The following is a 57,671-nucleotide window of genomic DNA, read 5'->3' as shown; positions in this document are numbered from 1 at the left end:
ATGCCATTATGGGATAGTGCCAGAGGAGCACGTCTGGCCCCATCATCTCCTCGCCATTGTCGGTCAATGTCGAAATCACGTTACGAATGCCTGGCATAAATAACCTCCTATTACCTCAGACGAGTATCGCTGCCTTGCTGAGGATGTACGATAAGTATCCTTACTCGCGATATTGTATTAGAAATGGTTAATTTACTTTCTACTCATTATTGTAACACCGTGTTGGCTCCCGGTATATAAAAATAATCACAAATTTCTATCTGGTTCGCAGATGCTATAAATACAAAAAATACAGAGGTTTTTTACATGCGTTTGTCAAACGGAGCCCTGTTCAAGATGTGGTTCGCTCCGCATAGTGCAGCATAGTGCGAGAAATGGTGTTCAATACATGGGATGATGGATTATGAGTGGAATGCCAGATTCTATTACCTTCTTCTCTACTGGCGGATGGAGAGATTTAGAGGTTTTGTTGTCTACCTCTGGATGACTTGCGAAAAGGCCGTGTTAATATGGTACTGTACTAGAGCCAGTCAATGCTAGTGATATAATTAGCAGGCACAATGTATCTGCCAGGCGGAACGAGAAAGAACCATATTGCACATGGTTGAGGATAGCCAATGTATCTATTACATGTAAAAAATATTTATGATGTCGGGGACGACTATTATACGATCCACATTGAGGATCATGGTATAAATTCCCATAACCGAGAAGTGCGCCAATCTGTAAAGAAGGCATTTGCCGACCTGCGCAAAGCCATCAATGCCTATCGACTCCTGCCTGAGTATGCGGAACTCTATCGGGTGGATGAACGCTATAGTGTAAAAGGTAATTACTGGTGCTTGCATAAGCAACTGCTATTACACTTTGCAGCCTGGCTAAATTTTCCTGCTCCACTCGAGACAATGCTATGGGAAGCCAGGATACGGGCGGAACAGCAATATTATAGCTTCCAGGAGCCAGCGCAGGTCTCCCAGGTTGGTGTAGATAAAGCACTGCAATTTTTCGGGCTCGATCATACAGCCACCCAGGAAGACCTGAAGCGGCGCTACCGCCAGCTTGTCAAGCGCTATCATCCAGACACAGGCGGCGACGAGGCAAAATTCAAAACCCTCCAATATGCCCATAGTATCTTGAAAGCGCACATTAAGTCTGACGCGCTGGTAGGATAGAATAAGAGGAATGTTTTTTAGCGCATCTCTCTACTTCTTTTTACTTTTACCTTTTTTCTTGTGAGTTACTGTGACCGTAGGGCGTGTCGGAGCCACATAAATTCCTGCGCCTTTAACGCGGCCATCTTCCATCTCCAGGCGTATATCGGCATCCCTGGCAATGTTACGATCATGTGTCACCACGATCACGGTTTTGCCCTGTTCAGAGAGTTTTTTCAGCAGTTCGATAATCCGCTTGCTATTATGAGAATCCAGATTGCCGGTGGGCTCGTCAGCAAGAATGACTTTAGGATCATTGGCCAGGGCACGCGCGATGGCTACACGCTGCTGTTGGCCGCCCGACAACTTGTTTGGTCTATGGGTTTGTCGCTCCTCGTTGATCCCAACCTGGAAAAGTAAGTTGCGGGCCCGCTCGCGCATTTCTGTGCGCGAGAGTCCACCTGCCAATTGCATAGGAAGCATCACATTCTCCAGCGCCGTCAGATTGGGGAGCAGATGAAAGGATTGAAATACAAAGCCAAGTTTATTTCGCCTAAAGTGATTCTCCTTGCGCGCGGAAAGATGCAAGACATCAACGCCGTCAACCTGTAACTTCCCCTTTGTCGCTTTATCTAGCCCACCCAGAACATAGAGTAATGTCGATTTTCCTGACCCGCTAGGACCAGTAATCGTGATAAATTGTCGTTCGGTAAAGGTAAAATTTGCCCCATCTACTGCTTTGATCAGCCTACCTCTATGTTTGAAGTAGCGGTTCAGGTCCTCAGCAACGATCGTCACAGGTTGCTCTTCCCAGTAACTGGCAGATCTGACTATTCGTGTTGGAGAGTCAGCGTCGCTAGCGAACTTTGGCATTGGCTCAATCTTACCATCTTCCATCTGCAGGCGTACATCGGCCTGCCGGGCGATGTCGCGATCATGCGTCACCACGATTACAGTTTTGCCCTGTGCGGAGAGTTTTTTCAGCAATTCGATGATGCGTTGCCCGTTACGGTAATCCAGGTTGCCGGTGGGCTCATCAGTGAGGATGATTTTAGGATCATTGGCCAGGGCACGCGCGATGGCCACGCGTTGTTGTTGGCCGCCCGACAACTTGTTTGGCCTATGGCCATGTCGATCCTCACTAATGCCCACTTCTAGCAGCAGCGTACGTGCTCGTTCACGCATATCTGCAGGTGAGAGCTCACCTGCTAATTGCATTGGGAGCATCACATTTTCCAGCGCTGTCAGATTGGGAAGCAAATGAAACGATTGAAACACAAAACCAATTTTTTTTCGTCTGAATTGATGTTCCTGTGCCCCTGATAAAGATCTTACATCCACTCCATCAACCAGTATCGTGCCAGCCGTCGCCTGGTCCAGACCGCCTATAATATAAAGCAGTGTCGATTTGCCTGACCCACTAGGACCCATAATCGTGATAAATTGTTGTTCGGTAAAGGTAAAACTGACCCCATCAACCGCCTTAATCTCACCACCCTGGTGGGTGAAATATTTGCTCAATCCCTCAGCTACAATTGTGACTGCTTTCCCGTTTTGCTCACCTATCGATTGGACTGGTAGCGACGTTGCCTCGAATTCCTGACCTTCCCCCTCATCCACAGGAGTTGTATCTTGATTCATAGTTACCCCTCTGCTTTCGTTTCAGGCATTAACCTCGGCGCAACACTTCAGCTGGCTTGATGCGTGCAACGTACCAGGCTGGGATCACGCTAGTCATTACTGCCAGCCCCATTCCCAGGCCTACAATAATGAGCAAGGTCTGAACGTTGAGCGTTGCCGAAGACAGGTGTACGTTGCTGAGCTGTGTGGCCTGGGATGCGAAGAGATTACGACCAGGGCCAAAGGGACCACCGCGAAAACCGGTCTGTGCTGTCGTCGTAGCGGCAGGAGTAGAGACATTGAATGCCTGTGAGATCACCGGCCCCAGTGTCGCGAGCAAGACCACCGCAATAATGGCGGCAGCAGCGCTGAGCGCCAGAACTTCTCCCCAGAACTGGCGAATTACCTGCCAGTGAGACGCGCCAATAGCTTTGAGTGCCCCTATTTCTGAGGTTCTTTCGTGCACTGTGATAAAGACAGCAAAGATGATAACGAGGGTTGCAGTGATAATAGAGACGATCAGTGCCAGCTGGATACTATTTTGAGCCGTATTAAGCGCGTTAATGGTATTAGCATAGGTAGAAGCTTCTGTGACAACATCATAAGATTTGCCCAGAGTAGTGCGCAATTTATTTGCTACTGTATTTACCTGTTCATAGCTCTGTGCGTAAGCTGTAATCGAATCCACCCCATTGACCGAGTAGATATTCTGCATGACTGTCAGCGGCATAACGAGTGAGTTATTGGCAAACGTCTGATCGGTTGTATAGAGGCCAATGACAGTGAAAGTTTTGCCTTTCAAGCTAAATGTTGAGCCTAATGTCAGGTTGTTGGTCGTTGCCAGCGTCTGGCTCATCATAGCGACAGAGGAATTGGCATCGCTTGCCTGAAATGTACGCCCCGACTGGAGTGTAGGTGTGCTTCCACCTGCCAGCGTAAAATGTGTAGCATCCGTTGAAATACCGTTGATGGTAGGCGGAAGAGAGATCGATCGCCCACTTGGAGTTTGAAACGTGCTTGTTTTCAGCGTGCTATTTGTGTCAGTACGCCGCAAACTCTCCTCAACAGTGGCGATGCCTGGCAGTTTTTTGACCGTAGTAATGGTGGTGTTGGGGATTGGAGTACTGGTTGCTTGATTAAAAAAGCCTCTGCCGCCACCTCCATTCGGTCCCGCGTTATCACCAGCTTGTCCTTGCCCTCCTGTATTTGGCCCGACATCCTGGCTATTATTTGTCACATAATTAATAGTAATAGCCGTTCCCACCTCTTTATGCACATTGGCCAGTTGTTGTTGCGCACTCCCATTCAGACTCACCATTGCAGCTACAAGCATTAAACTTGCGCCCAACAGCAAGACTACCATGATCAGGCGCAGCGGGTTACGAAGGACATTTCTCATGCCTCGTATAATTGTATCCATAGATACTCCCTTTGTGATTATGAGCACATTGCTCACGCCTTATTATTAGATTTGAAATAAAGCTCTTTCCGCATCCAAGCATAGAGGAATTTTGTCAGAAATATTTAAGTTAACTGTAAAATAGTTGTAAGAAAGGTCAAGAAACCTGCGGGTATTTTGTGACAGATGATTTTGTTTGTCCCAGAATGGGTCTGACTCCCATGATCATGGGAAGCGTACCGCCCTTATGTGGACGTGCGCAGGCGCACCCGAGCTGTTTTTATAATGTGGTGTAGAAAATGCGCTGGGCGCATTTTCTACACCACATTATAAAAACAATGTTGAGCACCACATGGTAAATGACCTAACACGGCATGATAGGATTTACGCTTGTGGTAATGTCGCTTGCCGCATGTGCCGAGAGAGAAACAGAAATCCGGTGATCAGAAGCAGGCCACTCCACAGGATGCCCACGGTCGGTAAAACGCCCAGATGTTCCAGGCTCAGCCCGAGTGCGGAGGAGCCGATGGTGAGGACGCTGAACAAGGTCAGGCGATAGATGCTACTGACGCGGCCTTGCAGGGCATCTGGTACAACAGCGAAGCGATAACTGTCCATGAAGATAGCACGGATCGAGTCGGAGAGAGCGATGCTCGCGAAGACGGCTCCCAACAGTAGTGGCGTCGTGATGAAGCCATAGAGAGGAAAGACGAACACGAACACGATCAGGGCACAGCCCAACGCTCTGCCAAAGCGTATGCGTCGCTGTAAAGGCGGGTAGAGCGCCGTGCCAAGCAGGTTCCCGATGCCGCCAGCCGCGACGATCAGGCCGTAGAGCACCGACGGAATATGCTGCTGTTGCACAATGGCCAGGACGAGAAGCACGCTGGCTGTTATGGTGAGGTTGACATAGCTGGAAATCAGGAGGATCGAGCGCACGACCTCATGCACCCACAACCAGGTGAGTCCCTCGCGCACTTCTAAGAGCAGGTGGTGACGCTCCGTCCTCCGTTCGTCTTGCATGGGCGAGCGTATGGAGAGCAATGAGCTGAGCAAGATCAGAGAGGAAAGCGCGTCTGTGACGAACGGAAGCAGCCTGCTGATGCTAAAGAGCAAGCTGCCCAGCGCGGGTCCGACAAGCGCGCTGGAGCCAACTATCAACTCGTTCTGTGCGACTGCTGTGGGGAGCTGGCTCTTTGGCACGATCCATGCCCGTGCTGCCGATTGGGCCAGCTCGTCGAAAAGCGAAATGGCTCCCAGGCCAAATGCTATGGCGTAGAGGAGAAGCAACCGCAGTGGTCCGCTGGTCAGGAACAGCGCCAGGGGAATGCTTGCCACGCACACCATCAAGCAGAAGGTACAGAGAAGCATCACGCGTTTGCGCGGCCAGCGATCCACCAGTGCCCCGGCGGGTAGGCTCAGCAGGACGTAGGGAAGCTGCCCCAGGCTATACGCCAGCCCGGCAGCAGCGATCGAACGCGTCAGTCCCACAATGAGTAGTGGAAACGCGAACTGCGTGCAACTCGTGCCGAGCGAGGAGACGGCCTGGCCGAGCCAAAGCAAAAGATAGTCACGATTGCGCCAAAGGGAAACGGGCTGTTGAGGAATGATGTCTTTGTCCATACATTCTGGTCGCTTTCTCTATGGTAAATAGGCTCAATCTTCCGGCGGTTGAAGGTAGTATTGACCATGAAACATCCTTTCGTTCGACGTATTTCTGCGAGAAAGGAAGAAAGGAAAAGGAGCCCGGCAACACAGGAGGGGTTCAATCAATACGGGGCTGAGATACATCTCAGGATGAAGGCAACACACATCCTCGCACCAACGCGATCAGCGCTGCGTGTAAGGATGTCGCTATTCACAAACAGCCACGTAAGCGCGATCTGTGCCGGGCTTATGTGGTCAAAAGCGGTTTCACACCGCCTGAGGGGAACAGATATCTTTTACTCATCAGCCAGATGATAGCATTGAGACCGCATCGGTGTCAATGGAGGCTGATTCATGACCATCACTATGTAGCCAGACCATTTCATAGGGTGCAAGTGTCAATGGCTCATCTCTTGCATAGCGTCTTTCTGTGAGCAGGTCGGTTGTATGTTGACTGGCGACAAACTGACGCAGATCGAGCGATTGGGTATAGGCACTGAAATTAGCTGCTACATAGATACGCTGCAGTCCCTGTTGACGTACAAACAGGACCGTATGTTTATCGATGTTATTTAACCACTGTGTTGGTTGATCGGCCCCAAAGATAGGATTGGATTTGCGCAGGGCGATCATACGTTGCAGGGCACCAAATATGCGTCCAGCAACGGTGGTAGGATCATGTCGTTGCGCCAGCAGGTCCTGATTCGCGGCCGGTCGGTGCACCCAGCGACTGTCGTTCGTCCTGGTTATATCGTGTTGGTAGCTATAATCGTTGAGCGTGCCCAGTTCGTCTCCAAGATAGAACAATGGAATACCACCAGCCGTCAGGATGATACCCATCATAGCCAGGATGCGTCGGATAGCCAGGTCCAGTTGATAAGGGTCTCCACTATGTTGAGCTTTTTCCAGGCCCGCCAACGAAGCGGTAGTGCCACTAATGCGCATATCTCCTGTACGTGGATTATAGCCAAAAGGAAGTCCTGCCGCGAAGCTACCTTCTACCTGACCGGTATAAAAGCGATTCAAGAAAATACGATGGATGCCACCATCGATACCCACTTCGGCGCAGTCTTCATCTGCAAAGCCCCAACCGATATCATCGTGACTGCGTATATAATTCACCCAGGCAGTATTGGTTGGAATGGCAAAACGCTTAACCATGCTATGCTGCAGCAAATGTGTCCAGCCGGACGCTAGTGCCTCCCACAGCAAAACCATAAGCAATGGATTATAGCTGATAGCGCATTCCGGACCGATATATCTGGCGATTTCATCAGGATGAACGATCGCCTCAGCTTTGAAGATGGTGGCCGGCGCGACAATCTGGATGAGCAGATTGAGGGCTTCCACTATAGCATGAGCCTGTGGAAGATTCTCACAATTTGTGCCCAACTCTTTCCAGAGGAAAGGAACCGCATCAATCCGGAGCACCTCTACACCCTGATTGGCCAGGAAAAGCATCTCATCGAGCATGGCATTAAAAAGGGCCGGATTGGCATAATTGAGATCCCATTGGTAGTTATGGAAGGTTGTCCAGACCCAGCGCTGTACTTCAGGCACATAGGTGAAGTTTCCAGGAGCCTGGGCGGGGAAAATTTCGCGCAAATTTTGTTCATAGCGCTTTGGGATCGTATCGTCAGGAAACATGCGATAGTAATCTTGATAGCTCTGGTCGCCTTCCCTGGCGCGTAATGCCCACTCATGCTCATCGGAGGTATGGTTCATAACCATATCCAGCACCAGGCTGATCCCATGCGCGCGCAACTCGGACGCCAGGTCCGCCAATTCCGCCATTGTACCTAGCTGAGGACGTACGGCGCGAAAATCACTGACCGCGTACCCCCCGTCATTAAATGACTCTGGAGCAGCGAAAAGTGGCATTAAATGCAAATATGTCAATCCAAGTTCTTGAAAATAAGGGATACGTGCCCGGATACCAGCTAAATTGCCGGCATAGCGATCGACATAGCAAACACCTCCCACCATCGATGCCTGTTGAAACCAGTCAGGATTCCGGCTGGCATCCAGGGCATGTAATTCTGGTGAGCGCGCAATAAATGCGTGTGCCGCTGTCGTACAGATGCGTTCAAGTTGTTCAGTAAAATCAGCTCGGTCACCATACAGGCTAAATAATAGCTCTGAAAGGCGAGCGAAGCGCTCCTCAAGTCGTGTTAAAAAGAGGGTGCTCTGTCCATTATCCTTAAAAATTTCAAGCAGGTGAGCGTGCAATATTGGCCATGTGCCTTGTGATGAAGTCATGCTAGTCAGGGGCCTCCACGATATATAATTGCAATGGGATGAAGTGTATATTCAGCACATTAGTGTTATATGTGCTTTAAGAATCTCATGTGTCTTTGAGAGTACTTCATGTATCTATATAATTCTTGCAATAGGTTAGCTCATAAATTATAGCGTATACAGTCGTAAAAACATAGATAGTGACTTAGAGGTCATAGTTGATAGGCTGTTGGTCTCATCAAGCCAGTGTATGAAACCGTTCAGGATTATCAGGCAGAGTATATCCTTCCCCGGGATCAAGGCACTTTTGTCAGCAATCTGCTAATGGTGTCTAACAGATCCATCAGATCGAACGGCTTGATCAGATAGGCATCGGCTCCCACCAGGGCGGCCTTTTCTTTGGCCTGGGCATCTGCCGTCAGGACAAGCAGCTTAAAAGCTGAGCGGCGTCCTTGCTGTTGGAGTACCTGCACAAAAGCATAGCCATTCATTTGAGGCATCATTAGATCGAGTAAGATCAAGTCTGGCGTGATGGTTGCCAGCTGTTCTAGTGCATTCTTGCCATTGTAGGCAATGGCGACCTGATACCCTTCTGCTTCTAGTGCAACCTGGAGAAACTCCTGTACCCCTGGATCATCATCGACCACCAGTACGAGACTGCTCACGCTTCCTCCTCTACTGGTTGCTGACTTGCATCAGGCAATGAGAGTAGGAACGTAGCGCCCTGTCCTTCCTGGCTCGTCACAGTAATCGTGCCTCCGTGTGCATGGACGATACTCTGGCACAAGTATAATCCAAGCCCGATGCCTGGAAAGTGATAGGTTGAAGCATTGGAGGCACGGAAAAAAGGAGTGAACATCTGAGGAATGTCCGGTTCAGGAATACCTATGCCTGAATCAGTGATGGAGATCTGAACTTTATCCCCTTGCTGCTGTGTATCCACTGTAATCGCGCCACCGTCTGGAGAATATTTGATCGCATTGTCGAGCAGATTATCGAGGACCTGCTCAAGGCGTGAACGATCCCCCCATACTGGAAGTGGATGTTCTGAAAGGTTGAGACTGAGCGTCCAGCGCCTATCTTTCAGCAGCGCTTCACGTCGCCCTGTTACCAGTTCTTCCACCATTGAGCGCGCGTCGAAGTGTTCTCGGCGGAGAGGAAGAGCATCGGTCTGTAACTTAGTGACATCGGTCAGATCAGTGCTCAAACGAGCAAGTCGATCCGTTTCCCGTTGAATTAGCTGCAGGCGTTGAGCTAAGACCTCCGGGCTGGGCACGTGTCCCTGCTCCAGGCCGCGCAAGAGCACCTGGGTAAGGCCACGGATCGTGGTGACCGGTGTACGCAACTCGTGGGAAGTTGTGGTCAGCAATTCATCTTTGAGCCGTTGCGCTTCGCGTTCATGGGTGATGTCGCGCACGATGCCCAGGGTTCCAACAATATGTCCTCGATCATCGCGAATGGCTCCCACACTCATACGTAAAGTACGCAGGGAGCCAGTACGATGGCGGAGCCGAAACTGATGTCCACTTACCCGTTTGCCCTGGGCAGCTTGCGCGAGCAGTTGGTGGATACCAGCCTGATCCTCAGCATCCACCAACTGCTCGAAAATATTGCCTACTACCTCTTCGCCCTCCACGCCCACGAGATCGCGCCAGCGTGCATTCGCGTAGGTGACGCAGCCATCCAGATCAAATGCGCCAATCGCTTCAGCCGCCTCCTGCATCACCTCTTCCCAGCGGGACGTAGTTTCGCCCAACTGCTTACGCAAGCGCTGTACCTGTTCCATCAGATGGAGTTGTTCAGCAATGTCTGGACTCGCCCGGTTCAAATCCGGGACATACTCTTTGCCAAGCGCGGCCACGGCCTCTGGGGTACGTTGTAGATGGATAGTGACATAACAACCAGGATCGCCCAGGGCGATGCGCTGGTGCAAGACCACCTTGGCATAGCCAAAGTTGCGAGCGGCAATACCACCAAAGACAGAACTGGTCATAAAGCAAAGCGAGGGTGATTGGCGCACCAGGGTATCAAAGGGACATGAAGTGGTGCGCACCACCACCTTTTGCGCATCCTTTGAGACCAAAGAAAAATTGCCCTGAATCTTTTGTTTGAGATCAACGATCACATGGGCATACTCATCGAGCGTCAAAGAGCGATCAATGGCCCAGAAGCGCTTGTACTCCTCCTCAATGGCGGCTCCCATAGAGAGTCCAACATTCATAATATAGGCGCCAGTAAGATCACTACCGAGAATGCCCTCATTGAGGTGGCCCAGGCTGGCAATCAGCCGTCGCATAAAGAGATCGCGGTCGAGCGCAATGGGCGTTGAGAACCGTTCTGGCCCTGTTTTATCCATAGATCGCATAGTTTTTCCTTTTTCTTATCTCAGAAAATAGGGCAGGTGTCAACCTGAGAACAGACTTGATCTGTGGCTGGCAACGAAGGGGTGTCATCCACAGTGCTTGTTTCATCAACGTCACATACTGGACTGTATCCATGGCTCATCCTACACCCACATACGAAAACAGGTCAAGCACAGCAGCGAGCCGCCGCCTGGATGCGGCTCGCTCCGCTGCCACTGACTCAACCATTCAACTTGATCAGTGGCGAGGAAACGGGTGCGCCTGTCAGACAGCTGTGCTCATACGATTGAAGGGCATGCTATTGCGTTTTAAAGCGGTGTGTAAGGATATATGTGATATACTACCTGCGAATTATAGAAGAGCAGCAGGAAGGAGCAAGGTATGCCCCGTATGCGCGTCAATGGTGTTGAGCTGTATTATGAGGAACAGGGCAACGGCCCCGAAACGATCTTTTTTTCGCACGGCTTGCTCTGGAGTTGTCGTATGTTTGATGAGCAGGTAGCGTTGCTACGCAATCGCTACCGCTGTATCGCCTTTGATCATCGTGGCCAGGGTCAGAGTGAAGTAACGCGTGATGGTTACGATATGGAAACGCTCTACGAGGATGCCGCCGCCCTTATCGAGGTGCTGGGGGGCGCGCCCTGTCATTTTCTAGGGCTCTCGATGGGTGGTTTCGTGGGCATGCGCCTGGCTGCACGGAGACCTGAACTGCTCCGTTCGCTGCTGCTGTTGGAAACCTCCGCTGATCCAGAAACCAGCGAACATCAATCCCAGTACAGACAGCTTGCCTTTGTTGGGCGTTGGACAGGTATGCGCCTGGTCAGCGACCCCGTGATGAAGACGATGTTTGGTCAGAAGTTTCTGCAAGATCCAGTACGAAGTGAGCAGCGCCAGGTGTGGCGGCAGCGACTTATCAACAATAATCGCATCGGCAGCGCCCGCGCCACCATAGGGGTGGTCGAGCGCCAGAGTATCTATGACGAGATTGAGAAGATCCGTGTCCCGACATTGATTATCGTTGGTGAGCAGGATGTAGCCACGCCACCAGTGAACGCTCAGCGACTTCACGACAGAATTGCTGGCTCACAGCTGGTTATCATACCTGGAGCCGGGCATACATCAACGGTTGAGGAGCCCGCGTTGGTCAACGAAGCGATCAGTGCTTTCCTTACCAACCTGTAGTATGAGATGGGAGAGAGACAATGCGCTTACAGAACAAGGTGGCTTTAATTACAGGTTCAGCTCGCGGAATGGGTCGAGCTGCGGCAGAGCTATTTGCGCGTGAAGGGGCCAGTATCATTCTAACTGATATCGCGGAACAAGAAGGTATTGAAGCCGCCCAAAGCATTCAAGCGGCTGGTGGAAAGGCAATATTTGTGCCAGCAAATGTGGCCGCTGCAAAAGATGTCCAGCATCTGGTAGAGACAGGTATTAGCACTTTTGGCGCCATTGATATTCTATATAATAATGCTGGCATCATGCCAGCCGCGGATACCAGCGTTATTGATACCAGTGAAGAAACCTGGGATCATATTATGGCTGTGAACTTGAAAAGCACCTTCCTGTGCTGTAAATATACTCTCCCTTATATGGTGAAGCAACAGCACGGCTCCATCATCAACATCTCTTCGATGGTTGTTTTTCTAGGCTCTACCGTACCACAAGAGGCCTATGGAGTCTCCAAAGGTGGCTTGCTAGCACTCACAAAATCACTGGCAGTACAATATGGTCCGGCCGGCATTCGTTGCAACGCCATCTGTCCAGGACCTATTAATACAGGACTGCTTGATCACCTCTGGACCAGTGAGGAAGAGCGCAACCGCCGTCTCACTCGTATTCCTCTTGGACGCTTTGGGCTGATCAACGACATCATTTATTTTGCCTTATATCTGGCCTCTGACGAATCCTCCTGGACAACCGGCACCTGGATGACGATCGATGGAGGTATATCCTCAAACTATTTCTAATTTGGCGCCTGCGGTGCCGGGTTGGGAGTGTGTGGTGGGTGGCTGCGGCCGCCCAATACCGTTGAGATAAGAGAAGCTCAAACATGGGGGGCATCGGATATCGGCCTGGAAAGCCACGCCAGAGGTGGCCTTTCGACAGCATGCGGCAGATGGACATCATCGTTTCTGAGCTCCACTGCTTCTGAACGACCTGGATGAGGACAAGCCCCTCTACCTTTCATTGAGCAACCAGGCAGCATGAAACACGAATTGTATAGATTCGGGGCTTGTCCCCGATTGCCGCCCTCCGCAGAGCCGGCGGCCCAGTATCTCTGCGCCAGGGTACCCCGTGGCATGACCCTTTCTTTCACGCGGTGCCCAAACATGGACCATCCTTTTGGGTACCGCATGGGTCGAGGTCTCAGAGATAAGCGACCGAGTGACGAGGATACCGGGCCTCACTAGCGGTGAGGCAAATCGGGGACAAGCCCCGAACCTATACAATTCATTATTCTTGTTAATTTTTCGTGTCGGGAGGGTAAAAAGGTGCAGGCTCCAATCCCGTGTTTCTGAGCTCCAATTCTTCGTATCTCAACGGTATTGGGCGGCCGCAGCCGCCCATCACGCACACTCCACACCTGAAAGAAGGTCCGTCGTATCGCTGGCTCGTGATCTCTGGACGACCATGAAAAAGCCCTACCAACTGGTATATACATATTGACATATGTACGAGCTTAAGGTACACTTTCAGCAAAGGCATAGAAAGTACGAAAGCTTTTTTGTAGAAATTGTCAGTTTTTTAGGCAAGGAATTAGAGTGGCTTCATGGTGAAGTAGAAAGGATGGGGTCTACAGCATAATAATTCTTATAGGCATGACTTACCTGTCTAAATTATTCTATTGAGAATAGACACTCGGTTGTTCTAACAACTTGATGTACGAAAGACAGGGAGGCCATAAAAACGGTAAATACGCCTATTCCCTTGTTACTTGAACTGTATTCAGGTCAACTGGTCAAGCATAGGATTTGTAGCATGGATTGCTCAACAAATAAATGCAAGGAGTACCTCGTGGGAAAAGCAAAATTGTGGCGGGCCGGGGGAGTCAGTCTAACTCTCCTGCTGTTACTGATCACTCTCTTCTATGTGCCTTCAATCGCACATGGAGCTCCAGAAGCTAGCATCGTTTCAACCCCTTCCAATGTGGCGGTAGTCTCTACCGGGCCACAGTCCATCACCCTTAGCTGGTCTGCTTCTACTGATAATTCAGGAACAGGGGATGTGCCAGCCTACTATGTGTATCACGGTTCACAAATCGTAGCAACCTCAATGGGAACTTCTGTGACGATTAGTTCATTGCTTGCCTCGACCAGCTATACATTTACGGTGCAAGCGTATGATAAAGATGGAAATACCTCGGCGCAGAGTCCGGCACTTACAGCATCAACCCAGGCGTCAGGCAGTACCCCTTATCAAAGCATTGCTTATTTTGATCAATGGGGGATCTATGGTAACAGCTACTATCCCTCAAATGTGGATACATCCGGGGCAGCCTCCAGACTAACGACCATTATTTATGATTTTGAGAACATCGATCCCACCAATCTCACTTGCTTTGAGACCATTAAGGCATCCGATGCAAGCAATGAAAGTGACCCTAATGCAGGTGATGGGGCGGGTGACGCGTTTGCCGATTACCAGAAGAGTTACAGTTCGAATTCCGTCGATGGGAGCAGCGATTCCTATAGCCAGCCAATCAAAGGAAACTTCAACCAGCTACGCGAGCTCAAGGCAAAGTATCCCAATCTGAAAGTGTTGCTTTCACTTGGTGGCTGGACCTATTCCAAATATTTTTCGGATGTGGCCGCGACCGCTACATCACGGCAAAAATTTGTCAGCTCATGTATCTCAATGTTTCTCAAAGGCAACGTTCCCACGGGTATCAGCGGTGACTCTTCAGGTGGTCCAGCCGCCGCGGCGGGTATCTTTGACGGCTTCGACATCGACTGGGAATATCCCGGCACCGCCGGACACACTGGCAACCATTATGGTGCTCAGGACACCGCGAATTATACCCTGTTGTTACAGGAGTTCCGCAACGAATTAGATAGCTATGGTGGAAGTATCGGCAAACACTTCCAACTGACAGCGGCGGTACCTTCGGGACAAGACAAAATTGCCCACATTCAGACCGACCAGATTGGTAAATACCTTGATTATGCTGATGTCATGACATATGACATGCATGGAAGCTGGGATAGCTCAGGCCCGACCAACTTCCAGGACCCACTCTACTCCTCGCCAAACGATCCATCGCAGCCAATCGCACCTGGCAACGAAAAATATACGATTGACGCCTCTATCCATGACTGGACAGCAGGTTCAGCTAGCTATGGAATACCAGGAGGATTCCCTGCCAGCAAGGTCGTGATGGGTATTCCGCTTTACTATCGCGGCTGGACAGGAGTTCCGGCAGGAAGCAACCATGGCCTCTATCAAACGGCCACCGGTCCATCTTCCTCCTTCCCATACAGCCAGCAAGCGGGAACCGTAGATTATAAAGAGCTGGCAGCCGTAGGCTTGACCGGTAACGCCAATGACAACTTCTTTGACCCTACTACCCAGGCAGCCTGGATTTATGATGGCACAAACTTTTATACCGGAGACACCCCGCAATCAATCGCGGCGAAAACCTCCTATATCAAGAATCATAACCTGGCTGGAGCCATGATGTTCTCCCTCGATCAAAATGATCCAGCTGACACCTTACTCAATGCAATCACGGATGGTCTGTCAGGTGGCACGATCCCGACACCAACTCCCACGCCAAACCCAACGCCATCGCCAACGCCCAATCCAACGCCATCGCCAACGCCCAATCCAACCTCAACACCAACACCAACGCCAACGCCGACACCAAACCCGACCTCAACGCCAACTCCATCACCGACACCGACTCCGGGCAATCTGGTAGCGAATGGAGGTTTTGAGTCAGGGGATCTCAGTGGTTGGAGTTGTGATGCAGGAGATACGGTCGTCAGTAGTCCGGTGCATAGCGGCGCTCATGCGCTACAACTGGCTCCTTCCAATTCAACCACCGGGCAGTGTACACAAACGATCAATGTACAGGCGAATCACACCTATACATTGAAGGCATATGTACAGGGAAACTACGCCTATCTGGGTGTGAACAGCTCTGGTAACAATTGGACGAATAACAGTAGTTATGGATTGCTAAGTTATTCATTCACCGCAGGTGCTACAACCACAAGTATTACTATCTATGTGCATGGATGGTACAGCCAGGGAAATGTCTATGTCGATGATGTTTCGCTAAGTTAAGGTTGAGAGACCGGCGCAGTTCAGGCCCGCCGGTCTCGCGCAACCTCTCTATTAGAAGCATATTGAGCATAGAATGCAAGGAGAACAATGCAATGTTCCGCACAAAAATCCCACACATATTTGTCATATTGTTGCTGCTTGGCAGTATGATAATGATCCTCATCTTTAATAGACCATCAGGAGCTTTGGCTGCTGGAGGGAACCTTGTTGCCAACCCTGGTTTTGAGACGGGTGATCTCAGTGGTTGGAGTTGTGATGCAGGGGATACAGTCGTCGGTAGTCCAGTGCATAGTGGTGCCCACGCGCTACAAATAAATCCCAGCAATGCTACAACCGGCCAATGCTCACAGACCATCAGTGTACAACCCAACGCGGCGTACACCCTCAGTGCATATGTGGATGGATCATATATGTATCTGGGCGCCAATGGCTATGGCAGCAACTGGCTGAGTAGCAGCAGCTACACGCAGTTATCTTATACTTTTACAACAGGAAGCTCCACCAATAGCGTCACCATCTATATTCATAGCTGGTATGCCCAGAGCAGCAGCTATGTGGATGATGTAAGCCTGAGCGGTCCGGGTGGCACAGGTACGCCAACGCCAACGCCAACCAATACACCATCACCAACAGCCACGACTACCCCATCGCCCACTCCCACCGTCATACCGACAGCCACACCAACGCCGTGTCCAGCTTGCGGAGGAGGGCTGCCCAAACATATTTTGACTGGATACTGGCAAGACTTTACGAATAACGCCCCGGCATTAAGATTGAGCGCAGTCGATGCGCAATATAATCTAATTGCCGTCGCCTTTGCCAATGCTGATCCCACCACTCCAGGAGGGGTAACATTTGGCATTGATTCAGGGCTCTCCTCCGCCCTGGGAGGCTATACGGCAGCGCAATTTAGCAGCGATATCGCGACGCTTCATGCCCAGGGGAAGAAAGTCATTATCTCCGTTGGCGGTCAAAATGGCACGATCAGCGTTGGCGACGCGACCGCAGCAACGAACTTCGCGAACAGTGTATATCAGATAATGAGTACCTACGGCTTTGATGGGGTGGATATTGATCTTGAAAACAGCATCAATCCAACCTATATGAGCAGTGCTTTACAGAAACTCTCGGCCCTGGCTGGCCCCAATCTCATTATTACGCTAGCGCCTCAGACGATTGATATGCAGTCAACCTCCAGTGCTTACTTCCAACTGGCCTTACAGATCCAGAACATCCTGACCGTGGTTAATATGCAGTACTATAATTCGGGCAGTATGAATGGATGCGATGGAAAAGTTTACTCTGAGGGCTCAGAAGACTTTTTGACGGCGCTGAGTTGTATCGAATTGCAAGGTGGCTTACGACCTGACCAGGTGGGTATCGGGGTGCCGGCGGTAAGTGCCGCAGCCGGTAGCGGATATGTGGCACCATCCGTGGTCAATGACGCCCTGGATTGCCTGGCAACGGGTACGCATTGTGGTTCGTTCAAACCAGCTACGACATATCCAACCATTCGTGGAGCAATGACCTGGTCAATTAACTGGGATGCATCCAATAGTTTCAACTTCGCACATACAGTCGGCGCACACCTTACAACACTCCCTTAAAGAATGCTACCCCTTCTGCTTCCTGCTCCATCTCCACCCGAGGTGCGAAAGGAACCAGAAGGGGTTTATATTGTCTAGTGCGAGCTAGCAAGCCAATCCAGAGCAGCAGCAAACCTCCTATTGGCTGAGAAAGCCAGTCATTCGCCCCCTTTACCTTCGCCCATAGATAATTGGCTTCCGCCATTCAGGCAATGCCCAGGAGGTCCATGCGGAAATACGTCTTTGGCGCCTGCGACGCCGGGTTGGGGGTGTGGAGTGTATGGTGGGCGGCCGCGGCCGCCCAATACCGTTGAGATAAGAAAAGCTCAAACATGGTGATTGCTATCGGACGACAAGTCCTCTACCTTTCTTTGAGCATCCAGGCAACAAGAAAAGCGATGTCATAGGTTCGGGCCTCAGCGCCCGATTGCCGCCCCGGTAGGGCGGTCCGGTCTCCTCGCCGCTTGGTCTCTCGTCACCGACATCTCGACCCACGCGGTGCCCAAACGCATGGTCCGTGTGTGGGCACCGCGTGAAGGAAGGGCAAATACCATGGGGTGCCTCAGCGCTGGGATACCGGGCCCCACTACCGGTGGGGCAATCGGGCGCTGAGGCCCGAACCTATGGGCCCGAACCTATGGGCCCGAACCTATGACATCGTCTTTCTTGTCGATTTTTCGTACAGGAAGGGAAAAGGGGGAGCAGGCTCCAATCCCGTGTTTCTGAGCTCCAATTCTTCGTATCTCAACGGTATTGTGCGGCCGCCTACCACACACACTCCACGTCTGAAAGATGTACATTCTCTGGACGAACATGAAAAAGCCCTGGTCATTCCCATGGGAAGTATTGACAGAATGCAATAAACTTATGTATACTTTTTGCAAACGCTTACTTATTATTTTCATCGAGGAAAGATATGTCGGAAGGTCTGGAAGAGATTGCTGCGAAAGCAGGCGTATCGATTGCCACAGCATCGCGTGCTCTTAATGGCAAGGGTGGTGTTAAAGAAGAGACAAGGCAACGTGTGCTGACAGTAGCGCAGGAGATGCAGTATTCTGTGTCAATGGTTGGTCGTGGATTGGCAACATCGCGTACAGAAACGATCTGTTTTGTGGTCAGCAGCAAGTCGGACTCTCTCAACGATGATCCATTTTACCCAATTATCATGCGTAGTCTAGAGTCTGAATTGTCTAACCATGGCTACCATCTGCTTATAACGACTATAGATGTCACACAGAGTAAATCGGCTAGCGAGTTTCGACCTGTCATGGAGCGGCGTGTGGATGGTGTAATTCTGGCAGGACCAGATATACCACCACGTTTGATCGTTGATTTGCAGCAGCGGGGCATTCCCGTATTGTTGGTTGACAACGATCTGGCGGCTCTATCGATTGATACTGTGAACAGTGACAATAAGCAAGGGGGGCTAAAGGCGACCGAGCATCTTATCCAGCATGGCCACAGCGCGATTGTATCTTTGTTAGGACCAAATAGCTGGTATAGCTCACTTATGCGTGGGCAGGGATATCGAGAGGCCATGGTTGCTGCCAATCTGACCCCAATGGTTTTTCATGTAGATGCCACGACTGCGAAGACCGGAGCCCTGGCAATGCGCCAGGCACTGGAAGCTGTTCCAAATCTGACGGCGGTGTTTGCCGCTAATGATGCGATGGCCGTAGGGGCTATGCGTGAGTTGCTTCAGCAGGGGCGTCGTGTACCTGAAGATGTCGCGGTAATTGGTTTTGACGATGTGGCTATGAGCGAACTGTATGAGCCACCTCTGACAACAATTAGAGTATATAAGCGTGAAATAGGCAGACAGGCTGCTCGCCAGATGCTTGATATGCTGAGTGAGAATAGCAGTACCGAGCGTGCCCCAATGCAGATCTTGCTCTCGACCGAACTGATGATCCGCCGTTCTTGTGGTTGTAAGACGATCACAGAGCATTAGTGGTCATCTGGTAAATTTTTTGTGTTGTTCGATTTAGCTATCGCTTGCTGGTAGTGCCTACAGTCATCCTTTCCATATGACAAGCATGACTAGCAGTTGAGCGACAATGGAAGTGAAGGAGTCTAGCAATGAAGCTGACCAAAATTTTTTCTGGTTTGGCTATATTTATCGTTGTTTCCCTCTCTCTGGCTGGCTGTGGAGGCAGTCAGAGTAGTGGCTCTGATAGTAGTAGTAATAATTTAACTTTTTGGTCTGGGTCCAATCCTCCTGAAATGGCTTTCTGGACCGAGATGGCTAAAGAGTATACTGCTAAAAATCCTTCTGTTAAGATTGCGGTTAAACCTATCCCTGAATCTCCCACTTCGGAGGCTGGTATCCAGGCCGCTCTGGCTGGAAATACCGCTCCAACCTCTTCAGAGGGTATCTTTACCGGGTTTGGTAGCCAACTTTCGCAGTCGCAGGCTTTGGTGCCATTAGACCAGATGCCTGGATGGGATAATGTGTTAAAAGCTCGCCATATGGAGAACACTATCCAGGGCTGGAAGTTTTCTGATGGCCATTCATACATTTTGCCTATGTATTCAAACGCCATCATGGTTGCCTGGCGCATGGATATTCTGAAACAACTTGGTTATAGTCAGCCTCCACATACGTATAGTGAAGTGTTGGCACTGGGCCAGAAGTTGAAAGCCAAATTCCCCGATAAATATGTCTGGGCACGCCCTGAACTGGCCAAGGATACCTGGTACGAGCGCTGGTTTGATTTCTTCACCCTTTATGACGCTGCTACGAACGGGAATTCTTTTATCAGCGGCGGTAAGGTGACGGCAGATGACCAGGCAGCTGTCTCGACGCTGTCATTGTTACAGCAGATGTCCCAGAAAAAATATCTCCTGGCGCAGACGATTACTGATCCGTTTGAGAACGGCAACTCTGTAATGAGCATCATTGGTCCCTGGGCCTTTACGACCTGGCAGCAGAAATACCCCAATCTGCAACTGAACAAGAGCTACGTTTTAACATCGCCTATCGTGCCCGATAATATGGCGAGCACGCAGAATGTCAAGACGTTTGCTGACTCCAAAGGCATTGTCATTTACAAACAAGCCTCTGAAGCACAGCAGCAGGCTATCTGGAAGTTTGTCTCATGGGTTCTTTCTGATCCACAGCATGACCTGACGTGGCTGAAGACCACAGCACTTCCTCCTGCTCGTGACGATCTCAGCACGAATTCGGCCTTTACGTCCTATCTCAAGCAGCATCCTGAACTGGTCGCGTTCACTGATAACATTGCGAACGGTGTGCCACCAATTAAGAACGGGAAATATGCTGATATTCAGCAGAAGTTAGGCGCTGATGCAGTCATCCCGGCAGTTAAAGGTCAGGCCAGTCCGCAGAATGCCTGGAATGCTTTTAAGTCGGATGTACAGTCGTCCCTGGGCGGAAATTAGTAGTTTCTGATTGGTGAGGACCTCCTTTTCTCCTGTGCTGCTGTATGCCTGGGAGAAAAGGAGTGGCCCACCAATCTCCTCTTGATAAACAAACTGTATCCTCTTTTCTTTAGAGTAAGAGTGCGTGTCGCGCGCTATGAAGCACGAAATGATCCATTGCTTGCTTAAATTCTATTTCAGGATAAGCCTTGCCATGGAATTGCATCGATATAGTTCTGTTTACCAGTGCAATGCGAGGATTTTGCAATGATACACACGCAAGGTGGACAAGAAATGGCCAGGGTCCCGGTTGAGCACCAGCCCAGGACCAGGCAATCAGCAGCCAGGAGACGCGGGCGAGCTGGAAGTAAATACTGGTTATATATTATCGCGATACCAGTGGCGCTGATAATGGTGATTCCTTATCTGTATCTGCTGCTGCAATCGCTGGCGCCCTGGGATCAAGTTGACAAGACTTTTTTTCCTACTGGCCTGACATTGAAATCGTATCAGTGGCTCTGGACAGGCGGTGGCTATGAAGCGCAGCCGTGGCTCAGTGCGCTCTTCAATAGCGTGTTTGTGTCGGCGGTGGATAGTTTCTGTATGGTTGCCATTGGTGCAATCGTAGGCTATGGCCTATCGATTATGGAATTTCGTGGCAAGAAGTTTATCAATGGTTTTATTCTCTTCCAGATGTTCTATCCTGGGATCATTTTACTGGTGCCAACCTTTCTGGTTATACGTTTCCTGGGGCTGTACAACTCGGTCTGGGCAATGATTATTCCAAGGATGGTTGGCCTGTGGGCGATCTTTATGTACACAGGTTTCTTTCGCTCAATCAATATGGAGGTAATTGAGGCTGCACGCCTGGATGGGGCCAGTGAGTTATCGATTATCTTTCGCATCATGTTACCGATCTCGCGCTCAATCACATCAGTTATTTTCCTGTTTGTGTTTATGGATCGCTGGACCGAGTTGATGTGGGACCTGATTGTGGTGAAGGACCCTGCACATCAGACATTGAATGTGTTGCTATCAACGATGTTTGGTCCATACGGCTCTTATCCGGGTCCGTTATACTCAGCGGGCGTGTTATTGACGTTCCCAATCCTGGCACTGTTCATAATCTTTAGCCGCAACTTTGTCAAGGGTGTTCAGTTTGTCCTGCGCTAGGCCAGGCATGCCTATTATCTGTGAGGGGAAGCGATATGATTGGTGCTCATAAGGTGAATCGGGGAGGTCGTGAACCAGGTGCTATCAAGCGGGAAATCCAGGGCTGGCTATTTTCAAGTCCGTACCTGGTGTCACAATAATCTTCTTCCTGATCCCACTGATCTACAGTATTTATCTGGTATTCCAGGATTGGAACTTAATTTCGCCGACGCCCGTTTTTGTGGGGTTAGCCAACTTTAAAGAGGCATTGGCTAGCTCGCGTGTCTGGGCTGCCTTCTGGGTATCCTACAAGTTTATGCTAGGCTTTATCCCGTTGGTTCTGGTTGCATCCATTTGCCTGGCGCTGATTGTGCAGCATCTACCCAAATGGAAGAGCCTCTTCGCGGTAGCCTTCTTTTTACCGTATCTGGCTTCAGGTGTTGTGTCGTCGCTGGTGGTGAAAGGTGTACTATCCTATTCAGGTCCACTGAATACATTTTTGCGTGCGACCTTTGGTAACTCTCCTGATTGGTTGGGGACCCCGACGCTGGCAATGATAGTGATCGTCGCGATGGTTGTCTGGAAGATGGCTGGCTACTATGCATTGATCTTCCTGTCAGGTTTACAAGGTATTCCGACCGAAATCTACGAGGCTGCGGCGATTGATGGTGCTGGACCCTGGCGGGCGTTCTGGCAGGTCACCCTGCCGATGCTCTATCCCGCTTTTTATACCGTGTTAATTCTGGCTGTTGGTATCGCCTTATCGATCTTTACCGAACCATATGCATTAACGCATGGCGGGCCCGAGATGGCAACGCAGACCTGGCAGCTTGAGATTTACTATCAAGCTTTCGACCAGTTCCGCTCTGGATATGGTGCGACGGTCGCCTTGCTCAATGCGGTGGTAACATTGATCACGATCTTGATTATTCGCAGAGTTGTTGAGGCCTGGGGCCATAAAAACGGTTGGAATTAATTTGTCGGTATAAACTATTGAGGATACGAGGGCACTGATTTTCCTGGCGGTCTCTCAGTGCCTTCATAGCCTCAATCACAGCGTTTCCCTGATCAGGGGCGCAGAATGAGAACTGTTATTAAGGAGTATTTGTGATGGCTGATATCGCCAAAAGATTTGCAAACAATCCTCTCTTACATCCACGCGATGTACGGCCCAGTATAGATGGCCTGGTTGTTGAGTGTCTGCTGAATCCCGGAGCCTTCAGGTTTCAAGATAAGACTTATTTATTATTGCGTGTCGCTGAGCGTCCCGAGCAGAATAGCGACACGGTAAGTGCCCTGGTACTTGATCCGGCTGCACCTAAAGGATTACGTATTCTCTCCTGTAAAAAGGGGGATCCAGAGTTGGAGTACGAGTCCGACCCTCGTAGCTTCACGTATCGCGGCGACACCTATTTGACCACATTGTCACATCTGCGGCTGGCCTCAAGCACCGATGGAGTGCATTTCCAGGTGGAAGAGGAGCCTACCCTGCTTGGTGAGGGTCCGTTGGAAACCTTTGGCATTGAAGATGCTCGTGTAACGCAGGTTGGTGATGTCTACTACCTGACTTTTACTTCTGTTTCGGCTGATGGTTATGGTGTTGGCATGATCAGCACGCGCGATTGGCGGCACTTTGAGCGCCATGGCATGATTATCCCGCCTAATAACAAGGATTGCACCCCGTTTAGCGAGCGTATCAATGGCAAGTATTACGCGTTGCATCGTCCTTCAATGGCACCTGGTGGCCTGGGTGGTAATTATATCTGGCTGGCTGAGTCGCCGGATATGGTCCATTGGGGCAATCACCAGTGTATTGTGCGCACCCGTCCAGGCAAGTGGGATTCCGCTCGTATTGGTTGTGGTGCTGCTCCCACCCGCACGTCTGAAGGTTGGTTAGAGATCTATCATGGCGCCGACGAGCATAATCGCTACTGCCTGGGTGCTCTGCTGCTTGACCTGAATGATCCTTCTAAGATACTGGCGCGTTCTGAGGAGCCCATCATGGAACCGTTAACCGAGTATGAGACCAATGGCTTCTTTGGGAGCGTTATCTTTACTAACGGTATCGTTGAAAACGGCGACGAAATCACTGTATACTATGGAGCCTCTGATCTGGTTGTCTGTGGTGCTACGCTCTCGATCAGCGAGATTTTGAGCACTCTGAAGTAGAAAAAGTAGCGCGAAAAGGAGTGTGCAATGAAAAAACGACCAGGCCTGGGTATTGTTGGCTATGGTGGTTTTGGCGAATTTACCGCGCAAGTTTATGCTCAAATGCCACAGGTACGTATTGTAGCTATTACTGATGTTGATGTCGCACGACGTGAAAGCGCCGCCGAGCGTTATCATGCGCGCGCATATGCAGATCTGACAGCGTTACTGGCCGACCCCGAGGTGGATATTGTGGTCATCAATACTCCTCCCTGGCTACACGCTTCACAGGCGATGGCTGCGGCTGAAGCCGGAAAACATATTTTCCTGGAAAAGCCACTGGCTACAGAGCTAGAGGATGCCGATATCCTCCTTGCGAAGCTCAAAAAGCGACAGGTGCACCTCACCATTGATTATGTGTTGCGTCATGTTCCTGTCTACGAGACGCTGCTGAAGGTAACGAAGAGCGGCTTGCTCGGAGATGTAACCTATATGCGGCTGGAAAATGTTGCTTCAAACGAAGCCCTGCACGATCAGCACTGGTTCTGGCAGCGCTTGTATAGTGGTGGTATCTTCATCGAGCACGGAGTCCATTTCTTTGATCTTTGTAACCAGATCAGTGGAGGACATCCTGTTCACGTGTCAGGTGCTGCTCACAGTGGACCCAATGACCGTCAGGATCGTGTGATGGCAGCGGTTACCTATGCTAATGGTACTCTTGCCAACTTTTATCATGCTTTTGATCGTCCCGCGATCCTTGAGCAAACTGTGTTGCGCGTCGTGCTAGAACGCGGCTCAATTGTCGTTACCGGTTGGATTCCTGACCATCTTGAGCTAGAGGGCACCCTACCAGCTGAGCAGCGCAATCAGCTTGAGTCATTGCTTGGTGTGCCTTTGACGGTACGTGATGTACCTGCTCCCGTCGGTATTAGCGGCGCGACCGCTGGCCAACTGGTTCAGGCAACGCTCGACCGTGCGGATCGCAATGCGGACTATGTAGAAGCGGTGAAGCGTGGTATGGCCGATTTCGTGATGCAGATCCAACAGCCTGACTACACGCCCCTTGTCACATTTGCAGGATGCATATGAGAGTTTCCGCCTGGCATTCCTGGCTCAACGTTCCATTGATGATGGACGCAGCCTCGATATTCGCTAGTTCACTCAACGCAAAAAGAAGGCCTCACTCTGGCGTACTACCAGTGTGAGGCCTTCTTTTTGCGTTGAGCGGATTACCCAGGAGAGTTATGAACTGTCTTATTCGTGCTCCCCGGGCCATGTGAAGGTTACCACCGCGCCGGCGGGTAGCGTATAAGAGAACGTGCGGTGTTGCACCTGAACCTGGAAGGTTGTGGCCCCGGCGCTGCTTGCGTTGTTATTGTAGACAACCAGCACATGGGAGCCATTCTGGTTAAGGAAGGCGACATTCTCAAGATTGCTACTGCTGCTCGTCGAGGCGATACGCGTAGCACCAGGGATGACGAACTTACTGAAATGTCCCAGACCATAGTAATCAGAGTTCTTCGTCACCGTGCCGTCCGCGGCGATTGAGATAACACCACGGCATGTGCCACACGATCCGGAAGTATCCAGGTGAGGATTGCCGTTGGGATCGAGCGCCAGGCCCAGCGCACAACTGTTTTGGAACCATGGACGGTTGAATTGATCCCCAGTTCCATGACCGACTTGAGCGTCGCGGCAAAGGTTGGATTATTATTGTTCTCCCACTGTCCACCCGAACACTCGGTCTCATAGATATCTTTCTGGCCATAGAATTGATCCTGCGCGCTGGCATCTCCACCATAGCAGTGGAACGCGATGCCGTCTACATATTTGGCGGCCGGGCTATTAAGGATCGCGCGAGGATACTCTGGTGTATCCCAGTTATGATCAAAGGCCAGAATCTTTGTCTTGACGTGACCCTGCTGGAAGGCAGTGCCCAGGTGCATAATGAAATCCGCTTCATTGCCAATGGCCTGCCCGTTGGAAGTCTGACTGGTGGCAGGCAAGAGCATCGTTGGCATATAATTGCCATTCTGCGGCTCATTTTGGGGAGTGATCGCGTAGATCGGTATGCCTTCATGCTGATAGGCCTGGATAAATTTGACAAAGTACTGTGCATAAACCTGGTAATACTTTGGATTGAGATATCCCTGGTTAATACTGGCGGTGCCAGAGCCTCCATAGGAGAACTGATTGAGTCCCGATCCCTGCACGTTATCATCGATGGTCGTAACGCCGCTCGCTGAGATAATATCGACGCGATCAGGATTAATACCATTCCAATGTGCGTTACTATTCTGCTGACCCGTGACACGCACCTTAAGTGTATGCTGGCCAGCCGTCAGGGTCGGGCTGGTGTAGACCAGCGTGTTACCAGCATTCGTGGGTGAGTAGAAATCAACCATCGTCTCGGGGCCACCATCGATGGAGAAAGCACCGATGCCGTGGTCTGTCCCCACGACTCCATAGAACTTGATCTGCGTACCATTAAAGGTGATGGATACATAGTCGTTGGGGTATTGTCCCAGCTATTGCTCCCATCATAGAAGCCCAGCCCACTACCATCACAATTGGTGCAGTGGCCCCAGCTATTGCCGGGCAACTTCATCCAGGCGGGTGGTGACCAGGGAGTCGCCATAATCTTGAGATTGGGATTGATGCGCAGAGCTTCCTTGAGCAGCGAAGTAATGTGATAGCGATCATCCTGCGCAATCGAGAAATGGCTGAGTGTAGGATCAGTCTGACCGGCAGGCATATCATCGTAGGTATATTCCCCGACCCAGTTCTTGCTCGTGTCCAGCGGTGGGGCAAGATCAGATGAGCCCATCGGTTCGCGCAAGAAACTCAGCCCGATCCCTGTATGTGGATCAAAGAGCGAGCGCATTACTTGATGCTGATCAATATTGGGTTGAGATAGGACCACCGCCGATGAGGCAGTCAAAGAAGCGCCAAAACCAGTCATGCGCTGATATTTCTGCGCATCATTGATGGTAATGGTAGGGACATTTGTGGTAGTGTTGCCAGAAAAAGAGATGGCTGGCTGTTGTTTCAGTAGATTGCTCTGATCAGGAGTTGTGAGCCAGGGATTTACTTTTTCACCAGCAGCAGCCTGCGCCGGCGAAGAATTGATCATAGCCAGTGAGGCCACGCTCAAAATAAAACAAACGGCAATAAGAGGACGACCAATTTTTGATATCAATCGAGACATAAATCCTCCTTGATAGAACGTCTCCTGGGAATAAACCGGCGCATCCACGCACCTCTCAACCATTATTATACGCATCTCTCAACATTTATGGCAAACGTTATCTATGAGCGCTTGATGAGCTTAAACGTGCATTACAGTGGCGTCAGATGCAGCCGGAGTGGATCTATTTGTGTGACTGACTATCAAAGACCAGGGATTTGATTAACTAAAGGGCAGTTTTTCTTGGGCCAGGGATTGAGATGGGTTCGTGTTGCAGTGAGCGTTTATGTGATCACTCTGTGATTGCCGAATAGTATGATAAGTAATGGATCCGAGAAGTGTTTTACGTTCGAGCAGTGGACCTTTGCTTATTTGCTTAAAGGAGGTGCACAATGTTGCCACCCCATTCTAGAGCCTCTTCCTCATGTGCTCAGCATGATCATGAGGCTAAGGGCTTCGTTGCCACATCACCCTGGATCCAGCACTACCAGCAGGGAGTTCCAGCGCACATCGAGCTTCCAGAGCATACGCTAAACTGGCTCCTTGAGGATGCCGCTACCCGTTATCCAGAGCGTACCGCCTTGAGCTATTTTGGGACAAAGCTCACCTACATCCAGTTTTCTCGCCAAGCCAATCGCTTCGCGCTCGCATTGCAACATCTGGGAGTAAAAAAGGGTGATCGTGTGATGGTTGCCCTGCCAAACATTCCTCAGTATCCACTGGCTTTTTACGGTATCTTGAAGTTAGGAGCCGTGGTGGTACCCCTTAATCCTCTCTACACCGAGCGCGAAATGCAGCACCAGATCGTGGACTCTGGAGCGCAGGTGATCATTACGCTTCCTACCCTCTATTCACGCATTTGTGCCATCCATAAACAGACCGAACTGAAACACATCATCGTCACCAGTCCCGCTGATTTTTTGCCGCCTATCGCACGCATTCTTTATACCCTTACGCAGGGTCGCACCCTCCATCTGGCTTATCTTGCCTATAAAGAAGCGCACTCCGACCCCGCTCTCCACATCATGTCTGATATGTTACGGCGAGAAAATAAAGATGCGGAAGTAGCGCCTGTAGAGATTGCTGCCTCAGACATTGCTGTCTTGCAGTATACAGGTGGGACAACCGGGCTGGCCAAAGGGGCAATATTGACGCATCGCTCTTTGCTGGCCAACGCCATCCAGATACGCTCCTGGTTTACCGAAATTCGAGATGGAGAGGAGAGCGTACTCTGCGTGACACCGTTCTTCCATGTCTACGGACTGACAGCATGTATGAACGCCTCGATTCTGCTCGCTGCCACGATGATTCTAATACCGCGTTTCAAGATAAAAGACGTAGTAAAAGCTATTCGGCGTGAGCATCCCACGCTCTTCCCTGGCGTCCCAACTATGTATTTTGCTCTTCTCCCTGAAGCTAGCAAACATCCGAAGTATTTTCGATCGATCAAGTATTGTATCAGCGGCGCAGCCCCATTGCCTGCAAAAGTGCAAGAGCGTTTTGAAAAGATTACACATAGCAAGCTTGTCGAGGGTTATGGACTGAGTGAGGCGGGACCTGTTACGCACTGCAACCCATTAACTGAGCAGTGCCGAAATGGCAGTATTGGCCTACCGCTGCCACAAATTGATGCGGCCATTGTGACACTGGAGACCGGCGAACCAGTTTCTATCGGTGAAGTGGGCGAACTGGTGGTCCGAGGGCCGAACATCATGCAGGGATATTGGAAGCGCGCAGAGGAGACAGAGGCGATTTTCCGTAATGGCTGGCTACGTACAGGAGACCTGGGAAAGATGGATAAGGATGGCTACTTCTATCTTGTTGAACGGGCCAAGGACATGATTATTGCCAGTGGACTAAAAGTATATCCGCGCGAGGTCGAAGAGGTTTTATTACGGCACCCCGCCGTTGCGGAAGCAGCAGTAGTTGGCGTCCCAGATGCATATCGTGGGGAAACAGTCGCAGCGTTTATCGTCCTGAAACGTGAGATAACAGCCTCTGAACAAATCCGGCAGACGCTGCTCCAATTTTGCCAGCAAGAACTGGCGGTATATAAAGTGCCGAAGGTGCTGGAGTTCCGCACCAGTTTGCCCAAATCTTTTATCGGAAAGGTTTTACGAAGGGAGCTACGGGCCCAATTCATCCACGAAAACGATGTGCCAGATACGAAATAATCCAGGGTTTATGTTGTGACAGGGATAATGGATCTGGGGTGGGATAGAAAAAATGAATACACATATGCCGCCTGTAAAAGTGGTAAGTAGTAGCAGGCCGCGCCACGAACAGAGACGCTTCTACCTCGACTGGCTCAAAGTGCTGGCCGTGCTAGGAGTCTTTGCAGCGCATAATATCGATGCCCTGGATATTATCAGCTGGCGTATCAGGTATCAGGAGCAGAGTGTTGGTATCATGACATTTACCAACTTTGGTGCGATGTGGGGCATGTCCCTCATGTTTCTCCTGGCTGGTTCGACGGCCTGGTTTGCGTTAGGCTCCAGAAACGGTGGTCAGTTCATTAATGAGCGTATAATGCGCCTGCTCATCCCATTCTTAGTCGGTGTGTTACTCCTCTCACCCGTCGAGGCATATTTCGAGGAGCTCAGACTTGCACTTTATAAAGGTAACTTTGTCCAGTTCGTGCCATACTTTTTTACTAACCTGCACATTGATTGGAATCTGCGCTGGTTAGCAACTGTTTCGTTTCATCTCTGGTTTCTGGCTTTTCTGTTTCTAATCTCGGCCGCAACACTTCCTTTGCTCATATTACTCAGGCGGGAAGCAGGACGGAGCTTCATGTGCAAACTTGCTAGCGTGTGTGAAAAGCGCGGTGCTCTGCTGCTGTTCGCGATTCCTATAGTTTTTATGCAGATCATCCTGCGCGCACCATTTCCTGGATACCAGAACTGGGCGGATTGTTGCACCTGGGTGATCTGCTTCATTTATGGATATATTCTGGCTTCCGACACACGTTTCGAGCAGGCCATCAGATCTGAAAAGGGTCTTATGTTGCTGATAGGAAGCGTATGCATTTTTCTGGTGTTACTGTTTTATATTGCTGGATATGTTGCCCGCTGGGAAGCAAGCCCTTATTATTCAATTGGCTACATATGCTACCAGATTTTACGTGGGTTGATAGTCTGGTCTCTGCTTGCTCTGGCTTTATACATAGCATTGCGCTTTATAAATTTCAGCAATCGCTTGCTGCTTTATGCCAATGAAGCGGCCTTGCCTTTCTATATTGTGCATTATCCAATTATTGTAATCAGCGCATTTTTTATCAAAGGGTGGAGTGAAAATATTCCACTAAAATTCATCTTACTCAGCAGTATCTCCCTGACCTTAACTCTACTAGTATACGAGCTGCTTGTGCGACGTATCCGTATGCTACGCCTATTGTTCGGTATGAAGGTACAGAACAAAAAGATATTAGCTAGCACTGCAAATAAAAGCTAGACCATAGTCAAGCATGGCTTGACTAAAATACTGGCGATAGCGTATGATACAGCTGTCGTTAGCGTACAGCTTTAGCCGGGCACCTTTTGTATCGCAAACAAGGTACCATTTTTTCACTATGAAATCTCCAACCACAATTTTATCCAGCGTACAGCTGCAGCCAGCTATGAAGTATAGGCTACGCATCTCTGAACTTGTGCGCAGACTATTTCTCATTTTCTTTTTGCTCAGCCTGGTATATGTCAGCATCTCTATGTATGTTGCCATGCGGGTAGTTTTTGTAGCGCCACTACCAGTGACGCAGACGCCAGCGGCATTCAATCTCGCCTTCCGCGATGTTACCTTCCCAAGCCGGGAGGATCATTTGAAGATAAGGGGGTGGTTTATTCCTGGTGTGCTGGCTGACGGGCATCTAACTACTGAGCGCACGCTCATTCTCGTCCATGGTCTACATTCCAATCGAGCCTCCCCTTTGCTGCTAGGTCTTAGTGCGGACCTGGCTCGCCGTGGTTTCGCCATTTTAGACATTGATCTGCGCGGCCATGGTCAATCTGCTCCCGCGCCCTTATCAATGGGCTATTTTGAGCAGCGTGACGTATTGGGAGCAGTTGATTTTCTGCACTCCGGCTCATTACCTTATCCAGAATTGGGGCGACCGCGTTTTATTGGAGGGTGGGGCGATTCGATGGGGGGCGCGACGATGCTGCTGGCAGCCGCGCACGAACCTGCGCTGCGAGCTATAGTAACCGATAGCGCGTTTGCCGCCATTGTACCGCTGCTCAAGGAATCCAATGTTCCTTCCCTGTTTCTCCCTGGCGTCCTGGAGTCTATTCGTGCGCTCTATGGCATCAACTACGATACCGTACGTCCAGTGGATGTGGTGGCAGAGATTGCTCCACGCCCAATCTTATTTATCCAGGGAACAGCTGATACAGTGGTCCCGCCAGATAATATGCATGAACTGGCAAGCGCGGCCATGGATACACGCCACGCAGATGTCTATACCTGGCTGGTATCTGGAGCAAATCATATCGAATCGTTTCAGCGTATGGGTACTGTCTATGTTGATCGGGTAGCAAAGTTTTTCACAGCGGGGCTGGTTCCTGTACAAAGATAAGAGCAACATTTTGCCTTTGAGCCGAGCCCTGCTACCTCCTTTTATAAATTCTGCAATGAGGCTAGTGATTTCCCCGCTTGTTTAAACATGATTTTTCCGTTTTGGCTCAAGTGTGGAAGAATACATATCCATGCTCTGCTTCCTGATTAAGACGAGAGAAGCAGATGGACACTCTGGGATGACATTTGTATTGTTGGACATTAAGCATACAAGCCACTCTTTCACGGCAATGGAGCGGCCATAGCCAGGCCATTGTATCTGTTGTTCGTGGGGTTTGAGCATAGTGAGGTAACAGGTATGTGTAGAAACATCAAGCCGCTCTTCAACTTTGAGCCGGCTGTGACTGAGGAAGAGATTCAGCTGGCGGCATTACAATTTGTGCGTAAAGTGAGCGGTTTTCAAAAGCCATCGAAGGCCAATGAAGCTGCCTTCCAGGTGGCCGTTGAAGCGATAACCGAGGCTTCAAGGACGCTGCTCAATTCTCTTGAGACGAACGCCCCGGCGAGGAGCAGGAGCGCAGAAGAAGCTACCAGACGCGCACGTAATGCTCAGCGGTTTGGTAGATAATACGCGTGGGCGTGATTGTCTGTTTCCTCCATAATAATTCCTCAATATTTTGCTCATGGAATGTAATAGCGATATTTTTACTATATTCAATAAATCTACAAAATTGAGAAGCATTTGTGAAGAAATGGCCACCTATTGTAACGAGATTGAGAGCAAGACCTGACATGCTTCTCTTTTAGGAGACGGAAAATAAAAGAAAGGCAAGCAGATGAAAGTTTTTGTGATGAAATCTCTTGGTCAGGTAGGTTTCATGGAGAAACCTAGTAGTCGTAGGCGCGATCACACCTGATTGGGGTGATCCGGCCCCACAAGCTAGCCATTCATCGCAGTCATCTGGCCCGCTAGGTGGCTGGAAATTCTCTAATACGAAGGATGGAGTATTTGCCGAATACTTTCACGTGAATGAAGCCGATGCAAATATGGTTCACATTCCCGCCAGCGTACCTGATGAGATGGCCGTTTATTGCGCGGATATGCTCTCCACCGGGTTTATGGGCGCGGAAAACGGTGATGTTCCAATGGGGGGCACGGTGGCCATTTTTGCCCCGGGGCCAGTAGGACTGATGGCAACCGTAGGTGCCGGCTTTCCCATTTGTGACATGATGTCTCGTTCATATTGATGCCAGCACCTTTCATGAACGTGACATCTTCTATACTGAGGGTATGAGGAATGGCGCAGGTGCTGATCAGATTCCTCTGGCGATGAATGTGTAACTTTCTAGCTTGTAACGTAATAGCGACCCAACTGCGGCGCGGCAATTTGGCTAAAATGCCCTCTCTTGGTGTATTAAGGAAGAGATCATGGATGATGTTATTTTCTTCATCGGTCCATGTCTTGTGTGCACCACCAGATCGGAAGATGTAGAGGCGTTCGATTCCCCAGTGTGGATCAAGCCATTCGACCTCAATGCGTAACCAGTGACCAGTCATTTCATCCAGGTATACCTGCTTGATAAGGGCATCTGCGAGTGCTTGTTTATGTATAAAAGGGATGCGCTCCCATTGCTGACCGATCCGATTGATCAATGAATAATACTCCATCAGTTTTTGGGCATGAGAATTGGTCTGTATCGTTGCCTGTTGGATTTCGAGTTCCTCTTTTTGTTTTTCTAACAGGGTATATTTTGCGACAAATTTTTCACGGAGTTTCTTTGGTAATGTATCTTTGGGTAAAGAGAGCGTAGTAAGTATCCCATCCATTTGTTTGTCGATCTCAGCTACCTGTTGTTTGATGTTCTTTCCGATCTGGTCGCGTTCCTTCTGTAATTCTGCTGCATAGTCTTGATAGCGCTCAAATTGTTTGGTTCGTTTCATGTGTTCAACCAGACGTCTTGCAACGAGATCGTCGATTTCTTGACATGGAGTGGCGGCATGATATTTCAATATAAGGCGTTGGTTTCGTTCCTCAATGACGTAAATAGGTTTGTGGGTAAGTCCTGAAGTGGATACGTAGACGCGACCACCTTCTTGTGATCCAATGACATTTTTGAGGAGTGCAGGGATGGGTTCCTTTCTACTATATCGAATGTAGCCTTTTTTCTTCTCGTTGCGTTCGCCAGTAATAGTGTAGGGGGAGAGACGGCTAAAAGCGTACCAAAACAAATCCTCTTCCACAATGGCCTGATGGTTATTTTTACTCACGATTTCACCTAAATGTATCCAATATCCGATGTAGGCAACATTTGTTAAGAGACCCATTAAGCCTGGCCGTGATATATGGTAGCCTCCCGCTGTTTGCTTGAGGTGGTAAAGTGCAATATACTTACTTATATCAACATCAGGCTCAAAGTCAGGGAAGACGAAGGGTTGTTGTTGGAGTTCTCGACAAAGGGGGCGTATTTTCCCCCCCAATTCCCAATACCGTTGAAAGAGCCAACGAACGATGTGTGCATGTGGCTCATAAGGAATAAACTTGCGATAGGTGGGATTAGGCGCTACTTTGCCATCAACAATCATTGATGTTTCTCTATCTATAATGAAGCCAATGGGAATGGACCGTCCTGCGAACCTACCACTTTCACTGATGCGATTTTTTGCTCCGTGTAAGCGATTAATGACATAATCTCGTAGATAGTCTGCTGCTTCTTCGCATCTCCAGCGAAATTGTTTGACATGGAAAGGATTAGTGAAATCATAGGTCATATGAGGCGTAACGACAAGGACGCTGTGACGTTTGCAAACATCAATGAAGATGTTATATTGAATACCTGTTTCATCTCTGAAGAGACGATCTTCTAAGAACACAAGAACGGTTTTAAATTCTCCTTTCTCAATTCTTTCAATGAGAGAACGTAGTCCGGTACGCTGGTCGATACGAAGTTTTCCTGACTTTGCTAAATCCTGTGTAAAGAGAATAATGTGATCTTCATCCCAGCCGAGATGCTTGGCCATATCTACTAAATCATCCGTTTGCATCTCGGTTGACTGGCGATAGTTTTTTACCTGAGCTAATGTGCTTTGCCTCGCATAGATACCAAGTCCTGCTTCAGTACGGTACTCTATACGTGCCCAGGCTGTGTTTTGATGATGGTTATTGCCTTTTTGCTGAAATGTTCTCATGGTCTTCCTCCTCAAAATACATTGCAATACGAATGAGTATGCGGCAAACTCGTTCATGATCAAGATGTGATAGGCTCATGAGCGTCGCATCTGGTATCTGGCGATCAGGTTTCACAGCATCGCAGATGTTTGTTGCAACGAGCCGGTAATTGAGTGCCGCCGTAAAGGCTTGATGAAGGATATGATGGAGATGGTTAACCATCTGAACAGAATATCCTTCTGCGTATTTTTGTTGATAATACTGTTGCAGCTGTTGGGGAAGAAAGCTTTGTAGCGTAATTTCCCCTAAATCAGGAATAATGTACTGATCAATAAGTTCATGATAATGCTGATAATGATCTGGTTGTAATATGGGTTGTGCTATCCTTTGTAACCAGTCTGTAAGAAAATCTTGCAGTTTAGGATCAGGCAAGTGTACAAGTTGGCCCTGGTTCTTGATTTGAGAATCCTTTTCTGCACTGCCATAAACCAACTCAGATCTATCATAGTGATCTGGTGTTAATATTTTGTATTCAGTTGTAACATCCCCTTTGTGATATCCTTGCTTATCTTGGCTCGTTGTGCTTTTTCTATTCTGCACCATATCGTAATGTCCTCATGTTGTCTAGACGAAAGTAGGAATAAAGTGGCATATTTATACGCAATACATATACTTGGCAATCAAGAGATTTTTTATGGTTCCTATTCATGAGAGCTCTCTTTTGTCAAGGCCGGTGTAATCACGAGCCGATTGAGAATTGGCCGCCCTAGTGAAACGAACTCCAAAGAACAACATTCCATGAGCGCCGGCGAACAAATGCCGACCAAACTGCGCCAGAATCAAGTGATCCCAACGCCGGCGCACAAACGCCGCTTACCGAACGCCGGTAGATTTGCCGCCGGTGGCGCTGAGAGCCACTTCCGGTGAGGCTGAGAGGCTCGTACGCTCGGTCTGACGCTCCTTCATGCGATAACTGCGCCCATTAATGGGGATAACCTCAGCATGGTGAAGCAGCCTGTCGAGCAGTGCTGTGGCAAGCACTTCATCCCCCAGGAGAGCGCCCCATTGAGCAAAGCTCGTGTTGGAGGTCAGGATGATCGAGCCATGCTCATAGCGTGCCGTCACCAACTCAAAGAAGTGGTGCGCCTGCTCCTGTGACAGCTTGGTGTAGCCGACTTCGTCGATGACCAGCAGACTGGGCGCGATATAGCGCCGCAGACGCTGCCGCATGAGGCCAGGATGCGATGCACTTTCCAGGGCCTGTGCGAGCTCAGCCAGGGTCGTAAACAACACGGAATGCCCTGCTGCGAGCGCTCGATCCGCCAACGCCAAGCTCAAGTGTGTTTTGCCTGTCCCCGGAGGGCCGAGGAAGACTACATTGGTACAGGTTCGCACAAACGAGAGATCCGCCAGTTCCCGCAGTCGCCGTTCGGAAAGGGTCGGCTGAAAGGAGAAATCGAACCCATCCAAGGTCTTTTTTCCAGGAATGCGCGCCGCTTTGAGCCGCCGAGCGATGGCCTTCTGCTCACGTCCATCTAACTCCGCAGCCAGAGCTCGTTCCAGCAACATCTCATAGGTCCACTGCTCGTGCCGGGCCGCATTTAGGACGTGTGGCAGTGCTGCTTCCAAGTGCGTTAAGTTCAGTTGTTTGTATACTCCTTTCTTCATGCGACCACCTCCTGCATGGTCACGACTCCACAATACTGATCATACTCCTGGAGGGACGGCTTTCGACGTCCGGGGCAGGCTGCAAATGGCCTAAGGGCGTGGGCGCACGGCGGGTAGCTGAGACGGAGGCGACGGTCTTCCACTGGTCCGCGTGCGGCACGCTCTCTTGCGAGCGCGGTCGCTTCTCGATAGCAAACACCTGAGTGCCAGCCGACCAGACGGTGAGCAAGCCCTTGCGCTCACGTACCTGGACCTGTTTGCCTGCCAGTTGCAGCGTCCCTGGCAGCCCATACAGCACGCCATCGTAGGAGACGTAGCCATCCCAGGTGACTTTGCGCTCTTCGGTGGCGAAGCGTTCCCAAGCAAAGTCTTGGGGCAAGGGCAGCAGCTTCTCTTCGGCAAGGCGATCCACGGGCCGTGCATGGGTCGTGCGATGCACACGGGAGTTGATACGCTCGCACCACGCATGCGCCTGGCGATTGAGATCATCCAGATCGGTAAAGGTGACCCCACCCCATAAACTCTTCTTGACATGGCTGACTGTACGCTCGACTTTGCCCTTCGTTTGTGGTGTGTACGGCTTGCAGACGCGTGCGCCAACTCCAATGGAAACCATGAAATCGGCAAAGCGGGGATTCCACCGCGGCTTGTTCTCCTCCATTTCTAAGAGGACGCTCTTCATGCGATCCGTCAGCGCAACCTTCGTTAAGCCACCAAAGTACTCAAATGCCTCCATTAAGCAGCGGATGAGCGTGGGTGTGTCGCAACGCTTCACAAAGGTCACAAAGCGCATGCGTGAATAGCCAAGGATAGCCGTAAATCCATAAAATTTACGCATCTGACCCTCATGCTCGTATACAAACTCGCCCCAATCGAATTGAACCTGCTCTCCTGGATTGGTTTCGTATCGTTGTACGGGCGCGTGGCCAGCCACTGCAGCCCGCAGCGGCTGCACGTATTCCTTGAGGATACTGATCCTGCCGGTGTAGCCCATCTTCTGTAACCGCTCGAAGATCACCTCGCAATTGGTGCAATGGTCTTCCATGACCCACTTCTTGATCTGTTCTTTAAATGGATCAAGCTTGGAGGGACGCACCGGACGCGGTTTCGGGATCACCGCCTCGGGATGTTTCAAGTATTTGCGTACCGTTGTGCGTGAGATCTCCAACTCCTGAGCAATTTCCTGTACATTCTTCCCCTGTGTGTAAAGATCGTGTATTGTTAGCACTGTCTGACTCCTAAGCATGGTCGGTCTCCTGAGAATATTGTTGTGTTTATATCCTCAGTCTACCGCCTTCTTGGGGTCGGTCAATTCTTCACCGGCTCGAGTATACACCGTCCTTAATACTTTCTCTCCATTCATTAAGGAGCAGTAATTTGCGGGTAGATATTAGGAGGAAGCGAGAGTGTTTGTGCTGCTTCTTGAGCCTGTTGCAAGGAGGCAAAACCATCGAGGTCTTGCTGAGGGATAAACACAAAGTAGGCATAGTGATCCTGGACAGGTAATCGAAAAATTTCATGAGGAGTAATGCAACTGTCGCAGGGAAGGGGGTGTTCTACAGGAACCTGTATCATCAGGTGATAGCGTTTGGTGTCAGTATGCTGGACAATAGCACGTCGTGGCTCCTGCTCAATGAGTGTAACGAATCGGAGCCAGTATGTTGCATGCCAATGATTTGGTGTACAGGTATTTCTTGCATCTACTGAGATATATGGATGGTAGAGCACACACGATATCACTTGAGGTGTACTCATATCCTGTATCGGTGGCATTTCTTGAGTATCGCCATATTCTTCTGATAGCCATTCAAGAAGATCAAATTTCTTCAGTGGCTGTTTCACTTGATCATGAATAATCTTTCTCTTCTTTTTCAACGTGTGCCTCCAGATCCACCAACTTCCAACTATTGTTGACCCTGCAATGATGATGTGAAATGTACGATGGTTGTTTGGCTTCCTGTGTAAAGACATAGCTGTTTTTCCTTTCGCTCCTGCTTATGAGTTTTTTCTGTCAGAACAAGAAATTGACTTCTCAGTGTTGTACATGCATGCGTATGGCATTTTTGCGAGGTATAAAGGACTTCAACTTATTCTGTACATAGTCTATATTGCTTAGGGGGAGAGTGATAGGGCAGCTCCAGGGCACAAGAGAGGGAGTATAGGGGCAGCCTAAAAACATGCTTATCTAGACATTGTATTGGAGTTCACTCTGAGTTTCCCTTTGTGGAAAAGTACGTGAGAATTGTGGATAACACTCATCAATTGTGGAGAAATACGCAGGAATTGTAGATAACGTTATCTAGAGATAGATTTCCTTTTGTTTTATCCTTTGAGGAACCAAAGGAGTGAATAGCATCTTCTTTTGTTTTTTGCATAGAGGTTGTGCTTATAAGGAAATGTGCTATTGGAGAAGACACAGCAATATGCAAACACTTCTCTCCAACCTACTTCTCCATACCCTATCACATCCTACCTGTTGTTTAGCTCCATGTATAATGAGAATATCTCACCTGCCCATCTTATAAAGGGTAGAAATCTATCTTCCCTTACACCTACCTCTCCCTACCCCACCTCCGTACTGTCCCTCTCTCGCCGCTATACTCACTCTTGTTGATTGTCCTTTTACTGTATTCCACCAGGAATCTGGAGGCCGGAAGAGGAGGAAGAGAAAGAAACGATGGCACTACGGCAACTCGTTATTGTGCGGCCCTCTCTCCGTGGGAAGCAAGCTCCAACAAGTGTTCAGGTGCGTGTAGATGATCAAGCAGCAATTGGGCCGTGGGTTACTACCCTGGCTGCACGCCTTGGGTATCCTGTGGTCGATACCTTTGGCTCTCCACTTACCTATCGCTTGCGCTCGATATCTGGAGATCAGAGGTTACCTACAACTGGTCGATTTGTGGATGCACATTTCCCCTCTGGTAGCCGTTTCATCCTTGAACCAGAGCATCCGAACACGATGGCGATGCGAGGGCGAGGAAGGGAAAGAAAACGTGCCAACCAGATACCCATTACGGCGACGCGTTTTTCTCGGCGATCTCTGATCAGCGTTCTGGCCGCTTTCAGTTTTTTGGGGTTGGGTTCTGGCGTAACGACTGCATTTGCACAACGTCTCCTCATTCAACCACCAAAGGCGACCACGCCAATCGCTGTGCGTACGTTCTTTAGTCAGCACCAGCAGCAAGTGAGAACACTCACCTGGTCTCCTGACGGGCGTATGGTGGCATCAGGAGGCAACGATGGGATGGCTTTTGTATGGGATGTGGATGGAACTGTTCTTTACAAGCATCAGTTTCCTGCGCATGTGCGTGCTCTTGCCTGGTCGCCTGATGGTGCGCAACTTCTAGCTGCCACTGCCACTACTGTTTCCTTTTTCAATGCGCAAACAGGCGCGCTACTCGCTGAAAACGGAGCACAACATACGGCTTCGATTACCTCTCTCGGATGGGCGCAGGGGACTATCCCACTTGCGCTCTCTGCAGGAACGGACAAAACAGCCATCGTGTGGAGTGCGCAGTCGCATCAACCACTCATGATCTTCCGTGGGCATACCTCAGCTATAGAGACGCTTGCGGTTCTGGCAACGACGGTGGCGACCGCATCTGATGGAGGGGTTGCACGTGTGTGGAGTGCGCTCAGTGGACAGGAAATCCATGGCTACTACTCTCAGAGCCAGCATCCATTGCGAACGGCTGCATTTTCCTTACAAGGGAGGCTAGCTATTGGAGGCGATGATGGAGTGGTCTTTCTGTGGGGTGATGGACGAATTTGTCAGCGCCAGGTGCCAGATGTCTTTGGCATACATTGCCTTGATGGAGCCATCCATCTGCAGGGACACACGCAACCTGTACGGGCTCTCGCCTTTTCCCCTGATGGGACACGGCTTGCAACGAGTGGGGATGATAAACAACTCATCATTTGGTCCATGCAGACATTGAAACCGTTGCTGATACAACGGCAACACGATGTGCCTGTTGCTCTTTCATGGTCACCTTCTGGCCTGCTTCTCGCGGGAGCGCTCGGCCAACACGTCACTCTTTGGCATATTCAGGTGTAGGGGGAAGGAATAGTATGAACAAATTCGATACGTGCCTGTTGAGAAAGGAGGCCTCATCTATCACGTGCCTTTCTCATTATGATGCATTGTTTACCTTGTTATATGGTTGCTAGAAAGGAAACGATCATAATGACTGATTCTACACATACAATACCTGTGCTAGAGATGACTGATACCCATGATGCCCCACACGAAAAGTCACACGATGAGTGGGATGCGGAAGGTTCACAGGAGTATCAACCCATTATCGGCATTCCCATTCCTGTCAAGCAAGGTAATCAAGGGCCGTTGTTCGTGGCGGATGCGCTTGGTGCATGGGCTGTCGAGCGCATGGGGGCGAGGATTTTTCTGATCCCACTGTGGCCTTTTCCAACACACAAGCATATCTACCAATCCCTCTGGTCGCTGATGCAGTCTATGGACGGTTTGTTGCTGCCAGCAGGTATTCAGGGAACAGACTGGTACTCCTCCTGGAAAGAACGCGAGCAGGAGCCAGGGCCTGATAGTTGGCCGATCGCGTGGGAGATTGCGCTTGCACAACTGGCTACGTACATGGGTATGCCTGTTCTCGCCATCGCCGATGGCGCAGAAAAATGGAATAATGCGTTGGGAGGGAAACGAGGAGAAGCGCCAAGAGACCTGGAGCAGGCGGCTACAATCACGCCAGATACCTGGGACCGTCATATGATCCGCGTTCGAGCACAGAGTACGCTTGCGACTGCTCTCCAACCAGCCATTCGTTCGCAGGATGGTGAGCAGAAGCCCTGGGAACTGGCCTTTATGCCGCAGCAGGGCGTAGAGAGATTGGCACCAGGACTCCGACCTTGTGCGCAGTCCGAAGACGGGGCTGTTGTCGCTTTTGAGCGAAGGGATGGAGCCTTTGGTCTAGGTATTATTGGACGACTTGATTGGGGGTTAGATCAGGCGTATGGAACGACCCTTTTTGAGGCCTTTCTCCATGCCTGCCAGTCCTTTGACCGTATCAGACAGCAACAGCATGGCTGGGAATCTGCTCGCGATACGATTTGTGCCACTGTGTATGATCTCGTGACACAGAATCAGCCACTTCTACCTGTATCTCATCAGGCTGCCCCGCGAGATAAACGCCCGCGATCTCATACCCTTTCAACGCCTCTACCAGCGTTGCATGGATCAGGAGGGCATGAACGTGTTCGGCAGAGGTCACATCAACCAACAAAGGAAGAATTGAACAAGATCAGGCGCCAGCGAATGAAAGTAGCTTCGCGGTGACATATGTTTCTCGTTTTTATCGCGGTCTCACTCATTATTACTGGTATGTCCTAAGTAGAAGGAGACGATCAATGTCTACCTATCTGAGCACGTATAGAGATCTCCCTTTGCCATTTCGAGAAAAAAAGAAGCGTAGCGAGACATCTGCTGCACGCCAAGCTTGTGTGCCACAACCAAAACGAGAAGGATGTGAAAGTTCTCCTTCTCGGCCTGCGTTTCAGGTGACCAGATTCATTGCAACACATCCTGTTGTTCTGCTTCTCGGGGTTACACCAGGCATGGTTGCCAGCTTTGTCATTCTGTTTTCAGGTGCACCTGTTTGCCAGCCGCTCCCGCTCCCTGCTTTCCCCTTCCCATCCTCTGTATTTCCCATTGGCCTGGCTGGCGCGGGAGGAGGAGCTGGAATCCTCCTGTGGATCACGTTGAAGTTCATCCTCAAGTATCGACCAAAGAGACGACCTGCTCAAAAGAAGAATACCCTTAAGACAATGGCCTTCTTCGCAACGGGTGAGAGAATTGCACTCCCACCTGAACCTCCATCCCGACAGACCGGTGAACTGCTTTCCTTACAGCGAGATCGATGGATCTCCTCTGAGTGGAATAGCGCGCATCAAAGGCAGACGGAGCATTTAGAGGTGCTCCATGTGCGGCAACGATTACGGACACTGCGATCGTACTACGCAGACGATTTGTCACATGATGATGGCCAGAAAAAGTTCTATCAGATCAAGAAATTGCACGGAAGAATCATCTTTCAAAGAAGAACAGATGCCTTTGTAGGTAAAGGCAACGAAGCGTTATGATATGTGCTCTTGAGCTCAAGAACGAGAAAATGAGGGTATGGCACTTTGGCAGAACCAAGGGAAGCGCCAGACGTTGTGAAACTGCCAGTTCTGTGTAGGCGTGAATGCCTCTCAAGGACTGAAGCGTTTTCTGGTGATAGTGACAGAAGAAGGAAGGCAACGCGGATGATACTAGCTGATTTTTCTCTTTCAAAAAGCACACAATTATTGTGTCAACAGAAGAAGAGGCATCACATTGTTCCAAGAATTGGCCAGATGCTTTTTCAGTATGCAAAAGGCTCTCTACGCTTATGTGGATACGGAGCATTTATCCTCATGAGCTTGTTTTCTGCCTCGTTCTATCCTGTTGCTAAACCGGCGCTTGATCGCGTTGATACTGCTTGGTTTCTTGTTGCTCAAATGGTATGGCTTGTTCCGCCTGCAATCTTTCTCCTCATCTGGTCACGTTGGAGGATCAGTTGGCGATCACTTCTATGGGGATGTGGATTGGGAAGTTGCATGGCTATCGCATTGCTGTTTCTGACGCTGGCAATGGTATACACAAGTATCACGGAAATAGCAATGTTTTCTACTATGAATGGCATTATTGTTATCCTTATCTCATGGTTTCTCTTTCGGCGCCGCATATCTTTTTTGACATGGCTCGCCTGTTTGTGTTCTGTTCTAGGAATTGTCGTATTGTTGTCCGTTTCAGATATGCATTGGATGGGTGATGCTCTTGCCTTTATGGGAGGACTACTTCTCACTGGATATTCTTTTCTCATTGAGAAGTTGTGCCTTCGACCAAAACAACAACATGTGTTCTCACTGTGTGCCGTTTTAGGGATTGAGTGGCTCACGATGGCTGTAGAGGTGTTCATCTATGCACTTATTTTTGGCAATTGGCACTCTGTTCACTTTGTGGTGCCACAGGATGTTGCAACTTTTGTGTACGTTGGCATCGCAACAACTCTTTTGCCAATGGCGACGATGATGGTGATGCGACGGTATGTCAATGGGGTGCTTTTGACCTTTCTTGGTATGCTAGAGCCAGTTGAGGGTGCTTTTTTCGCCTTTTTCTTTGCTCATGAACGTTTCCTTCTCCTTGTGTATGTTGGAGGCGCATTGATGATGGGAAGCCTGGCGTTGCAAGCATTATCTGGCTGGAAGAACACTCCTCACGCGGTGCGAATAGTGCCTTTCTCCCATAAGAAAGTGAATGATACAAGAAAGGACCTTTTGAGACCACATTGGCCTCAAGGGAGGCATGCACGTGCTCTTCTTGCACATCTGTGGTTGGCTCCAGAAGGAGTTGATCTTCGAACGCTCCAATGCTTGACTGGTATCCCTTGTGGATGTGTGCATCGATTTCTGGGAGTCTTGCAAAAGCGGGGATTGGTGATTTCTTATCAGGATAGCCGAGCGATAAAATACTATATGATTCATCCATCGTGGCACGTTTCTTCTCATTTGATGGCAAAATTCATCCCGTAGAAAGTGATGCCTTTTCTTGATGGTTGTATGACTGTAACACAAGCTTTGACTTATATCAGTGGAAAAATAGTATATTTTCTGAAATATATGATGGTATGGGATTATAGATTATTGAGTTTATATTGGAAAACATTCATTTAGAAGAACCGTTGTTCATACGCTGCTTAATCGTTCCGTTTCTGCGGATGCGGCCTCGGCATAAGATCCGACCCAATAAACTGGGTGTGGCCACATATGCACATGAGGCCAGCCAGGCCTGTCATTCTGAGTGAGTTGAGTACAAAGGGGATATCAGTAGTTGATATATACAATCGTGCACCACATTTTGCACAATGATTCTCGGTATCGTAAATATCCTGTGTGCCAGAATGATTGTTCATACCAGTGGCCCTCCATTTTCTCGTTATTATTTTCTCTCCTTAATGAGTAGGTTTGCCCAGATGAGTTTCAACAATTGAAAGAAGGGTTTGGGTCCGAAACGGTTTGACGAGGTAATCTTTTGCTCCAGCGAGACGACCTTTGAGCCTATCAGCTACACCATCGCGCCGGGTAAGCATGATGATTACGGCCTGGCCCATTTGGGGTTTGTTTTTGAGTCGGCGGGCGACTTCGTACCCATCCATTTGTGGAAGTTCTATGTCCAAAATAATCAGGTTGGGGATGCAAGTATCAGATTCTGCAAGCCACCTCATTGCTGCTACGCCGTCAGGAAAGCTCTTTACTTCATATCCTTCACGACCAAGGCAGGTTTCTAGGATTTTTCTGATGGTGGCCGAGTCATCAATGACCATTATCCATGGATTTTGAGCTATAGCTACCTGTTGAGTACTAGTAATGATGGGAGCAGCAGTATGCCATGTTGTGTTTGCCTCAGCCCAATTTACTACGCTAGTCGTGGCAAGGCTAGCAGTATTGTTCAAGTGTATTTTTCTCATCGCGCTTCTCCATTTGCTGAATGTCGTAGGTGTGTGAGAGAAAGAATGGGCTTGGAAATCTTTTCATAGAATGTTCCTTCTGCTTTTTAGCACCCTCGTCTTCTTGCACCATTCTTTAGCGATATCGTGATTATATGGAGCGTGTCCCATTGTGTGATAAGCCAGTAGGTTCATTGAAAGCATCTTGCACTGTTCTGTGCTACTTCTAATAATAGCAATCCGTCCTCTTATGAAACTCCTTCTCCTCGTACAAAATATGTCACTTCGATTCCTACGAAACTCCTTTTTTCTTTTTGTTCACAACTAGTTCTTGAGTGGAGGAGTTTTTGGCTCGAAGATTTTCTCTCTATTGACAAAGAAGAGGCTCCTTTTGCAGATTTTTCATAACAACATGTGTTTATTCACAAAAGGAGCCTGTGCTATGATATCTGCATTTCACATCTTTAACCAGCTTGCCGTTGCAACTCTCCTCGGTCATGTTCTTCTCCTACAGGGCTACATCACGTTTTTTTGCTTCTCTCAATTGGTTTGCTGTCGAGTAGTGGCAAGCTCAACGCCATGCGCGTGGCACTGATGGGATGTCCATCCGTGCCACGCGCATGGCGTTTCTGGTGCGCCTCCTTGAAGGGACTTCTATAAATGAATTAGGTTCGATCTTTTTGGTTTGACAACGTTATGCGCTGGGAAAAGCACTATGGATGCGATGCATCAATTCAAGCTCAAAATTCTGGCGATTTTATGCATTGGAAGCGATGACATTATGTTCATTCTCTAGAGAGATGGATCGGTTGCGATAGCTGGAAGAGTGTTGGTATCTAGCTCATACGTGTCGACAAGCCAACCGGTGCCACCCATTGGGGCGTTGGCGCCCTGCGTCTGTGGAGAGATTCGTACTAATACCACTGCCATGTGATTCAGAATCGGCTGACCCGTTGCCGGATCGACTTGAATACGTTCTACGCGCTTCCCGCTGGCAGGATCGATCTTTGATTGAAGCAGCTCGAATGCAACGTTTATCCAGGCAAACTTGTGCTGCTGCCCCTGGACCTCTACGATTTGGAATTGGACGAGGGATGGCTGTGCATTCACAACCTGCTGAATGATTTTTCCCGCATGTACCTTGTCATAGAGCGCATTATTAATCATACGCACATCATTGTGAATGAAGCGGACCTGACCACCAGGGGTGAGCAGGAACATTGCTCCAGTGAGTGTTCCACTATGGTTTGTTGGAGTCCCAATGTTGCGGTAGTCATAGCTCATCTCCCTATCTGTAAAGGTACTACCTGTTCGTATCGCTTCAAAGGCATCCCCTAATGTGAGACCGGCTTGCGTCCATCCAATCTGGTCCAGCAGTTGTGTGGAAGGAATATTTCCTGCAGGCGAACTATCTGATCCTTGCATTCCTTGCCCTTGACGAGTGGGCGCCGTTGTTGCTTGTGGAGATGATTGAGTGGCCGGTGTCTGTGTTTTTGCGGGCGGCCCTTGTGTAGGCTTGGATGTCGTTACATGAGATGTTCCTATCGTCCCAGGTGTGTGTGTGCTATGAATTTGTGTTGTATTTGGCGAAGTTGCTGACTGAGCAAAAACGATCAAGCTTGCGCCAACAATAGTAATGAGCACAACGCTCCCAATAAGAAGAAATTTGAGTAGTTGAAACGATCCCCAACGTTTTGTTCCTGTTAAAGTGGCTATTGGTGGTGGAGTTCCTATCGGCCCCTGGCCTTGAGCATTCATAGTGGCTATCGTTGGCATGGCAGCAGAATTCTGAAACGGTAAGACGAAAGGGGAGCTCTGATCCATCTGGTCTTCTTGCTCATCAATAAGAGGAATATGGAGATCAAGATCATCTTCCTGGGTATAAAACAATGATTGATTATTTTCTGGTTGTACCGACTTCCCTCCATGAAGAGGAGGTTGGGAACCCGACATCGATGGTACTTGAGGCGTGAAGACTGTCTGATCCTGCGACTCTTCTGATGGTTTGTTTTGCATTGCATGACCTTCCTTTTGCATGAAGTATCTCAATTAAGATTTTCAATAGACCTATGGCTCTACAAGGTGATAAAGCTATATTCGCGATCTTTCTCGCTCGACAATAAGTTTAATCAGCTCATGGGAGGAGTGGAAGGGCAGGCGAAGCGTAGAGGAGAGGCAGCGTGGAGTAGGATGGGGAGAAGTAGGTTCGTTATCGTTCCCTACCAGCCTGGTCATCATTGCATGTGATACAACTGGGCAAGTGATTACCCGCTTGGTCTGTACCCGTTCTTGTGAGATGATTAGTAGCATGAAATCAGCATGCAGTGACCTTCAATTCAAGTTAGGTGCCGTGCACGCGGAGGTGCATAGGCAAGAGGCTTCGGGATCAAACCATCCTGGCAAACCGCTCATTGCAATGAGCTGATGCCATATCTAGATGAACTACCTGCTATATATATTAACTGGAATTAAAGTATTTATGGAGAAGATGGAATCCCACTTGGTTTGATCAAGCTAAGCGCAAAATTTTGCCCTAGGAAGCCTACTAAGAAGCCCAGAAATAACCTCCCCAGAAGAGAGATTGAAGGAAGGGGCTTGTGTATGTGCAACGATAGGGCAGTTGCCTTCTACCTTATTGCTGTGTCAGCTTGGTTAGCTCTGTTTCTACATAGGTAAAATCGTTTTGAGACATTCGCGTTAACATTGTCCAATGATGTTTTATGGCTTCTTCTTTACTACCCAGACTAGACTGGTGTATTTCCCAGGTGTGTTCAATATTGCCATATACTCCTCGTTGTATTATCACGCCGCTATTATCCAAAGCAAATTGAAAAGTATAAATACCTATCCTTTCTTTGTTTGGCTGTTCATTTTTTAGCGCATGGGATCTATAGGTATCAAAGATTTGTATTGTTGGCCAGGTATCATATCCACTCACAGGTGCCTCCTATTTGTCAGATATTATCTGTTGCTCTGCTGGTACTGTAGTGATTGGTATGTCAATGTGAAGTATCTTCCTCGAATCCTCTGGCTTTATTTTTTTATTCATGTCCCGCTCACTCATTAGGGTTTTTGACCAAAAACTGAGTAAAATTCGTAGGTCGTATGATGGTGTTCCCATTCCTCTGGTAAGAGTGCAACGACCTGGTCAAAAAGCTCTGGTTTTATCCCTAATTTATCGACATACACGCCTTTAAAGGATTTGAATACTTCAAAAATATCGATACCTAAAAGATCTCCAGGTCGGCCAGCCCATGCCCCTAGAGGTACCTGGATTTTTTCCATGTGGACATTGATTAAACCATGATTGGTAAGAAGAGCATCGATGGTTGGCATGATCGAAAGGTCAAAGCCATGTGTCGTCATCCCTTCATCCCACCACGCTTGTAATTGCTTTGTGGCTGGACCTGTGTTGTGGTAGACATTGCCCGTTTCTAACAACTCGATCCATCCATCTGATTGGGTCACACGAATCAATTCTTGCAGAATGGCTGGCCATTGATAAGTTGGAATTCCCCCAACGAGGAGCCGTTGGTGCACGTAATAAAAGCTACTATCAACGTAAGGCAAACCTTTGAGAATATCGCTTTTGCTAAAATGGCATTGCGGTGGAAATTGAATATGTGGTGCAGGAGTATCAGTATCGATGCCGTAGATATGTGCCTGTGGAAACTCTTGTGCCATTTCGGCTATCCATCTTCCGGTTCCGCTTCCAACATCCAGGATACTGTGTGTCCTGGTTGGATCGATAGGTGCTTTGTAGTTGCCCCCTAGGAGTAACTTGAGCCCGAAGTGCTGAAAATCGAGACGGTGAGTTTCCTGGGTATCTTTAGGTAAGAGATATGGAACGTCTCTTCGATGTATCCGACCTTCAATCGTGACAACCGGACTCCGAGGTACGAGCTGTGTTGATCGTGTTTTGCGTTTCCTATGAAAAAGATGGAGGAGAATCCCCATTGTTTACATCCTACCTTTCATCATCAAAATGGCTCATGTACAGACTTTATAGAAAATAAATGTTCTGCAGCTGTATTTACATGAGGTCTGATTTTAATCTGTTTTTCATGAATAACCCTATCAAATTTTTCATACCTGTTGGTTGTTGTAAATTTTTTGTCTTATCGGGACTCTGGTCCAACGCTTCCGCGACTATTGTGATGCTTGTGTCGCCAATAACCTCTCGCAAATCTGTATGCAGCTGACCGATACGCGCAGTTTTTGCAATCAAAAATTGATATTGGAAGACGCCTTAAGCCAGCCTACTGGGGCCGTTCTGACTAGTTGCGGTTATATGCTACTTCTAATAGTAGCAAGTTGCTCTCCTGTGAAACTCCTGCAGCGTGCACAAAATATGCCATTTTGACTCCTACGAACCTCTTTTTTTCATAAGTTTCTTCTGTGGTTGAGCGACAAAGTAAACACAGTAGATGTTGGACACGAGTTAACGTAGTAGAAGCATATTTTTATCACTTTTTCTATTGAATTATGGAGAAGGAATTATATCTGCATAAGAAAAAGCATGATAGGAGTGTAATCTGCTAAAGTCGCTAGTGTTGACTGCAGTGCAGGTTATTAACGAGTATGAATGCGGATGCAAAGACCAATATGATCGGAAAGGTACTGATATTCACCGCTAGATAGAGAGAATCTTTCCTGAAAAAGTAGTTCTTTGTGGCCAATATGTAACGGACTTTGTGAAAAAGCAAAGATATAATCAATACGGTGTGGAATTTGACCAGGAAAGAGAAACTCTTTATGATAGGTCGGACTTTCATCATATTCAAAAAGATCCGTAGCCTGGGAAATAGCGATGAATTTTTGATAAAGATCGCTACATTTGGGAATGTTAAAATCACCAGAAACTATAATAAGTTGCCCACTTTCTTTTTGAGTAAAGAGGTTCAGAAGATCCGTGAGAGCGGCGATATCATGTTCATGTGCGCTATAGTATCTACTACTTGCTGACCAATCGGCGTCACCATTGGCTACTAAATGAACATTACAGATGGTCAACAAATTTTCAGTGTATGTAGATACGAGCACTCCTTTTTTTTTCAAGGATCTTTTTAGTTGATTGATCCACTTTTTTTTTCTCGGTTCAGCTACTGGAGGAAAGTTAACAAATTCAACTGCCGTAAGAGGAAATCGTGAGAAGGTGACTAAACCAGCTTTTGGGCCGAATATTCCATGCTTATAGGCAGCATAAGGATAGGAACAAAGCGATTTTTTGAACACACGAAGCGAATCATAGGACCATACTTCTTGGAGATTGATCATATCAGGCGAAAGTTGCTCCAAGCTCTGACCGATGAGGCTATGTTTCTCCCTTACTAATAATGATGGAAAAACCACACCATGTGTATTGAAACTTGCAAGTGAGAACGTAAAATTATTTGTATCTGTCATTCCTTGCCTCTAAGACTTTTTGCTTTCTCTAAAGTGTATCATAAGACAATAAAATAGGATATCACAGGTGTTTAACTTTTTAATAATGCAAGAGAAGCAAGCAATCGAGAGTCATGATCCATATCTCTCGATTGCCTGTGAAAGTGACCTACAGATAAGTTTTTTCGAGCATCACTATGTACTGTTTGAGCTTTAGCTGTAACTCATCACGTGTGAATTTGGAAACAGCCATTACTTCTTGCTCAAACGGTTGCTCAATAAATACATCAGAGGAGATCTTTTGGTTTGAAGTTTGAAGGATGAGTGTTGAGGTCATCAAATCCGGCACATTGATTACTCGATGTGGGATAGTATGTTGGAAACTGTAGGAACAGCCAGCACAGATCATGGCATCGTAAACGCAGATCAGTTTTGTTTTGGCGACAAATTTCATGATAGAGTCGGAGCCAATGCTGTAGTGGTACATTTCGTCCCCGTCTTTATCCTGTATATAGGACTGAAATTGGAAGGCTCCAGTCAAGACGGATGAGCTAAAGTTCCAGGCGTGATTATGGATTGTTTCTACGATTGGGTGCGAATGTTGAGGCCACCAGATGTGTAATCGCAGTTTGTATTCGGGGTGTGAGGATTTAATGAGCACAATGCGATCGAAACCATTGCGATGAGGATATGACATCGAGGCGACGCGGCGGAGCTGTTCTTCGTCTGTTATGAGCGATTTTAGCATCGATAGGATCATTTCGCGTGTGCCAATATACTGTATGAGCGCTTTTGATTCCATGGCAGCTGATGGCTGGGCTAATGCATTACATAAATATGCGTCGACTGTAGCAATAGTTGAAAACATACAACCTCCTTGTGGTGAAAGGACTGATGAATACACAGATCAATAGGTGTCATTTTTTCAGTGATTCTTCTTGGCGAAACCAACAGTGACTACATGGAGAGCGTTGAGTATATGTTTTTTCTACAGAGTCAGCATCCTTTGATGGACCGATAGAAATGAGATGCTTTTCCGAGGTCAGGCATTGCCCTGTTTTGAGATCAAATTGCCATCCGTGCATCTTACATGTGAGAATACCTTGCTCCAGATCAAATGACCCATAACGAGAAAGGTCTGCTCCTGCATGGGGGCAGATGCGCTGTATACGATAGCCGTGTTGTTCAAACGTACTGATGGCTTCAGCTTTGTGTTGGTAATAGTTCTCTGCGTAGCGTAAACGTTCTTCTGAAAGGCACTTAAAAAAGGTATAGATGTATTCATTGTAGGTGCCTTTACGTTGTGCTATAAAACGAAACGATAAGAAAAGTGCGTTAACCCAATCTTCTTGGCGGGTCGCGATACATTGTTCCACTAATGATCGATGAATACGAAAATAGTATTTCCAATCTATTTCCCGATTCCAGGCATATACCTGACGAGAGAGGGTATCGATCACTATAGCTTCGTCACCACAATCCAGCACAATACGCCCGCCAATACCATAACAAAGGTAATCTGCCTGTGCTAGCAGAGGTTCAAACCATTCTTTTAGCGCAGCAACAATGGAAATTTGCTGACATGAATGCGCTGCCAGATTAGCTTTAATCCGTGATAATTGACGACGTTGATATGCTTCCAGATACGCTTTTTTGTGATGGAAGATGGATTCACGTATGCCTAATTCTGGATAAGGATGTTTGATGGTTACCGTTCCTTGCTCAAACATGAGACAACTTTCGGGGATAATCAAATGACCATTTTTGTAGCCATGTTCTTTCATGTAATCTAGGAACACAACTTGATCAGGAAAGGTATTGGTAGAATCGCAATCAAAATCATTGTACTGGAACAGTGATGGATCTAAAAAACAAGCTGGGCCTGAGGAAGGAAAAACATGGGCTGCCTTGACCTGTTTGATATAGTACAAGGCACGTGCCATTTCATTTTCACGCTTTTTGCCTCCTAACGTTCGCATCATCTGTTCTGGATAGTCATAAACCATTGGGTACCAAATTGCTCCCGAGAATTGAAGGAAATGTGCAGACACTGGTCGTCCATCTTCCAAAAGAGGTGTGAGATCCAGTGGTCGAGCATCATTTTGATTGAAAATGCGCGTCTTACCATCATCTACTACGAGCGCGCAATCTCCAAGAGGCCCATCTGAAGGGCTGACTGTGGCGAGTGTCATTACTTTCAATCGATTCAAATTGAGCCATTGTCCGCTGGTTGTTTGGCGAAACCGAGTGAACCCAATGTTGCGCAAAGCACGTTCCAGTAGAGGTAAAGGATAATCTGGGAGTAAAACAGTTGCTCCTGACCAGACATACTGTTTTAAGTATGTCTGATCAAAGTGATCTTGATGCAGATGTGAAATATATAGATACGTTGGTTTGCATCCAACTTTTGTTCGCATAAGCATCTCATTGTCAGGAAAAGGAAACCACGAAGAAAAGTAAGCAGGAGTATACCAAGGATCACAGAGGATTGATCCAAATTGCGTCTCAATAAAAAGGCCTGCATGACCGAGATAGGTAATTTTCATGAGTGATCTTCCTCCTAAAAGAGTGTATGTATTTCTCGTTGAGAAGCATGCGAGAAATGCATAATCTGTCCATAGAGATGAGCACGTTCTTCTCTGTTTGGGACCTCTTGAAGAAAAGTGTTTTCAAGTCGATTCATTGCTTCACGTAATGCATATGGTGAGCTAGATCTCACTGCTTCTAGCAATAAAAGAGATGCTTGAGCAGGATCTTTTAAGGTCAGTAACTCTGGCTCTAGCCAGTGATCAGTTGGTTTCCATCGCCATTCTAGCGCAAAAAGGAGCCTGGCAAGCATGATTGCTCCACGAGATACAACCAATTGTGATGATGTCTTATAACCGCGTTGTAGTGCTTTACATGCTTTACCAATCGCGACAGTTGTGCTTACGGCCGCATAGCGAATGCGCAATGTGCGAAATGATGCATCCATCTCAGCAACAGCGGTGCATAAATCTCTTATTAAGCCATCCTGAGCATCGTACAGCACGGATGCATGCTCATAGGGCCAATGCTCTGTATCCAGAGGTGAGACAACTTTCTGCTTTAGGGCAGACAGTGTGGTATATCGAATATCATAACGCAATTTGTGTGTGACCGGATCATGGTATTGCTCAATGCGGGGAACAAGATTATGCAATGTTTCTGTTACTACCACTTCTAGATCATCATCAGAATCGCTATCATCATGACCTTGGCTTTTTGAACCCACAAGGAGAATACCCAGGACGTTCTCATTCTTTTGCAATGAGTGAATAAATTGTGCCGTTTCTGGAAATAAATGGGTCATTGATTGTTCCTTTCCTGGTGGTAGAACCCAATCTGAGAAAGTATATCCATGACTTGTTGTACCTTTGCATAATGTAGGATAACCAGAACTCGAAAAATTTGATGCCTAAAGAAAGTATCCCCGTGAAGATGATGTCAGCTTATAAAAAAGTTTCTTTGTACATTAATTCAATAATATCAATTTAACCTCCTGTCAGACTCCTGTATTGAACGATTTGATTGTCATATGTACTCCTACCAGCCTCCTTTCCTCACGAAATGGTAGGTATTATCCGCAAGGAACTTTTGAGGCATCGGAGTGCTCTTATCCACATGCAACATGGTTACTGGCTGGTTTTCTCTCCCTTTGAAACATATATTATGGCTATTTTTGGCATAGAAATGCTACAATACGCGTAGAAAAGGGGGCTACTTGTTATCATGGAATTAGTGAATGTCTTCGATTACGAATCTCTGGCCCAAACATCTCTAGATGCTGGAACTTGGGCGTATTTTGCCGGCGGGGCAGATGATGAGATAACATTGCGAGCGAATCGTCGCGCTTTTGAACAGGTTCAACTACGGCCACGTGTGCTTGTTGATGTCAGTTGTATTACTATGAACACACGTGTGTTAGGAATCCCTGTTGAAATGCCCATACTTGTTGCTCCCATAGGTTTTCAAGGGTTGGCACATCCAGATGGTGAATGCGCAACAGCCTCTGCCTCTACGAAGACGATCATGATCGTCAGCACGTTCTCATCTCGTACTTTAGAGGAGATTGCACAAGTCGCTACAGGTCCTCTTTGGTTTCAACTTACTGCCCCTAATCGCCTGTGGACAGAGCGGCTTGTCCAACGTGCTGCTGCTGCTGGTTATCGTGCTCTTGTTATCACTGTAGACGCACCGCGCTCTGGTAGGAAAGAAGCCGCACAACGTCTCGATTTTCATCTACCTGCCTACAAAGCAAACTTTGGCGACGAGCCCATGGGAAATGGCTTTACTTCACTTCCGACCTGGAGTTCACTTGCCTGGCTTCGTTCTCTTACATCTCTTCCTATTGTGCTTAAAGGTATTCTGACTGCTGAAGATGCATTGCTCGCCCTTGATCATGGTATGGATGGAATTATTGTTTCTAATCATGGTGGTCGCCAACTTGATGGTGTTCCAGCCACGCTTGAAGTGCTTCCTGAAATTATCGAAGCGGTGAACGGGCGCTGTGAGATTTATATGGATAGTGGTATCCGGCGAGGCACAGATGTTCTCAAGGCATTAGCTTTGGGGGCACAGGCCGTTCTTGTCGGCCGCCCGATTATCTGGGGGTTAGCAGTGAATGGAGCAGATGGTGTTGCCAATGTGCTGGATATGGTTCGTACTGAATTTGAGCAAGCAATGGCTCTCGTCGGTTGCTCTACACTGACCACTATAAACCCTTCTTTCGTGAGAAGAATGGTCTTTAACGGATACCTTAATGGTTACCATAGATCATGAACGAAAAATTTCGGCCAGTCCTTTTATATACTGTTCTTGAGGCCATTTTATGTGCATTTGTTTGTAGATATTGTATGTTTCATTATATCGTAAATGAGAGCCAAGAACGTGTGCCGAATTTGCTGCTAATTCTACATACTTGCCACTCTGGTGCATGTCACCAAATAAGAGGGAAGCTCTTGCCTGGTCAATCGATAATTCTACCCGATCAGGTATTGTTGTCATTGGTACAGAGGCATCGATCTTTGTCAGAATATCCCAGGCTTTTCCTGCTTGCTTAAGATTGAGATACACAACGACTTCAAACCCTTGCGGAAGTTTGAAGTGAGTATATGTGAAATGAGGGTCCTCTTGAGGTTTCTCTGGGAAGATGGTATAGGCGATTTCCAATGCATGTTTGGCTTCATATTCTTGTTCAAGTTCACTGTGAGCCTCCGCCAGACCAGTGTAGAGGCGTCCTCGAAGTAGTGGTGACACCGAAGAGCTAGAGCTATATTGTATTGCTTCCTGGTATGTTTCTAGTATTTGTTCGGGGCATTTTCTCAGATAGCGATTGATGTAACGGTAGACAAGAGCTTTACGGATGAGCGAAGCCACCTGCAAATTCGTATCTTCAGCTATAAGGGCAGATTGTTGTGCCTGTTCGGTATGTATTAATGCTACGCCATAATCTTGTTCTTGCAATGCAAGCATACATGCAAGCTGGTGGGCTTTGGATGCCAGGCTTGCTGCTTGTTGTTGAGATCCAGTGCGTTGTCGAGTTAATAGTGCCAACTGAGAAATATGGCCTGGTAAAACGCGTCGTACTTCTGAAAGTTGCCCATCAAAGTACAGACGCCAAAAGGCTGGAAGAGAGGCAGAGCAGATTGAGAGTATTTCCTCATCGTGTAATGCTGTCCCTGAGTGTATGATACCGAGCAGGTCGGAAGTGACGAGAAGACTTGCTCCAACAGTTGCCATTATTTTGCTTGCTTCACGTCTATTTATTGGCCCGTTTGTGCGGGAAAGAGCTGTGATCTGCTCAAGGGGGGTGCCTCCCGCACTTGACAATTGTCCAGGCACATGCATGCGCTCACGCTGAATTTGCTTAGCCTGTAAGTATTCTCGCACATCACTTGTGCGCTGGTCTGGTTTGTGGGGCTTCCCATCTTCATCTGGTCCCAACTCTGCAAGAGCAACAAGAAATTGATGGTAATATTCTTCAGCTTCTTGGTAGCGTTCCTGTTCACCTAGTAATTCGAGAAGTGGGCGCAATGCGTCTTCGTCTGTTCTATATTGCTGCCAATATGTACGTAGCAAGAGCAATGCCTCGGCTTTGCCTGCGTCAGCGTGTCGCGCTATATAGAGACGCCAGAGAGCATGGACACATTGGCGATACGAGCCATTGAGCATCGCTTGCCGTTCTTTGATCCAGGCAGCATAGGTTTCTTCGGCTAAAAAAGGACCACGTTTCGCCAGAGCAAAGGCCCTTTCCCAGAAAGGAAGACTATCATCGCCAAAACGATCCATACGTGCCGCTTGTTCTACATTCCAGATCAATGCATCAATATCAACCCACAACCTGGGATAAGTGGGTAGCGAGTACATGCTACTACTATCTTTTCTTCCAGTAATAGATGGTAAGAGCGGAATACCATCAGGTGGGTTCAAGATCTTGCGAAATGCTGATGTGATATTGTGGAAGCGGTGAGCGGCAACACTGTGCATTTGCTCTGGCCAGAACTGTTCCATGATCCAGTCACGATGTGCCTGTCGTCCTGGTTGACAGAGCAGCAATTTGAATAGTGAGAGTGCTTGCGAAGCATCTTTTCCGCATAGATCTTCCTCAGAAAGAGGAATAGAGTGACCTGTTTCAGGATCGACCCACTCGATCTTAAATGGCCCACAGAGCCAAACGCGAACAGATGGGAAGTGAGATGGCTTAATATCAATAGAAGCATTCATTATATAACTATTTCCTTGCTATCTATTTGCCTTATTCTTTACATTATTGCGTTGTTTGTATGCACAGTACAATTCCTGCTTCATAGCATTTAATTATCTGATCAAATAGTATGGTATGATCGCTGAGTATATATTATACTACTCTTGATATCATTTCGAGTTAGATATGTCAGGATTAGAAACGATAGATCTTTTCCGTAGATGAAAGCAGTATAGTCAACAGAGATACATATATATGAGCTAGTACTCCTTTCTTTGCAGAAGATGATCAATCGTATGGAGTAATATTTCAATCGTTTGCATGTGTTCTGGTTGGATATGGGACGCCAAACTGGACACCGTTTCCTGATAGAGACGAATGGCCGCAATTCCTCGTTGTTCGATAGAAAGAGGGGAAGAGGATACTCCTGCTGCTTGCATATAGTACTGTGTCCAGGCTGATTGAAGCCCTATTGTTTCTTGAACTTGCTGAAGATAGTGATTCCCTCTTGCAAGAATCCCACCTTGCACACCAACAGCTTCCATCACTGCTGGAAGAATAT

Annotated in this window: 44 protein-coding genes and 2 pseudogenes (1 of these 46 only partly in view); 22 read left to right on the top strand and 24 right to left on the bottom strand. The window is 48.4% G+C overall.

Annotated features, from left to right (window positions below; translation table 11 throughout):
• Positions 1 to 617: 617 nt before the first annotated feature.
• Entirely contained in the window at positions 618 to 1,172 is a 555-nt protein-coding gene (locus tag EL645_RS28490; protein ID WP_126554938.1) for a J domain-containing protein, read from the top strand.
• A 30-nt stretch (positions 1,173 to 1,202) separates the two neighbouring features.
• Here EL645_RS28490 and EL645_RS43250 read toward each other — a convergent pair whose 3' ends face one another.
• From EL645_RS43250 to EL645_RS28460, 6 genes are all read right to left on the bottom strand, one after another.
• On the bottom strand, positions 1,203 to 2,792 hold the full coding sequence (locus EL645_RS43250) for an ABC transporter ATP-binding protein (protein ID WP_246035610.1): 1,590 nt from the start codon (positions 2,790 to 2,792) through the stop codon (positions 1,203 to 1,205).
• Between the two features lie 28 nt (positions 2,793 to 2,820).
• The gene (locus EL645_RS28480; protein WP_126554936.1) at positions 2,821 to 4,191 is read right to left on the bottom strand and encodes an ABC transporter permease; all 1,371 of its coding nucleotides are present in this window, start codon (positions 4,189 to 4,191) and stop codon (positions 2,821 to 2,823) included.
• Between the two features lie 363 nt (positions 4,192 to 4,554).
• Positions 4,555 to 5,793 (bottom strand): MFS transporter, encoded by a 1,239-nt coding sequence (locus tag EL645_RS28475; RefSeq protein WP_126554934.1) that lies wholly within the window; start codon positions 5,791 to 5,793, stop codon positions 4,555 to 4,557.
• Between the two features lie 327 nt (positions 5,794 to 6,120).
• Positions 6,121 to 8,076, bottom strand: coding sequence for an alpha-amylase family glycosyl hydrolase (locus EL645_RS28470; RefSeq protein WP_126554932.1), 1,956 nt, complete (start codon positions 8,074 to 8,076; stop codon positions 6,121 to 6,123).
• Positions 8,077 to 8,351: 275 nt separating this feature from the next.
• Complete coding sequence (locus EL645_RS28465) at positions 8,352 to 8,720, bottom strand: response regulator transcription factor (RefSeq protein ID WP_126554930.1); 369 nt, start codon at positions 8,718 to 8,720, stop codon at positions 8,352 to 8,354.
• Positions 8,717 to 10,420: an ATP-binding protein gene (locus EL645_RS28460; protein WP_126554928.1), complete on the bottom strand. Its 1,704-nt coding sequence runs from the start codon at positions 10,418 to 10,420 to the stop codon at positions 8,717 to 8,719. The genes EL645_RS28465 and EL645_RS28460 overlap by 4 nt, the downstream gene beginning before the upstream one ends.
• A 93-nt stretch (positions 10,421 to 10,513) precedes the next feature.
• On the opposite strand from EL645_RS28460, the gene EL645_RS28455 reads away from it, so the two are divergent.
• The 11 genes and pseudogenes from EL645_RS28455 to EL645_RS28405 all read left to right on the top strand — a co-directional run bounded on the left by EL645_RS28455 (position 10,514) and on the right by EL645_RS28405 (position 25,060).
• A complete protein-coding gene (locus tag EL645_RS28455; RefSeq protein ID WP_126554926.1) occupies positions 10,514 to 10,708 on the top strand; it encodes a hypothetical protein in 195 nt (64 codons plus the stop codon).
• Between the two features lie 91 nt (positions 10,709 to 10,799).
• Positions 10,800 to 11,600 (top strand): alpha/beta fold hydrolase, encoded by an 801-nt coding sequence (locus EL645_RS28450; RefSeq protein ID WP_126554924.1) that lies wholly within the window; start codon positions 10,800 to 10,802, stop codon positions 11,598 to 11,600.
• A 20-nt stretch (positions 11,601 to 11,620) separates the two neighbouring features.
• Positions 11,621 to 12,385 (top strand): SDR family NAD(P)-dependent oxidoreductase, encoded by a 765-nt coding sequence (locus EL645_RS28445; protein WP_126554922.1) that lies wholly within the window; start codon positions 11,621 to 11,623, stop codon positions 12,383 to 12,385.
• Positions 12,386 to 13,433: 1,048 nt separating this feature from the next.
• Entirely contained in the window at positions 13,434 to 15,704 is a 2,271-nt protein-coding gene (locus EL645_RS28440) for a glycosyl hydrolase family 18 protein (protein WP_174845325.1), read from the top strand.
• A 92-nt stretch (positions 15,705 to 15,796) separates the two neighbouring features.
• The gene (locus EL645_RS28435; RefSeq protein ID WP_126554918.1) at positions 15,797 to 17,311 is read left to right on the top strand and encodes a chitinase; all 1,515 of its coding nucleotides are present in this window, start codon (positions 15,797 to 15,799) and stop codon (positions 17,309 to 17,311) included.
• Positions 17,312 to 18,206: 895 nt separating this feature from the next.
• Positions 18,207 to 19,241 (top strand): LacI family DNA-binding transcriptional regulator, encoded by a 1,035-nt coding sequence (locus EL645_RS28430; RefSeq protein WP_126554916.1) that lies wholly within the window; start codon positions 18,207 to 18,209, stop codon positions 19,239 to 19,241.
• A 128-nt stretch (positions 19,242 to 19,369) separates the two neighbouring features.
• Positions 19,370 to 20,692 (top strand): extracellular solute-binding protein, encoded by a 1,323-nt coding sequence (locus tag EL645_RS28425; RefSeq protein WP_126554914.1) that lies wholly within the window; start codon positions 19,370 to 19,372, stop codon positions 20,690 to 20,692.
• A 390-nt stretch (positions 20,693 to 21,082) separates the two neighbouring features.
• On the top strand, positions 21,083 to 21,844 hold the full coding sequence (locus tag EL645_RS28420) for a carbohydrate ABC transporter permease (RefSeq protein ID WP_371865831.1): 762 nt from the start codon (positions 21,083 to 21,085) through the stop codon (positions 21,842 to 21,844).
• A gap of 35 nt (positions 21,845 to 21,879) precedes the next feature.
• A pseudogene (locus tag EL645_RS28415) lies at positions 21,880 to 22,799 on the top strand (carbohydrate ABC transporter permease).
• A gap of 134 nt (positions 22,800 to 22,933) precedes the next feature.
• On the top strand, positions 22,934 to 23,992 hold the full coding sequence (locus EL645_RS28410; RefSeq protein WP_126554909.1) for a glycoside hydrolase family 130 protein: 1,059 nt from the start codon (positions 22,934 to 22,936) through the stop codon (positions 23,990 to 23,992).
• 27 nt (positions 23,993 to 24,019) lie between these two features.
• Entirely contained in the window at positions 24,020 to 25,060 is a 1,041-nt protein-coding gene (locus EL645_RS28405) for a Gfo/Idh/MocA family protein (protein ID WP_126554907.1), read from the top strand.
• Positions 25,061 to 25,225: 165 nt separating this feature from the next.
• Here EL645_RS28405 and EL645_RS28400 read toward each other — a convergent pair whose 3' ends face one another.
• From EL645_RS28400 to EL645_RS28390, 3 genes are read right to left on the bottom strand one after another with little or no spacing between them, the layout of a single operon-like run.
• A complete protein-coding gene (locus EL645_RS28400; protein ID WP_161977771.1) occupies positions 25,226 to 25,498 on the bottom strand; it encodes a glycoside hydrolase family 30 beta sandwich domain-containing protein in 273 nt (90 codons plus the stop codon).
• The gene (locus EL645_RS28395; protein ID WP_161977770.1) at positions 25,495 to 26,430 is read right to left on the bottom strand and encodes a glycoside hydrolase; all 936 of its coding nucleotides are present in this window, start codon (positions 26,428 to 26,430) and stop codon (positions 25,495 to 25,497) included. Before EL645_RS28395 ends, EL645_RS28400 begins: the two co-directional genes overlap by 4 nt.
• Positions 26,313 to 27,179, bottom strand: a complete 867-nt coding sequence (locus EL645_RS28390) for a glycoside hydrolase (protein ID WP_161977769.1) — start codon at positions 27,177 to 27,179, stop codon at positions 26,313 to 26,315. The genes EL645_RS28395 and EL645_RS28390 overlap by 118 nt, the downstream gene beginning before the upstream one ends.
• 371 nt (positions 27,180 to 27,550) lie before the next feature.
• On the opposite strand from EL645_RS28390, the gene EL645_RS28385 reads away from it, so the two are divergent.
• The 5 genes and pseudogenes from EL645_RS28385 to EL645_RS45895 form a co-directional block, all read left to right on the top strand.
• The gene (locus EL645_RS28385) at positions 27,551 to 29,332 is read left to right on the top strand and encodes a long-chain-fatty-acid--CoA ligase (RefSeq protein WP_126554900.1); all 1,782 of its coding nucleotides are present in this window, start codon (positions 27,551 to 27,553) and stop codon (positions 29,330 to 29,332) included.
• 52 nt (positions 29,333 to 29,384) lie between these two features.
• Entirely contained in the window at positions 29,385 to 30,611 is a 1,227-nt protein-coding gene (locus EL645_RS28380) for an acyltransferase family protein (protein ID WP_126554898.1), read from the top strand.
• A 118-nt stretch (positions 30,612 to 30,729) separates the two neighbouring features.
• The gene (locus EL645_RS28375) at positions 30,730 to 31,728 is read left to right on the top strand and encodes an alpha/beta hydrolase (protein ID WP_161977768.1); all 999 of its coding nucleotides are present in this window, start codon (positions 30,730 to 30,732) and stop codon (positions 31,726 to 31,728) included.
• Between the two features lie 297 nt (positions 31,729 to 32,025).
• A complete protein-coding gene (locus EL645_RS28370; protein WP_126554894.1) occupies positions 32,026 to 32,295 on the top strand; it encodes a DUF2277 domain-containing protein in 270 nt (89 codons plus the stop codon).
• A gap of 263 nt (positions 32,296 to 32,558) precedes the next feature.
• Positions 32,559 to 32,876, top strand: a pseudogene (locus tag EL645_RS45895) (NAD(P)-dependent alcohol dehydrogenase); the annotation flags it as partial.
• On the opposite strand, the gene EL645_RS28360 reads toward EL645_RS45895, so the two are convergent.
• The 5 genes from EL645_RS28360 to EL645_RS38930 all read right to left on the bottom strand — a co-directional run bounded on the left by EL645_RS28360 (position 32,785) and on the right by EL645_RS38930 (position 38,473).
• Positions 32,785 to 34,854: a recombinase family protein gene (locus EL645_RS28360; protein ID WP_161977767.1), complete on the bottom strand. Its 2,070-nt coding sequence runs from the start codon at positions 34,852 to 34,854 to the stop codon at positions 32,785 to 32,787. The pseudogene EL645_RS45895 and the gene EL645_RS28360 sit on opposite strands and share 92 nt — an antisense overlap.
• Positions 34,826 to 35,437 carry a tyrosine-type recombinase/integrase gene (locus EL645_RS28355; RefSeq protein ID WP_126554890.1) on the bottom strand — a complete coding sequence of 204 codons (612 nt, stop codon included), beginning with the start codon at positions 35,435 to 35,437 and terminating at the stop codon, positions 34,826 to 34,828. Before EL645_RS28355 ends, EL645_RS28360 begins: the two co-directional genes overlap by 29 nt.
• A 270-nt stretch (positions 35,438 to 35,707) precedes the next feature.
• Positions 35,708 to 36,502 carry an IS21-like element helper ATPase IstB gene (gene istB, locus EL645_RS28350; protein ID WP_126548762.1) on the bottom strand — a complete coding sequence of 265 codons (795 nt, stop codon included), beginning with the start codon at positions 36,500 to 36,502 and terminating at the stop codon, positions 35,708 to 35,710.
• Between the two features lie 19 nt (positions 36,503 to 36,521).
• Positions 36,522 to 37,748, bottom strand: a complete 1,227-nt coding sequence (istA, locus tag EL645_RS28345; protein WP_126554888.1) for an IS21 family transposase — start codon at positions 37,746 to 37,748, stop codon at positions 36,522 to 36,524.
• 116 nt (positions 37,749 to 37,864) lie between these two features.
• Positions 37,865 to 38,473 carry a hypothetical protein gene (locus EL645_RS38930; RefSeq protein ID WP_136625310.1) on the bottom strand — a complete coding sequence of 203 codons (609 nt, stop codon included), beginning with the start codon at positions 38,471 to 38,473 and terminating at the stop codon, positions 37,865 to 37,867.
• Between the two features lie 706 nt (positions 38,474 to 39,179).
• Between EL645_RS38930 and EL645_RS28335 the strand changes: the two genes are divergently transcribed.
• The 4 genes from EL645_RS28335 (at position 39,180) to EL645_RS28320 (ending at position 44,086) form a co-directional block, all read left to right on the top strand.
• On the top strand, positions 39,180 to 40,559 hold the full coding sequence (locus EL645_RS28335) for a WD40 repeat domain-containing protein (protein WP_126554884.1): 1,380 nt from the start codon (positions 39,180 to 39,182) through the stop codon (positions 40,557 to 40,559).
• A 129-nt stretch (positions 40,560 to 40,688) separates the two neighbouring features.
• Positions 40,689 to 41,810: a gamma-glutamyl-gamma-aminobutyrate hydrolase family protein gene (locus EL645_RS28330; protein ID WP_161977766.1), complete on the top strand. Its 1,122-nt coding sequence runs from the start codon at positions 40,689 to 40,691 to the stop codon at positions 41,808 to 41,810.
• A 71-nt stretch (positions 41,811 to 41,881) separates the two neighbouring features.
• Positions 41,882 to 42,613, top strand: a complete 732-nt coding sequence (locus tag EL645_RS28325; protein WP_136625309.1) for a hypothetical protein — start codon at positions 41,882 to 41,884, stop codon at positions 42,611 to 42,613.
• Between the two features lie 165 nt (positions 42,614 to 42,778).
• Positions 42,779 to 44,086: a DMT family transporter gene (locus tag EL645_RS28320; RefSeq protein WP_126554878.1), complete on the top strand. Its 1,308-nt coding sequence runs from the start codon at positions 42,779 to 42,781 to the stop codon at positions 44,084 to 44,086.
• Positions 44,087 to 44,505: 419 nt separating this feature from the next.
• Here the strand turns inward: EL645_RS28320 and EL645_RS28315 are convergent, their stop codons facing one another.
• The 8 genes from EL645_RS28315 to EL645_RS28280 form a co-directional block, all read right to left on the bottom strand.
• Positions 44,506 to 45,021, bottom strand: a complete 516-nt coding sequence (locus EL645_RS28315; protein WP_246035608.1) for a response regulator — start codon at positions 45,019 to 45,021, stop codon at positions 44,506 to 44,508.
• 771 nt (positions 45,022 to 45,792) lie between these two features.
• A complete protein-coding gene (locus tag EL645_RS28310; RefSeq protein ID WP_126554874.1) occupies positions 45,793 to 47,016 on the bottom strand; it encodes a hypothetical protein in 1,224 nt (407 codons plus the stop codon).
• Positions 47,017 to 47,632: 616 nt separating this feature from the next.
• Entirely contained in the window at positions 47,633 to 47,938 is a 306-nt protein-coding gene (locus EL645_RS28305) for a hypothetical protein (protein ID WP_126554872.1), read from the bottom strand.
• Positions 47,939 to 48,063: 125 nt separating this feature from the next.
• Positions 48,064 to 48,957 (bottom strand): class I SAM-dependent methyltransferase, encoded by an 894-nt coding sequence (locus EL645_RS28300; RefSeq protein WP_126554870.1) that lies wholly within the window; start codon positions 48,955 to 48,957, stop codon positions 48,064 to 48,066.
• A gap of 615 nt (positions 48,958 to 49,572) precedes the next feature.
• Positions 49,573 to 50,406 (bottom strand): endonuclease/exonuclease/phosphatase family protein, encoded by an 834-nt coding sequence (locus tag EL645_RS28295; RefSeq protein ID WP_126554868.1) that lies wholly within the window; start codon positions 50,404 to 50,406, stop codon positions 49,573 to 49,575.
• Between the two features lie 148 nt (positions 50,407 to 50,554).
• Positions 50,555 to 51,253 carry a hypothetical protein gene (locus tag EL645_RS28290; RefSeq protein WP_126554866.1) on the bottom strand — a complete coding sequence of 233 codons (699 nt, stop codon included), beginning with the start codon at positions 51,251 to 51,253 and terminating at the stop codon, positions 50,555 to 50,557.
• Between the two features lie 49 nt (positions 51,254 to 51,302).
• Complete coding sequence (locus EL645_RS28285) at positions 51,303 to 52,931, bottom strand: Rieske 2Fe-2S domain-containing protein (RefSeq protein WP_126554864.1); 1,629 nt, start codon at positions 52,929 to 52,931, stop codon at positions 51,303 to 51,305.
• Between the two features lie 14 nt (positions 52,932 to 52,945).
• Positions 52,946 to 53,716 (bottom strand): hypothetical protein, encoded by a 771-nt coding sequence (locus EL645_RS28280; RefSeq protein WP_126554862.1) that lies wholly within the window; start codon positions 53,714 to 53,716, stop codon positions 52,946 to 52,948.
• Between the two features lie 419 nt (positions 53,717 to 54,135).
• Here EL645_RS28280 and EL645_RS28275 point away from each other — a divergent pair, with 419 nt between their 5' ends.
• On the top strand, positions 54,136 to 55,185 hold the full coding sequence (locus EL645_RS28275; RefSeq protein WP_126554860.1) for an alpha-hydroxy acid oxidase: 1,050 nt from the start codon (positions 54,136 to 54,138) through the stop codon (positions 55,183 to 55,185).
• Here EL645_RS28275 and EL645_RS28270 read toward each other — a convergent pair.
• Together EL645_RS28270 and EL645_RS28265 are read right to left on the bottom strand one after the other, a co-directional pair.
• Entirely contained in the window at positions 55,180 to 57,129 is a 1,950-nt protein-coding gene (locus tag EL645_RS28270) for an AfsR/SARP family transcriptional regulator (protein ID WP_126554858.1), read from the bottom strand. The genes EL645_RS28275 and EL645_RS28270 overlap by 6 nt on opposite strands.
• Positions 57,130 to 57,369: 240 nt before the next feature.
• Positions 57,370 to 57,671 carry the 3' portion of a nucleotidyltransferase domain-containing protein gene (locus EL645_RS28265; protein WP_161977765.1) on the bottom strand. It continues 502 nt past the right edge of the window, so the window shows 302 of its 804 coding nt (coding positions 503–804); the start codon falls outside the window, past its right edge; its stop codon occupies positions 57,370 to 57,372.

Origin of the sequence: Dictyobacter kobayashii (assembly GCF_003967555.1) — a bacterium.
Taxonomy (GTDB): domain Bacteria; phylum Chloroflexota; class Ktedonobacteria; order Ktedonobacterales; family Ktedonobacteraceae; genus Dictyobacter; species Dictyobacter kobayashii.
The sequence above is the reverse complement of the archived record's forward strand: the minus strand, read 5'-3'. Positions and strand labels throughout refer to the sequence as shown.

Coding starts and splice junctions, on each gene's coding strand:
- EL645_RS28490 (WP_126554938.1), top strand. CDS start 618: ATGTATCTATTACATGTAAAAAATATTTATGATGTCGGGGACGACTAT.
- EL645_RS43250 (WP_246035610.1), bottom strand. CDS start 2,792: ATGAATCAAGATACAACTCCTGTGGATGAGGGGGAAGGTCAGGAATTC.
- EL645_RS28480 (WP_126554936.1), bottom strand. CDS start 4,191: ATGGATACAATTATACGAGGCATGAGAAATGTCCTTCGTAACCCGCTG.
- EL645_RS28475 (WP_126554934.1), bottom strand. CDS start 5,793: ATGGACAAAGACATCATTCCTCAACAGCCCGTTTCCCTTTGGCGCAAT.
- EL645_RS28470 (WP_126554932.1), bottom strand. CDS start 8,076: ATGACTTCATCACAAGGCACATGGCCAATATTGCACGCTCACCTGCTT.
- EL645_RS28460 (WP_126554928.1), bottom strand. CDS start 10,420: ATGCGATCTATGGATAAAACAGGGCCAGAACGGTTCTCAACGCCCATT.
- EL645_RS28450 (WP_126554924.1), top strand. CDS start 10,800: ATGCCCCGTATGCGCGTCAATGGTGTTGAGCTGTATTATGAGGAACAG.
- EL645_RS28445 (WP_126554922.1), top strand. CDS start 11,621: ATGCGCTTACAGAACAAGGTGGCTTTAATTACAGGTTCAGCTCGCGGA.
- EL645_RS28435 (WP_126554918.1), top strand. CDS start 15,797: ATGTTCCGCACAAAAATCCCACACATATTTGTCATATTGTTGCTGCTT.
- EL645_RS28430 (WP_126554916.1), top strand. CDS start 18,207: ATGTCGGAAGGTCTGGAAGAGATTGCTGCGAAAGCAGGCGTATCGATT.
- EL645_RS28425 (WP_126554914.1), top strand. CDS start 19,370: ATGAAGCTGACCAAAATTTTTTCTGGTTTGGCTATATTTATCGTTGTT.
- EL645_RS28420 (WP_371865831.1), top strand. CDS start 21,083: ATGGTGATTCCTTATCTGTATCTGCTGCTGCAATCGCTGGCGCCCTGG.
- EL645_RS28410 (WP_126554909.1), top strand. CDS start 22,934: ATGGCTGATATCGCCAAAAGATTTGCAAACAATCCTCTCTTACATCCA.
- EL645_RS28405 (WP_126554907.1), top strand. CDS start 24,020: ATGAAAAAACGACCAGGCCTGGGTATTGTTGGCTATGGTGGTTTTGGC.
- EL645_RS28390 (WP_161977769.1), bottom strand. CDS start 27,179: ATGTCTCGATTGATATCAAAAATTGGTCGTCCTCTTATTGCCGTTTGT.
- EL645_RS28385 (WP_126554900.1), top strand. CDS start 27,551: ATGTTGCCACCCCATTCTAGAGCCTCTTCCTCATGTGCTCAGCATGAT.
- EL645_RS28380 (WP_126554898.1), top strand. CDS start 29,385: ATGAATACACATATGCCGCCTGTAAAAGTGGTAAGTAGTAGCAGGCCG.
- EL645_RS28375 (WP_161977768.1), top strand. CDS start 30,730: ATGAAATCTCCAACCACAATTTTATCCAGCGTACAGCTGCAGCCAGCT.
- EL645_RS28370 (WP_126554894.1), top strand. CDS start 32,026: ATGTGTAGAAACATCAAGCCGCTCTTCAACTTTGAGCCGGCTGTGACT.
- EL645_RS28360 (WP_161977767.1), bottom strand. CDS start 34,854: ATGAGAACATTTCAGCAAAAAGGCAATAACCATCATCAAAACACAGCC.
- EL645_RS28355 (WP_126554890.1), bottom strand. CDS start 35,437: ATGGTGCAGAATAGAAAAAGCACAACGAGCCAAGATAAGCAAGGATAT.
- istB (WP_126548762.1), bottom strand. CDS start 36,502: ATGAAGAAAGGAGTATACAAACAACTGAACTTAACGCACTTGGAAGCA.
- istA (WP_126554888.1), bottom strand. CDS start 37,748: ATGCTTAGGAGTCAGACAGTGCTAACAATACACGATCTTTACACACAG.
- EL645_RS38930 (WP_136625310.1), bottom strand. CDS start 38,473: ATGTCTTTACACAGGAAGCCAAACAACCATCGTACATTTCACATCATC.
- EL645_RS28335 (WP_126554884.1), top strand. CDS start 39,180: ATGGCACTACGGCAACTCGTTATTGTGCGGCCCTCTCTCCGTGGGAAG.
- EL645_RS28330 (WP_161977766.1), top strand. CDS start 40,689: ATGACTGATTCTACACATACAATACCTGTGCTAGAGATGACTGATACC.
- EL645_RS28325 (WP_136625309.1), top strand. CDS start 41,882: ATGTCTACCTATCTGAGCACGTATAGAGATCTCCCTTTGCCATTTCGA.
- EL645_RS28320 (WP_126554878.1), top strand. CDS start 42,779: ATGATACTAGCTGATTTTTCTCTTTCAAAAAGCACACAATTATTGTGT.
- EL645_RS28315 (WP_246035608.1), bottom strand. CDS start 45,021: ATGAGAAAAATACACTTGAACAATACTGCTAGCCTTGCCACGACTAGC.
- EL645_RS28310 (WP_126554874.1), bottom strand. CDS start 47,016: ATGCAAAACAAACCATCAGAAGAGTCGCAGGATCAGACAGTCTTCACG.
- EL645_RS28300 (WP_126554870.1), bottom strand. CDS start 48,957: ATGGGGATTCTCCTCCATCTTTTTCATAGGAAACGCAAAACACGATCA.
- EL645_RS28295 (WP_126554868.1), bottom strand. CDS start 50,406: ATGACAGATACAAATAATTTTACGTTCTCACTTGCAAGTTTCAATACA.
- EL645_RS28290 (WP_126554866.1), bottom strand. CDS start 51,253: ATGTTTTCAACTATTGCTACAGTCGACGCATATTTATGTAATGCATTA.
- EL645_RS28285 (WP_126554864.1), bottom strand. CDS start 52,931: ATGAAAATTACCTATCTCGGTCATGCAGGCCTTTTTATTGAGACGCAA.
- EL645_RS28280 (WP_126554862.1), bottom strand. CDS start 53,716: ATGACCCATTTATTTCCAGAAACGGCACAATTTATTCACTCATTGCAA.
- EL645_RS28275 (WP_126554860.1), top strand. CDS start 54,136: ATGGAATTAGTGAATGTCTTCGATTACGAATCTCTGGCCCAAACATCT.
- EL645_RS28270 (WP_126554858.1), bottom strand. CDS start 57,129: ATGAATGCTTCTATTGATATTAAGCCATCTCACTTCCCATCTGTTCGC.